Origin of the sequence: Cypionkella sp., assembly GCF_036782355.1 — a bacterium.
GTDB lineage: Bacteria > Pseudomonadota > Alphaproteobacteria > Rhodobacterales > Rhodobacteraceae > Cypionkella.
In genome coordinates this window covers 1-56,705 of sequence record NZ_DAIPZF010000001.1, presented here as the reverse complement: position 1 = coordinate 56,705, position 56,705 = coordinate 1, and the positions used below count along the sequence as shown (strand labels likewise).

Sequence of the window (56,705 nt, the reverse complement as noted above, 5' to 3'; positions counted from 1 at the left end):
GTGCCGGTATAGGCACCGGGCAGACCAAAGATCACCACATTGCGGCCCGCCAGTTTGGCGGCCAGCGACACGGATTCTGGACCATTCGCGCCCATGACCTGAAGTTGTGCGTCCGGTAGTGTTGCACCTACTGAAATCGTCATAATATCTCCCCTTCGCGTTGCGTTTTCTTCTTGTGCAGATATAGGCTTTGCAACAGGCATCGACCAGAGGGGTTGGCAAAATGGACGTAGTTGTGATCGGCGCGGGTCAGGCGGGGGCGGCGGTTGCGGCCAAACTGCGGGCTTTGGGGCATGATGGCTCGATCACCTTGATCGGCGAAGAAACGGCGCCGCCCTATCAGCGCCCACCGCTGTCGAAAGCCTATCTGCTGGGGCAGATGGAGGCCGAACGGCTGTGGCTGCGGGGGCCTGAGTTTTACGCCGAGAATGCGATTGATCTGCGCTTGGGTCACCCTGTGCAAGCAATTGATCCGGTGAAGAAAACCGTGACAGTCGGGCTTGAGACTCTGACCTATGAGCAGCTGGTTTTAACCACAGGATCCATTCCGCGTCGGTTGCCAGCGGCGATTGGTGGCGGTTTGGACGGCGTCTTTACTGTGCGCAGCTTGGCCGATGTGGATGCGATGCAGCCCGAATTTGCGGCTGGACGGCGGCTGATCATCGTGGGCGGCGGCTATATTGGGCTGGAGGCGGCCGCCGTGGCCGCCAAGCTGGGGTTGGATGTAACGGTTTTAGAGATGGCGCCGCGGATTTTGCAGCGCGTCGCCTCGCCCGAAACCAGCGCTTATTTCCGCGACCTGCATCAGGCGCATGGGGTGAAAATTCTTGAGGCAACCGGGCTTGACCGCCTGCTGGGCGAGGTACGGGTGACGGGGGCGCGGCTGACAGATGGCCGCGAATTGCCTGCCGATTTTGTCATCGTTGGCGTCGGCATCATGCCTGCAACCGCGCTTGCCGAACAGGCTGGGCTTGAAATTGACAACGGCATCAAGACCAGCACTTTGGGCCGCACCTCTGATCCGTCGATCTGGGCGGCGGGCGATTGCGCCAGCTTTCCGCATGGCGCGGGGCGGCTGCGCTTGGAATCGGTGGGCAATGCGATTGATCAGGCCGAAGCGGTGGCCGAAAACATCATGGGCGCGAACCAGCCCTATGTTGCGAAACCGTGGTTTTGGTCGGATCAATACGACTGCAAGCTGCAAATCGCGGGGCTGAACACGGGCTATGACAGCATCGTGACGCGCGGGCCGGAAGGGGCGTCGGTGTCGTTCTGGTATTATTGCGGCGATCAGCTTTTGGCGGTGGATGCGATGAATGATCCGCGCGCCTATATGGTGGGCAAGCGCTTGATCGAGGCCGGAAAATCCCCCAGCAAGGCGATGGTCGCGGACCCAAGCCTTGCACTGAAAAGCCTACTTACCGCATGAGGATCATCGGCGGCACGGCGCGGGGGTTGCACCTAAGCCCACTTGGCGAAGGCGATGCGGCGGCGCATTTGCGACCCACCTCAGACCGCGTGCGCGAGTCGATCTTTAACCTGCTGATCAATGGCGGCTATGGCAACCCCTTGCGCGGGGCGCGGGTGTTGGATGTCTTTGCAGGCACCGGCGCGCTTGGGCTAGAGGCGCTGTCACGCGGCGCGGCCGAGGCGGTTTTCATCGAAAACGGCGCAACCTCGACCGCCGTTCTAAAGCGCAACATCGCGCTGATGCGGGCAGAGCCGCGCTGCGAAATCTTGCGGCGCGATGCCCTGAAACCGGGGATCAATCCGGGTGCAGGGTTTGATGTGGTGTTTCTGGACCCGCCCTATGGCAAGGCGATGGGCGAGGCGGCTTTGCAGGCGCTGCGACCGTGGCTTGCCGCCGAGGCGCTTGTGATCTGGGAAGAAAACCTAAAACCGCTGACGCCTGACGGGTTTACTCAGCTGGATCAGCGCAAATATGGCGATACTTTGGTGACGATCCTGAGGGCCGAGCTATGACCCCTTCGGCGGTGCTGTTTGATTGCGACGGCGTGGTGGTGGACAGCGAGGGGCAGACCTTTGCCCTGCTGGGCACGGAACTGGCGGGCTATGGCCTGCATTTGACGCGGGCGCAGATGGAGCAGCTGTTTCTGGGCGGCACCATTCACGGCGTCTATTTGGCCGCGCGTGCATTGGGGGCCGATCTGCCTGCGGGCTGGGTGGCGGATTTTTACGAAAAAATCTATGCTGATCTGGCGCTTGGCACCAATCTGATCGACGGAATCGAGGCGGTGCTAGACGCGCTGGACGCAAGCGGCGTGCCTTATGCCATCGGCTCGAATGGGTCAGAGGCCAAGATGGCGGTGACGCTGGGCCAACACCCGCAGCTTTTGGCGCGCTTTGGTGGCCATGTCTATTCGGGCCAAAGCCTTGGCAAACCCAAACCGGCGCCTGATCTTTACCTTTACGCCGCAGCCCAGCTTGGGGCCGATCCTGCCCGCGCGGTTGTGATCGAAGACAGCCCCAACGGGGCGATGGCGGCGCGCGCGGCGGGTATGCGCTGCTTGGGATATGCGCCACACGGCAATGCAGCCTTAGCGGCGGTTGGCGCAGAACTGTTCAGCGATATGAAAGACTTGGCCGCACTTTTGCGGCTTTAGCCATAGGTCGGATGAAACTTGCCTGCGGGCGAAAGCGTAAAGATCTCGCAGCCCGTGGCCGTGACACCGACCGAATGTTCAAACTGCGCGGACAGCGATTTATCGCGGGTCACGGCGGTCCAGTCATCGGCCAAAACCTTGGTTTCCGGGCGGCCAAGGTTCACCATCGGCTCGATGGTGAAAAACATCCCCTCTTCCAAGACCTCGCGGGCATTGGCGCGGCCATAGTGCAGCACGTTTGGCGGCGCGTGGAACACCCGACCAAGCCCATGGCCGCAGAAATCGCGCACCACTGACATGCGGCTGGCCTCGACATAAGACTGAATGGCAAAGCCGATGTCGCCAAAGGTATTGCCCGGTTTCACCGCCGCAATGCCGCGCATCAGCGCTTCGTGGGTGACTTCGATCAGCCGTTCGGCCTTGCGCGGGGCATTGCCTGCAACATACATCCGGCTGGTGTCGCCAAACCAACCATCGACGATCACCGTCACGTCAATGTTCAGAATATCGCCATCTGCCAAGATCTTAGCGCCCGGAATGCCATGGCAGACGACATGGTTGACCGAGATGCAAGAGGCGTGCTGATAACCCTTATAGCCGATGGTGGCCGAGGTGACGCCGCGCCGGACGATCTCTTCGCGGATGAAATCATCAATGGTTGCAGTCGAGACCCCGACTTTGACGTAGTCAATCGCCATGTCCAGAATTTCAGCGGCGATCCGGCCTGCTTCGCGCATGCCTGCAAAATCTGCATCCTCATAGATGCGAATGCCGTCTTTTGTCAGTCGACCACGGATATCTTCCACGCGCTAGCCCTCCGGTTTCGTCCTAGATAGGACAAGCAGCGCGGCAACGCCAGACCCACGGGGCAATCTGCCGGCAGTTGGCTCAGCGACGGGGGTTTGAAAGCGCCCTTTCGCGCCCTATACCAGTGTTAACCCAGTGGAGAACACCATGCCCAACCCAACCGCCGCCATGCTTGTGATCGGGGACGAGATCCTGTCAGGACGCACCCGCGATTCCAATATGCACTTTATCGCCAATGCGCTGACCGCGCGGGGCATTGATCTGGCCGAGGTGCGCGTCGTCGCCGATGTCCATGCCGAGATTGTCGCGGCGGTGCAGGCGCTTTCGGCAAAATATGACCATCTGTTCACTTCGGGCGGCATTGGCCCGACGCATGATGACATCACCGCCGATGCGGTGGCTGCGGCCTTTGGCGCGGGCATCAGCCACCGCGCTGATGCGATGGCGCTTTTGGGCGCACATTATGCCCGCCAAGGCATGGAGTTTAACGCAGCCCGCCAGCGGATGGCGCGGATACCAGATGGCGCCGTGCTGATCGAAAACCCGGTGTCGGTCGCGCCGGGCTTCAGCCTTGGCAATTGCCATGTGATGGCGGGGGTGCCGAAAGTGTTCGAGGCCATGGTTGCCTCGGTTCTGCCGATGCTGACCGGCGGCGCGCCTTTGGTGACGCAAAACCTGCGGCTGATGCTGGGCGAAGGCACGGTGGCCGAAGGCTTTGGCGCTTTGGCGGCAGAGTATCCTGATCTGTCGATGGGCTCTTATCCCTTCACCCAAGATGGGGCTTACGGCACCAATCTGGTGATCAGAGGTGCCGATGGCGCGCAGGTTGCAGCCGCCATGGCGCGGCTGACGGCGATGTTTGCGCCATGAGCTTTGATCTGCGCGCGGTGATGGAGGCGACTTGGCCTGCGGTCCGCACGCAGGCGGTGGGGCCATGGCTGATCCGCGAGGGGCAAGGCGGCGGGCAGCGGGTGATGGCAACCTCGCCGCGCGCAGGCTGGACGGTGCAAGACATTCCTGCGGCCGAGGCCGCGATGCAGGCGCTGGGCCAGCCGCTGATTTTTGTGATCTATCCGGGCGAAGAGGCGCTGGATGCAGCGCTTGCGGCGCAGGGCTATCGCCTGGTCGATCCGGTTGTCGGCTACGCGGCCAAAATCACAGATCTGGCGCTGCCACCGCCCGATTACATGACCACCTTTCCGCATTGGCCGCCGATGGCGATTGCCGAAACCCTGTGGCAAGAGGGCGGCATTGGCCCTGCGCGCGTGGCGGTGATGGCGCGGGCAAAGGCACCCAAGGTGGCGATTTTGGGCCGCGCCAATGACCGCGCGGCAGGCGTGGGTTTTGTCGCCCTGCATGAGGGCACCGCGATGCTGCACGCGCTTGAAGTCACACCCGCCCAGCGTCGGCAGGGTTCCGCCAACAATATCTTGCGGGCCGCAGTGCAATGGGCACAAGATAATGGCGCGCACAGCTTTTCCTTGGTGGTGACCGAAGCCAATGCAGCGGCGCGCGCGCTTTATACTTCTCTTGGTTTGGGGCTTGTGGGACAGTATCACTATCGTCGGAAATAACCCTTTAGGGGACCGAGCAGGTGAGTGTGCGGTTAGAGAAAGCTGTTTTCCTTGGCTTGGCGCTGTTGGGCGCAGTGGTGCGCCCGCTTTGGGCGGCACCTGATCTGGTTTTGACCTTTCCCGCCCCCGCCGAACAGACCGACGAAAGCCACGAGATCGGCAGCTTCGCGCTTGCCTCTGGCGCCTTTGTCGATGGCAAAGCCGCGATGGTGCAGGGGGTGGGGCAGCTGCGGCAAGTGGCGTGGCGGCTTGCGATTGCGCGCCCCGTGACCGAGGATCTGATGCAGGATTTGGCGCGGCAGATCCTGCAAGCCGGCTATCAACCGATCTTTGAGTGCAGCGATCAGGCCTGTGGTGGTTTCGATTTTCGATTTAATATCAGGACTTTGTCCGAACCTGCCCTGCATATTGATCTGGGCGATTTCCGCTATCTTTTGGCGCAGCGGCAGGGTCAGGCGGGGCTGGACTATGCCAGTCTTTTGGTCTCGCGCGGGGCAGAGGCGGGCTTTGTGCAACTGACCCTTGCGGGCAGTGCGGCCGCGCCGCCGGTTGAAGCGCAAAGCGATCTGGCGCTTGCCTTGACGGCAGCGCAAAAGCTGGTGCTAGAGGATCTGGATTTCCCCGCAGGCTCGGCCAGTCTTGCGCCGGGCGATTACGCCAGCCTGCGCGATTTGGCGGCTTGGTTGCGGGCAGACCCCAAGCGGCGGGTGACTTTGATCGGCCATACCGATGCCACGGGGCCGCTTTCTGCCAATATCGAGCTTTCAAAACAACGTGCGGCCAGCGTACAGGCGCTGCTGCTGACAAAGTTTGATCTAAAGCCAGAGCAGATCGATTTCGACGGGGTTGGTCCGGCCACGCCACGCGCGGATGACGCCACCGCAGCCGGTCGCGCGCTGAACCGGCGGGTCGAGGTCGTGGTTTTGCCGCAAGGTTAAAACGATGTGAACGGCGCGGCGGCAGCGATAACCGATTTTTGACGCCCCGCCGCGATGCTTTCGATCCAAACAGCCCATGCCGGAGCGCCAAAATGGATCAAACCCCTCGCCTTGCCCTGCCCTATATCGCGCCCTCACAGGCACAAAAACACGTCACCCATAACGAGGCGCTGCGGCAGTTGGATGCGGTGGTGCAATTGGTGCTGCAAGACGCAAATGCTGTGACCCCGCCCGCGCTGCCCGCTGACGGGCAAGTTTGGGCTTTGGGCGCAGCCCCTGTCGGCGATTGGGCCGGACAGGCGGGCAAGCTGGCGGTTTGGGCAGACCCCGCTTGGCAGTTCGTGGCACCACAATCAGGCTGGCGGGCTTGGGATCTGACGACAGCGGCCTTGGTCTATTGTGACGGCGCGCAGTGGCTGGCCGTGCCCGCAAGCCTTGGCACGCCGGCCAGCTTTGGCATCAATGCCAGCGCCGATACCACCAATCGTTTGGTGGTGGCCAGTGACGCCAGCCTGTTCACCCATGACGGCGCGGGCCATCAGATCAAGATCAACAAGGCGAGCGCTAGCGACACCGCAAGCCTGCTTTATCAAAGCGGCTGGGCAGGGCGCGCCGAAATGGGGCTGAGCGGCAGCGATGATTTCGCAATCAAGGTCAGCGCCAATGGCAGCGATTGGTTGGCTGCGCTGGTGATCGACAAGGCGACAGGGCACGCGGGCTTTGGCACCTATGCCCCTGCCCGCGCGGTGCATATTGCAAGCGTGCTGCGGCTTGAACCTTCAGCGGCGCCTGCAAGTCCTGCGGCGGGCGACATTTACTATGACAGCACCAGCAATAAGCTGCGCTGCCATGATGGCACGGTTTGGCACGACCTATTCTAGGATCAGCGCGCGCACTTTCGCCTCGATCTGGGCGGCGTCCATGCCTGCGACCTGATACATCGCCTCGGGGCTGGCCTGATCAATAAAGATGTCGGGCAGCACCATCGAGCGGAACTTAAGGCCGCGGTCAAACACGCCCTCATCGGCCAAAAGCTGCGCGACATGGCTGCCAAAGCCGCCGACAGCGCCTTCCTCGATGGTGATCAGCGCCGCATGGTCGCGGGCAAGCGTCAAGATCATCTCGCGGTCCAGCGGTTTGGCGAAACGGGCATCGGCAATCGTCGGGGTAATGCCTTGGGCCGCAAGAGATTCGGCGGCCTTTTGCACCTCGGACAGGCGGGTGCCAAACGACAACAGCGCAACCTTTGCGCCCTGCTGGATGATCCGCCCCTTGCCGATTTCCAGCGGAGTGCCGCGCGCAGGCATTTCGACGCCGGTGCCTTCGCCGCGCGGATAGCGAAAGGCGATCGGCCCATCGTTATGCGCGGCGGCGGTGGCGACCATATGCATCAGCTCGGCCTCATCGGCGGCGGCCATCACCACCATGCCGGGCAGATTGGCCAAAAACGCCACATCAAAGCTGCCCGCATGGGTGGCACCATCGGCCCCCACCAGCCCCGCGCGGTCGATGGCAAAGCGCACCGGCAAGCGCTGAATGGCGACGTCATGCACCACCTGATCATAGCCGCGCTGCAAAAACGTCGAATAGATCGTGCAAAACGGCTTCATCCCGCCTGCCGCCAAGCCTGCCGAAAAGGTCACCGCGTGCTGTTCGGCAATGCCGACGTCAAAGGTGCGTTTTGGAAAGCGCGCGCCGAACAGATCAAGCCCGGTGCCATCGGGCATGGCAGCGGTGATGGCAACGATTTTATCGTCGGCCTCTGCCTCGGCGATCAGAGCTTGGGCAAAGGTTTTGGTATAGCTGGGCGCGTTCGAGGCGGCCTTGACCTGCACCCCCGTCAGCACATCAAACTTGCCTGTTGCGTGGCCCTTATCGCGCGCGGCCTCGGCGGGGGCATAGCCCTTGCCCTTTTTGGTCAGCACATGGATCAAGGTCGGCCCGGTGGCGCGGGCATGGGCTGTGCGCAGCACCGGCAGCAGTTGATCAAGGTCGTGGCCATCAATCGGCCCGATATAGGAAAACCCCAGTTCCTCGAACAGAGTGCCGCCCACCGCCATGCCCTTAAGCATTTCCTTGGCGCGGCGCGCACCTTCTTGAAAGGGTTCGGGCAGCAAAGACACCATGCCCTTGGCCGCCGATTTCAGATCATGAAACGGCTCGCCCGCATAGATGCGGCTAAGATAGGCCGACAAAGCCCCCACAGGCGGCGCAATCGACATCTCGTTGTCGTTCAGGATCACGAACATGCGCTTTTTCAGATGGCCCGCGTTGTTCATCGCCTCGAAGGCCATGCCAGCCGACATCGACCCGTCGCCGATCACCGCCACCGCATCGCCCGGATCACCGCCCAGATGGGCGGCCATCGTAAAGCCCAGTGCTGCGGAAATCGAGGTCGAGCTATGCGCCGCGCCAAAGGGGTCAAAGGCAGATTCGCTGCGTTTGGTAAAGCCCGAGAGCCCGCCTTCGGTGCGCAGCGTGCGGATCCGCTCGCGGCGACCGGTCAGGATTTTATGCGGATAGCATTGATGCCCGACATCCCAGATGATTTTATCGCGCGGAGTGTTGAACACCGCATGCAGCGCAACCGTCAGTTCGACCACGCCCAGCCCAGCGCCCAGATGCCCGCCGGTGACAGAGACCGCCGAGATGGTTTCCGCCCGCAGATCATCGGCCAAAAGCCGCAGCTCGCGGTCCGAAAAGCCCTTCATATCGGCGGGCAGGTTCACGCGGTCAAGCGTGGGGGTCACGGGACGGTTCGGCATATTTCCTCAGCTTTCCCGCGCGATCACGAAACGGGCACAGTCGATCAGGTTTCGGGCAGGCGCGCCATAGGGCGCAAGGCTGTCGCAGGCCTCGGCCACAAGGGAAGTGGCGCGCGCACGGGCCGCTTCAAGCCCCAGCAAAGACACAAAGGTGGCCTTGCCGGCTTGGGCATCTTTTTGCAGCCGCTTTCCGGCTTTGGTGGCATCGCCGGTGACATCCAGAATGTCGTCTGCGATCTGAAAGGCAAGGCCCAGCGCATCGGCATAGGCGCGCAGCGGGGCGGGATCAGCCCCTGCGATCACGGCGCCTGCTTCGGCAGAAAACTGGATCAGCGCGCCGGTTTTGCCCGCCTGAAGTGCTGTAATCTGCGCAAGCGTCAAAGGATCAGCGGCGGTTTCGGCGGCGATATCAAGCGCTTGACCGTAGACCATGCCATCGGCCCCTGCGGCACGCGCAAGACCCGCGACCAAGGCGATGCGCACCTCGGCTGCGCCAAGGGCGGGGTCGGTCAGCAGCTCGAAGGCAAGGGTTTGCAGCGCATCGCCTGCAAGGATCGCCGTGGCCTCATCCCATTTGCGGTGCAGCGTCGGCAGACCACGACGCAGATCGTCGTTATCCAGCGCCGGCAGATCGTCATGCACCAGCGAATAGGCGTGCATCGCTTCGACAGCGGCGGCGGCGGGAAGGGCGCAAGGTGCCTCGACCCCCAACATTCGCGCCGATTCCAGCACCAGAAAGCCGCGCAGCCGTTTGCCGCCCGCCGAGGCATAGGCCATCGCATGGATCACGGCTTGATCAGGTTTGGCGGCAAAGGCCGTATCAAGCCGCGCTTGGATCAGGGCGGCATCGGCAGCAAGACGGGCCGGAAAGCTCACATCCCCTCCACCGCGGTGGCGCTGACAGCGCGGCCTTCGGCGGCCCGGATCAGCTCGACTTTTTCTTCGGCGTTTTTCAATTTGTCGGCGCAATGGGCTTTCAGCGCAGCCCCGCGTTCATAAAGCGCGATGCTTTGTTCGAGCGCCACTTCGCCACGCTCCAACTGGGTGACCACGGTTTCCAAAGCGGCCATCGCCTCTTCAAAACTCATCTCTGCCACGGCTTTCGCGACGGCGGGCTTGTCGGTCATCGGCTGCGCTCCTGTAAAACACCAACATGGGCTGCGACCGAAGCCGTCAGCGCAGGCAGATCATAGCCGCCCTCTAAACAGGATACCACCCGCCCGTGACAGAAGGTATCGGCCAAATCGCAAATGCGGTGCGTCAGCCAAGCGAAATCTTCCGCCTGCCATTCCAGCCCCGCCAGCGGGTCATCGGCATGGGCGTCAAAACCGGCACTGACAAGGATCAATTCAGGGCGAAAGGCGGCGATGCGGGGAAAGATCACCGCCTCATAGCCTGCGCGCATCGACCCGCCCCCGCTGCCGTCGCGCAGCGGCAGATTGACGATTTGCCCATGCGCGCCGACCTCACGCGGGCTGCCGGACCCTGGGTAAAGCGGCATCTGATGGCTGGAACAAAACAGCGCGCGGGGTTCATGCCACAAAAGATCTTGGCTGCCATTGCCGTGATGCACATCGAAATCAACAATCGCCAGCCGCGACAGCCCGTGATGATCCAGCGCGCGCTTGGCGGCAATGGCGACGGTGCCAAACAGACAAAAGCCCATCGCGGTTTCGGTTTCCGCGTGATGCCCCGGCGGGCGGGCGGCAACAAAGGCGTTGCGCGCTGTGCCTGCAACCACCGCATCCACCGCCGCACAAGCGCCACCCACCGCCCGAAAGGCGGCATCAAGCGATCCGGCAGACAGATAGGTATCGCCATCAACCTGCGCAAAACCACTGGCGGGGGCTGCCGCGCGCAGGCGGTCGAGATAGGCTTGCGGATGGCAGCGCAGCACTTCGGCATCGGCGGCAAGTGGGGCGTCTTCGAACCGTAAATCCAGACCTGCCAAACCCGCATCCACCGCCGCCAGACGCGCCACCTGTTCAGGATGGCCCGCGGGGGTGACATGCCCTGCAAAGGCGCCATGGCGAAAACACAGGGTTGTCATGATCGGCCTTTGTTTGCTGCGGCCCTGTGGGTCATGGCCATGCACCAAAGCATGCAAGCCCACATCGCTTTCCGTCAAGCCTATCGCGTCAGCCAAAGCCTTGCAGCGCCTTAATCGGGTTGCAGCATATAGCCTTCGCCGCGCACGGTTTGCAGATAGCGCGGCTGTTTGGGGTCGGCCTCAATCTTCCGACGCAGACGGGTGATTTGCACATCAACCGCGCGTTCTTGGCCGCCGCCCTCTTCGCGCGGCAGATCGCCAACCAGCCGGTCGCGTGACAGCGCCACTCCGGGCTGCGCAGCAAAGACCCGCATCAGACCCGCTTCGGTCGAGGTCAGCCGCACCAGCTCGTTGCCCTGCCACAGCTCGCCACGATCAATGTCATAGCGCACTTGGCCCAGATGCAGCACCTTTGGCACCGCACCGTTGGCGGTTTGTGCAGGCATCCGGCGCAAAATGGCGTTGATCCGCAGCAAAAGCTCTTTGGGCTCGAAGGGCTTTACAAGATAGTCATCCGCCCCCGCCTCTAGCCCCTCGATACGGTTCGAGGTTTCGCCCTTGGCGGTCAGCAGCAAGATCGGCACCGAAAGCCTGCGGCGCAAATCGCGGGTCAGGGTGATGCCATCTTCGCCCGGCATCATCACATCTAGCACCAGCATATCAAATTCCAGCCCCGCCAAAAGCCTGCGCGCCTGAACCGCATCACGGGCGACCGAAACCAGAAAACCATTGCGGATCAGGAACTTTTGCAACAGTCCGCGAATGCGTTCGTCGTCGTCTACCACCAAAAGATGCGCTGCAAGATCGCTCATGCTGTACCCTCCTTCAGCGTCAGATATTGGCGGCGTTGCTCGGGATCCATCATCGCCTCGAGCACGGTGCGAAATCCCTGCACGGCAGCAGGGCCAGCGGCACGGTAAGCCGCACGCATCCGCGCGCGCTGCGCGTCAGACAACTTGCGTTCCAAGGCTGCACCCTTTTCGGTCAGGTAAAGATGCCGTTCGCGCTTGTCTTTTTTACCCACCCGCGCCTCGACCAGACCATCGTCAAACAGGCTGCGCAGCACGCGGTTCAGCGATTGCTTGGTCACCCCCAATATCGCGAGCAGATTGCCAACCGTGGTGCCGGGCGAGCGGTGGATGAAATGCACCGCGCGATGATGCGCACGGCCATATGCCATGCCTTCCAGAATGCGGTCAGGGTCAGCGGTAAAGCCGCGATAGGCGAAAAACATCGCCTCGACACCCTTGCGGATATTCTCATCGGTTAGAAACAGCAGGCTTTCGCCGCCGGCAGGTGTCTCGGCCATCGGTGCCTCCCTTTGCAGCGAATTTACGTCAGTCTTGTTGACATTCCAAGTCATAAGGTTTAGCCAAATCACGATTTCGCGCAACTTTATGCCCGTTTCGGACCTATTGCGCGCAACTTATGCAAATTGGAGTCGAACATGGCTGGCTATGACGATCGCGACGGGTTCATCTGGATGGATGGCAAATTGGTGGAATGGCGCTCGGCTCAGGTGCATATCCTGACCCATGCCATGCATTACGCCTCTTCGGTTTTCGAGGGCGAGCGCTGCTATGGCGGCAAGATCTTTAAATCGGTCGAGCATTCCGAACGCCTGCGCAAATCGGGCGAGCTTTTGGACATGCCGCTGCCCTATTCGGTGGCCGAAATCGAAGCCGCAAAAGAGGCAACGCTCAAGGCCAACAACCTGACCGACGGCTATGTGCGGGCACTCGCGTGGCGCGGTGCGGGCGAAGACATGGGCGTTGCCGCCAAGCGCAACCCGATCCGCATGGCGGTCGCGGTTTGGTCTTGGGGCAACTATTACGGCGACGCCAAGATGAAAGGCGCCAAGCTTGACATCGCCAAGTGGAAACGGCCTTCGCCCGAAACCATTCCGCATGCTGCCAAGGCCGCCGGACTTTACATGATCTGCACGATGTCGAAACATGCAGCCGAGGCCAAGGGCTGTTCGGATGCGATGATGTTTGACTATCGCGGCTATGTTGCCGAGGCGACAGGCGCGAATATCTTCTTTGTCAAAGACGGCGAAGTGCATACCCCCAAGCCCGACGCTTTCTTGAACGGCATCACCCGCCAGACCGTGATTGGTATGCTGCGCGAAAAGGGCATCACAGTTCACGAGCGTGTTATCATGCCCGCTGAATTGGAAGATTTCCAGCAATGCTGGCTGACGGGAACCGCAGCCGAGGTGACGCCGGTTGGTCAGATCGGGGATTACAATTTTGAAGTTGGCGCCCTGACGCAGCAAATCTCCGCCGATTACGAAAAGCTGGTGCGCGCCTGATGCCTTTGCCTGTGACGCCCAAGCCAGGATTGAGTGTCACAGGCTGACCGCGCGTGGCCTCTGGCGCTTAACCCGCCAGTCGCATCGGTTCGCGCCAGACATACGGCCCGTCAGAGATCTGCAACAACTTCGCCTCATGGGCGCGCAAACTACGCCGCGCCGAGGCACCATAGCTGGCCAGACCATCGCGCAGCAAATTAGGAAAGGTCGCAAAGATTTGCGCCCGCGAGGCCGAACTCAGCGCGGCAAAGCCTTCCTCGCCGGGATAAAAGCTTTCGCTGGGCGTGCCTTCTGCATAGACGATCTGATGTGAGTCGAACATGATGTGAAAATAGGTGACCTGGGCCATCGGCACGGCGCGGATCGCCCCGCCATCGACCAGCATCTTGGCGGGAACCAACACCTCCTCTTCGCCAAACAGCAGCTCAACCTGCCAACCGCGCACCACCATCCGGTGCAAGGGCGACACCAGCAGATCGCGGTGATTGCTTAGGGTTCCGGCTTCGATCAAGATCGGCGCCAAATCTGTCCGCGCCGCGACAGTCATCGAGCCGATCCAGCGGATCGGCTGCAAGCCATGGTCAGCGGTTTCAACCAAATCACCGCGCTTGAGCATTTCGATAGGGCGCTTGCCTTTGGCAGTGGTGATCCGCGTGCCTTTGACAAAACACACAGCGGTGTCTTGCACCGTCAGCAAAGTGGCATCCACCGCCACGCCGCCATTCAGGATTTGTAAGCCACCGGCCGATTGTAAAATTCCATCGGCCTGATCTGCGCGCAGCCACGTTAGGGCAGTGCTATAGGTATTGGCCGGATTAGCCGCATTCCGCGCCGCCAAAGTGGTGGCGTTGTAAAACTGCGAAAGATCGACAAAATCACCGGCGGTAAAATCGGTGATCGTATCGGCGCCCTGGGCGACAAAAACATCCGCCCCCGCGCCCCCTGTCAGCGTATCGGCTCCTGCACCGCCGTCCAGCGTATCATTTCCAGCGCCGCCAAACAGGGCGTCAGACCCGTCGCCACCCTGAAGGCTATCATCTCCGCTGGGCACAAAATTCGCAGGCAATGGACCCGAGGATTGAATGACCACATTGTCAACCTGACCATCGGTCGCAACAGTGGCGGTCGCAGTGGTATTGGTGATCACCAAGGTGTTGTTTGTCGTGGCAGAGGTGAAGGTCAGGCTGACAGGCAGCACCGATGCATTGTTCACGGTTTCGGTTGTTGTGCCGATAACCGTGCCGTATGCGTCCAGAACTTCGATCTTGAAAGTGTGTTTGCCAACGCCCCAGCCGTTTTCCAGCAGATCGAGGCTTAGCGTCTGCTGTTGGCCCGCATTGACCTGAAAGCTTTGCCGGATCGAATCGCCGTAGGCGGCCTCATCGTTGTTGTTGAACGAGGCGCGGCCATCGCCGTATTCCATCGGCGCTGCGCCGCCCGTTGGGTTGCCAATGGTCCAACCCGTCAGGCCGGCACTAAAATCGCCATTGGTGATGCGGTTGCCTGTCAAGACAGGGTCTCCGACATCCCCATAGATCAGATCATTGCCGGCATCACCGGAAATGGTGTCATTACCCGCGCCACCATAAATTGTATCGGCGCCATCACCGCCCTGAATGCTATCGTTGCCGTTGCCCGAAAAACCCGAGTTAAGCAGCCCCGAGGACTGAATGACCACATTGTCAACCTGACCATCGGTCGCAACAGTGGCGGTCGCAGTGGTATTGGTGATCACCAAGGTGTTGTTTGTCGTGGCAGAGGTGAAGGTCAGGCTGACAGGCAGCACCGATGCATTGTTCACGGTTTCGGTTGTTGTGCCGATAACCGTGCCGTATGCGTCCAGAACTTCGATCTTGAAAGTGTGTTTGCCAACGCCCCAGCCGTTTTCCAGCAGATCGAGGCTTAGCGTCTGCTGTTGGCCCGCATTGACCTGAAAGCTTTGCCGGATCGAATCGCCGTAGGCGGCCTCATCGTTGTTGTTGAACGAGGCGCGGCCATCGCCGTATTCCATCGGCGCTGCGCCGCCCGTTGGGTTGCCAATGGTCCAACCCGTCAGGCCGGCACTAAAATCGCCATTGGTGATGCGGTTGCCGATCAGAGCCGAACCGCCTGTATCACCATAGATCAGATCATTGCCGGCCCCGCCCGCAAGACTGTCATCCCCCGCGCCGCCCAAGACAATGTCATCACCAGCGCCGGCTATGATGACATCCTTGCCATCCCCCGCTTCAATGTAATCGGCTTGGCCGCTGCCACTGATTAAGTCGTTGCCTGCGCCGCCGTAAAGGAAAGCACCTTGCGCATTGGCGTTTGGATTGGCGAAAAGCGAGTCATTTCCATCGCCGCCATAAAGCGTATCCGCCCCCGCGCCAGACACTCCACCAAACTGCATATCGCCATAAAGCACGTCATCGCCGGCGTCGCCGAACAACACGTCTGCGCCAAGGCCGCCATTCAGCGTGTCATTATCTGCCCCGCCATAAAGCAAATCCGACCCGCCGGTGCCACCGAACAAGACGTCATTGCCACCGTCACCGAAAATCGTATCGGCCTCACCATCGAAGGTGCCGCCGTCCAGCGTGTCATTGCCCGCACCGCCTGTGATATAATCTGCGCCCTGACCGCCATCGACAAAATCATCGCCAGCGTTGTCACCAATGATCGTATCCGCGCCGGCGCCACCATAGGTGCTGTCGTTGCCTGCGCCATCCCAGACGAAGTCGTTGCCGGAGCCGGCATAGATCAGATTGCTGCCGGTGTTATTCGCAATCCCTCCGACATCATCAATGGTATCATCGCCGTCACCCGCGTAAACGGTGTCATTGCCCGTGCCGTAGACAATAAGGTCATTGTTGGCACCGCCATAAAGCAGATCGTTGCCGTCGCCGCCGTAAACAGAATCTTCGCCAAGGCCGCCCAAAAGGGTGTCATTGCCACCATTGCCACTGATAATGTCATTGCCCGCGCCGCCATCCAGCAATTCAGAGGTGTCGTTGCGGCCTGTGATCGTATCGGTGCCGCTGCCGCCAAGCACGGTTTCAATGCTGGAAAGCACCCTGCCGTATTGATCCTGGCCGGTTTCCAGATTCAAATTATAGGAATAGGCATCTACCGCAGAGCCTGCAATCTGATAGGTGTCGTCGCCCGCGCCACCGTAATAGCCTTCGTTGACGCCGAAATTGGCCAGAATGACGTCATTGCCATCGCCGCCATAAATCGTGTCGTCATTACTCCCGCCGTCCAGCACATCATTGCCAGCACCGCCAAAAAGTCTGTCAAAGCCATCGCCGCCCAAAAGCGTGTCATCGCCCGTGCCGCCATCAAGCGTGTCATCGCCGGTGCCGCCGTCAAGCAGATCCCAGCCAACGCCTCCAAATAGGCTGTCGCTGCCCGAGTCACCAAAATACTGATCGTCGCCACCATTTTCGCCCCAAAGCGAATCATCGCCCGAACCACCGAAATAGGTATCATTGCCCGAGCCATCCCAGACCAGATCATTGCCCGAGCCGCCATAGACAAGGTTTTGGCCCGGTAAAATCGGAGCCCCGCCGGCGTCATCGATGGTGTCGTTGCCAGAACCGGCATAGACCGTATCGTTGCCAGCGCCATAGTTGATAAGATCATCACCCCGGCCGCCATAGACCATATCATCGCCGGCACCGGCAAAGATCTGGTCACCCGCCGAAGAGCCGGTAATGGTATCGCTGTTGTTTGTGCCGTTAAACGTCGCCATTTCGCCCCGCTTGTGCCAACAGCTTGTTTGCGCAGTGACGCGCAAGGCAAGACAAGCAGGGCAAAGCCCAAAGCTGCCTTTTCAACCTGAAAAACACACCTGATTTGGCCTTTGCGGCCTGACTGCTCTTTTTTTGCGGTTCGACATCCATTGGTATCGAACTCTTATCTTTAGTATAGAGCCAGCTCGAGGGGGCGTTGTCTATAAATTCTTACTAAAATTAGACACAATTTGGCTCGATAAGCGCCACTAAGCTAAAAATCTTGGCCAATAAGACACAGATTAAGGCATAATTGTGGCAAGTGCCGCAGTCAGGCCCGTTGCGGCCTAGCCAAATATGTCAGTGGTGATCTGCTCGTACCAGCTTAGACCCTCGGCTGCGGTCTCACTGCGGGTCTGCGGGCTTTCATCAGGGGCGCTGATGATCAGACTATCAGATTGGAACTTTTCCGGCGTCGGATGAAAGCTTTCGCTTAGTTTCACTGCGTCATTGGGGGCCAAAAGCGACCAGCAAATGTTGGCATAGCTTGGGTCCGTGCGCGCAACGCCTGCCGCTTCGGCAAGCAGGGCGGCAGCGGCGGCATAGGCATGACCATGCGCAGCAAAGGCGGATTTTGGCATATCGCCCGCAGCGGCACTGTCGCCCAAGACATAGACCTGCGGATCTATCCGGCTTTGCAGGGTAAAGGCATCAACGGGGGCCCAGCCGCTGGCATCAGTCACGCCAGCAAGCGCTGCAATCCGGCCCGCCTGCTGGGCGGGAATGGCGTTGCAGACATCGACGGCCACGGTTTCGCCGTCGATCACGACCTCCATCGCTTCGGGGCGGATTTCCAGATCTTCCGCGCCAAAGTCGGGGCCGATCCAGCTGATCATGCCATTGTAATATTTGCCCCAAGCATTCTCGAACAGGGTCTGTTTGGTGAAATGATCCTTGGGATCAAAGATCAGGATTTTCGCGGTCGGATTGGTCTGTTTCAACCGATGCGCCAGCATCGAGACCCGCTCATAAGGCGACGGCGGGCAGCGATAGGGCGCAGGCGGCGCAATCATCGCAAAGACCCCGCCCTGTGGCATCGCGTCGATCTGATCGCGCAGCAGGCGGGTTTGGTCGGGGGATTTGAACGCATGCGGCATGATCTGCGCCGCCTCTGGTGTCCACCCCGGCAGCGCGCCCTCGACAAAATCGATGCCGGTTGACAGCACCAATCTGTCGTAGGCCAGCACCTCGCCCGACCCAAGCGTGACCGTCTTAGCCAAGCGATCAACCGCTGTGGCCGTTGTCTGCAAAATCTGTACACCCGCGCCTGCCAGCGCCTGATAGCCAAAGGTCAGGCTGTCAAAATCGCGCAGACCGCCAAGATAAAGGTTGGACAAAAAGCAGGTGTGATAGGCCGGATGCGGCTCGACCAAGCTGACCCGCAGCCCCGCTTTCGCCAACAGCCGCGCCATGGTGGCCCCACCAACACCACCACCGATCACCACCACATGCAGCCCAGCCTTGGCCTGCAACATCGGCGCGGACAGCCAAGCGGCCCCCGTCAATGCAGCCTTTAGAACATGGCGGCGGTCAAGCGGCATTGGTTTTGCATCCTATCGAAACCCTTGGGCGGCGCGCGGCCGCCCAAGGCTGAAATCATTGAGAAAAGCTGGAAAGATAGGCGATCAGCGCCGCGCGATCCTCTGGCTTTTTCAGACCGGCAAAAGACATCTTGTTCTTTGGAACAGCCGCCTTCGGATCAGCCAGATAAGCGTCAAGGCTGGCCTCATCCCAGATCAGCCCGGCGTCGCCTGCGGCCAACATCGCTGGCGAATACTTAAAGCCCTCGACGCTGCCCGCCTTATGGCCAACAACTCCGTTCAGCATCGGACCCGCGCCGTTTTTGGCGCCATCACCGACTTTGTGGCAGGCGGCGCATTTCTTGAACACCTTGGCCCCCGCCTCGATCATCGCAGGATCAATGGCGACAGGTTCAGGGGCGGCTGGTTCGGCGGCAACGGGTTCGGCCACCGCTTCGGCCTTGGCCGCGCCCTCGTCCGGCGTCACATCCAGCACCGAAGCATAGGCGGTGATTTCGACCTTATCCTTGCAGTTTTCCATGCAAGCCGGTTTTGAAAACTCGGCCAGCTCCACTGTGTCACGATTGTCGACAAAGAAGCCCTCGGCGTTGGGCATTTTGACCTCGCCAAAGTTTTCCTTCGACAGCACAAAATCTTCATCCACCAGATCGTTGGAATACAAGATATAGGCCAGAATCGCATAGACATCGTTCGGCTCTAGCGTCTGCGCATTGCCGTAGGGCATCGAGCGATGCACATAGTCAAAGGTGGTCGACAGATAGGGCCAATAGGAGCCTACGGTTTTCAAAGGGTCGGTATCGGCCAAAGTGCCCTGACCACCGGCCAGCTTTGGCCAGTTGTCGACGCCCTCGGCAAATTCGCCGTGGCAAACCGCGCAACGCTCGGAAAACAGATCCTCGCCGGTGGTCACATCGCCCGAGCCTTCGGGCAAGCCTTGGCCATCGGGGCGCACATCATGGTTCCATGCGGCGATTTCCTCGGGCAAAGCGGCGCGGCCCAGACCGATCTTTTCCGCAAAGGCGGGGGCGGTCAAAGCAGTGGCCAGCGTCAAACCTAATAGAAGTTCAGGAAATTTCGACATTCTCGGCCTCCCCGTTCGACTTGACCCACCAAGTCTGAATGCAATTGTTGTGATAGACCGAATTCAGGCCGCGAATGGCACGCAGCGCGGCCTTTGTCGGCTGCACATAGCCGGTGCTGTCGGTGGCGCGCGATTGCAGCAGCATTTCCGACCCGTCCCAGACATGATCGAAATAGAACCGATGCAGTGCCTTGTCGCTGGCCTGCGGCGCAAGCCGTGCCTCATGCCAGGTTTTGCCGCCGTCCACCGTCACATCGACCCGCGTGATAGACCCGCGACCCGACCAAGCCAAACCTGTGATCACAAGCGGCCCAGTGCCATGTTTGATCGGCATTTGCGGGCTGGGCGAGGTGACCACGGATTTCGCATCCATCACCCATGTCCATTTGCGCGCCGAACCATCGGCCATGGTGTCGGTGTATTTCGAGGTTTCTTCGCGGGTTTCCCAAGGCTGATCACCGACTTCGATGCGGCGCAGCCATTTGACCCACATATTGCCTTCCCAGCCGGGCACCACCAAGCGCACCGGATAGCCATGCTCTTTGCGCAGAGCCTCGCCATTGGCTTTGAAGGCAACAAGGCAATCGTCCAGCGCCTTTTCCATCGGAATCGAGCGGCCGTTCGACGAGGCGTCGGCACCTTCGACCAAGATCCACTTGCCCTCGGGCTGCACGCCCGCCTCTTCCAGCAACAGCCGCAGCGGGATGCCGGTATATTCCATGTTATGGATCATGCCATGGGTAAACTGCGAGCCGTTCAGCTGCGCGCCGGCCCATTCCATGCCGGTATTGGCGGCACATTCCAGAAAATGCACCCGGCTTTCGCGCGGAAAGCGTTCCAGATCGGCATAGGTGAACACAAGCGGCGTATCGACCAAGCCATTGATCATAAGCCGATAATCATCCTTCGACAGCTCGATCGCGCCAGAGTGGTGGCGCTCAAACCCGCAGCCCTGCGGCGTGATGGTGCCATCCAGCGCATGGATCGGGGTAAAGTTGATCGACGAGGTCACATCCGCCGTCAGCCAAGGCACGTTGCGCCGAACAACGTCGGTTTCAAAGCGGATCGGCAGGCCATAGGGCGTGGCATCGACGCCATCGCCAAAGCTTTGCGCCCAAGGCTGCACTGTGGTGATCAGCGGGTCAGGCGTCTGCGCCATGCCGGCGCCGCCGGTCACCGCCAGCGCCGAACCCGCAACGCTTGCCCGCAAAAACCCACGGCGCGTGGTGCCGAAGTCTGCGGTGTCAGTTGGTTTTTCCGTCATGGGGTCTTTCTCCTTCACGGGACTTTTCCTGTGGGTGCGGGCTTACGCGCCCGTCACCACAACCGAGGTATTTGGCGTGATTTTCACCGTGCCGATTTTGCGGATATGGCTTTCCAGAACGTCCCAGATTTGCGGGCCTTCGGTGCCTTCGTTGACGCTGGCCCAGCCTGCGACCGTATAGGATTTGCTGGCATCAATGCCTTCGCCGGTGGCCAGCAGGGTCATATTGCTGATCCGCTTGCCAATAGGTTTTGAGACATCAATATGATAGCCAAGCCCCCCAACCCGCACCATATCGCCACCCTGCTGGTAATAGGGGTCGGTGTTGAACAGGTTGTCGGCGACATCTTCCAGAATGGTGTTGATGGTCTCGCCGGTCATCTCGGTGCGGTAGACCTGACCATAAGTCATTGATGTGGCGTTGTGAATCGCCTCACGCGTGATCGCTTCTCCCGGCATCACCGAAGGCCCCCAGCGCACGCCGGGCGACATGGCGATCTGCGCATCGCGTTCCGAGCGCACCGCGTCACAGATCAGATCATCCCACGTGCCGTTAAAGTTGCCGCGGCGATAGAGCAGGCTTTCGGTGGTGCCAATCTCTTCTTCCAGCTGCGCCTTGAAGGGTTCGCGTTCGCCATCAATCAGCGCCGCCATCTCGGCATCCGGTGTGATCACATCGGCAAAAATCGGGATCAGCTTGTGGCGAAAGCCCATCATGCGGCCATCGCGCACATCCAGATCGACGCGGCTGACAAATTTGCCGTTCGACCCCGAGGCGATCAGAATGGTTTGCCCCACCAAAACAGGTTCAGGAATCGCGTCATGGGTGTGGCCGGTCAGGATCACATCAATGCCCTGCACTTGGGCTGCCATCTTTTGGTCGACGTCAAAGCCGTTGTGCGACAGGCAGACCACCAGATCGACACCCTTGGCGCGCAGCTCGTCGACCATCTCTTGCATCCGCTCTTGGCGAATACCGAACGAATATTCAGGAAACATCCACTTCGGGTTGGCAATCGGCATATAGGGGAAGGCCTGACCGATCACGCCAACCTTAACGCCACCCTTTTCAAAGATCTTATAGGGTTCAAACGCGGGTTCATCCCATTCAGAATCAAAGATATTCGCGCCCAAGAACGGGAAGGGCAGTGCATCGACGATCTCTTTGACGCGCTCGGTGCCATAGGTCCATTCCCAATGGCTGGTCATCGCCTCGACGCCCAGTTTGTTCATCACATTGACCATGTCCTGACCCTTGGTCAAAAGCGAGGTCATCGAGCCATGCCAAGTGTCGCCCCCATCCAGCAAAATGCTGTCAGGCCGCGCGGCGCGGATAGATTTCACCACGGTCGCCACGCGGTCCATGCCGCCCATCTTGCCATAGGTTTTGCCCAGAGCGGTAAAGTCGTCATGGGTCAGTGCATAGGCTTCGGGCGAGCCTTTGGTCAGATTGAACATCTTAATAAAATCGGCGCCGGTCACATGCGGCGGTTTGCCGTGGGCATCGCCAACACCGATGTTGATTTCAGGTTCGCGAAACCAGATCGGCTTTAGCTGCGCGTGAATATCGGTGATATGGATCAGCGTCACATTGCCAAAATCATCAAACTGCAACAGCTGATCTTGGGTCAGCGCCTGTTGCGCCGCAAGGCGCGACCAGTTGCCGATGCCAGAGGCACCCCAGATCGCAGATGCGGCAACAGAGGCCTGCAAAAACTCGCGGCGCGAAATCATTGGTCTTCTCCATATCAAACCGTCTGGCATCTCGCGCGCAAGGTCGGCGCGGATGTGTCGGCCGCAGCCGAGGGTTTGGCGCGAGGCTTGCCCCGCGCCAAAGATCAATCAGGGGCGAACGCCCACACCTTCAACCGAAAGCCCGTCGCCACGCGAGGCGACGTAAAGCTCTAGCGCGCGGAATTCGGCAGAGCCTTCTTTGAAGGTTTCCGCACGGGTATCGCGCACACAGCCTTTGAAACGCTGCTGAATCCCCACCAAACCGGCATCTTTCAGACGGTAAACCGGAAAGCCGCTCAACTGGCCTTGGCTAAGGTGGTCAGCGCGGATCATTTTGCCGTAGTTCTGCTCGTGGCAAGAGGCACAAGACAGCTCGAGCTGGCCAAAACGCGTGTAGTAAAGGTCTTTGCCCTTCTGCCACCAGTCTGCCGCCGCCCCGTCGATTGCCGGATGCACCAGCTCGCCACGACCGGCCATCGAAATAGCGGCGGTCATGTTTTTCATGTCGTTGCCGCTCCATTTCCACTCTTCCGCGCCCATATGGGTGGTGCGGCAGTTGTTCACGAAGTTCTCCATCGACCAAAGATCATCCCCAGCAGGATTCATCTTTGGCATGGTGGCGCGGGTGGCTTTCAGGCTGGCAATGTCTTCGTGACAAGAGGCACAAGATTTGCCTTCGGTGCCATCGACCGTGTTCCACATATCCATGCCCTGATCGACAAAGACCAAGGCAGGGTTCGAGAAATCGTCCATCTGCATGGTGCGTGTCTCGCCTTCGCGGAACAGCCAGCCCGACAGAACCTCGGGCAAGGCCCCGTCAAGCGAAGCCGCCGGAGCGGTGCGCGTCACGAGGGTGATTTCGTCGTTTACAACCAGATCGACGCCTTCAACGGCGTCGCAATAGGCCACGGTGCCGACCGAAACGGTCATTGCGGCGGCGGCGATTAAAGTTCTGCCTAGACGCAGACGCATTGTTATTCCTCCCTTTTGAAGACCCGCCGCCTGTGTGGCGATGGGTCAGTCCGCATATCCGCCTTAGGCGACTTCGATAGATTTCTTGTCCTCGTAGACCGATCCGTCATCATCATACCAAGTGAAGACGAATTCCCCTGCGGCATCGACTTTGACGTCGAATTCGAAATAGGGGTTGGTCGAAACCGCTGGATCAATCGCGATGTCGATCACGTTTGCGCCGTTAAAATCGCAGGTGAAGCGGTTGATGATCTCACGCGGGATCAGCTTGCCTTCGCCGTCCTTGCGCTGGCCGGATTCCATCGGGTGGCTGATCAAGGTTTTCAGCGTGACCACTTCACCGACAGCTGCCGATTTCGGAACTTTCACGCGGGGTTTGACGTCGTTCATAACTCTCTCCTTGCCAGACCCGATCAGCCGCCGCAGCCGCCGATGGTCACTTTTACGGTGGATTCGGCCTGTGCAAAGCTGCCGTCAGCCAGTTTGGCGATGGCGACAACCTTTTGCGTCTTGGCCAAACGAATGCGGGTGGCAGCGTTTTGCGAACCGGCCGCAGGACCAAAGTTAAAGGTCGCAACCGCCGGAGTGGGGTTGCCCGTGGCCAACAGCATGATCGCAGTGGCGCCCGGAGCGCTGACCGAAACCGGAACGGTATTGCCGTTTTCAGCGATTTCGGGCGCGGTCAGGGTCACGCCAGCGGTGCCAATCGCGGCCCCGCCGGTAAAGGCAGCGATGGCCTCGTCAGTCGCTTCGGCCCAAAGCGGCATCGGCAGCAAGCTTGCCGCGATCCCGCCAAAGCCCAACGCGAGGGCATCACGTCTTGAAAGTTTCATGGTTTTCTCCTCGTTCATTGTGGCGCCTGCCTCAGTCTTTCAGCGTCATCAGATAGGCGACGACGTCTTCGATCTGCTGGCCGTCCAAAATCGGTGGCAAATCCGCAGTCGGGGCTTTGCCGGTATAGGCATCGCCGGGGCGGACATAGCCGGTGGTCTTGTAGAAGGCAGGCATCACCGTGCCTTCAAAGGTCATTTTCGCATTGGCAACGATGCCGCGCAGCTGGGCTTGCGACCAACGGTCGGCCGCCCCATCCAAGGCTGGGCCGATGTTGCCTTGGAAGGCAGCCTCGGGCAGTGCGGTCACAACGTGACAGGCGACGCAGTTGCCCATCGCACGGCTGCCCATGATTTTTGCACCGGAAGCGGCATCGCCGGCGGTGCCGGTCAGGCTCGCCTCGATTGCGCCTTCGGCATAGCTAACGTCGGCTGGAGCCGTCTGGGCTGCGGCGGGTAGCGCCGCAAACGCGGCCAGCACCAAGCCGAGCATGACTTTGCTTTGCATTATTGTCCTCCCTGGTCTCTCCTGACTTTACGATAAGACAAGGAGGTCACTTGTAGCAATAAGTATATTTGTATCTTTGAATATTCTTTTTCAATTTCCAGCGTTGATCTGGCCTGCAAGGTATTTTTGAAACGGCTCGGACCCATCATAGCCGTGATCTTTGACCCATTGCAGCAGCGCGCGGGTGGTGCCTTTGCCAAAGGCCCCGGGCATCGAAACAACCGCTGCCTGTGTCGCAGTTTTATCGGCTGGCACCTCTTCGGGCAAAAAGATCAGCGTCGGGGTAAACATCACCCCCCAGCGCACCGCCATGTCTTTTTCCGCCAGAACTGTGCCGTCAAAATCCGTCACATCGACATCGCCGAACAGATTGATCTGAATGACAAAATAGTCATTTTTCAGCATCGCATCAATGGCCGGATCGGGAAAAACCTCTTCCTGCATTTTGGTGCAATAGATGCAGCCGCGCTGTTCAATCATGATCAAAAGCCGCTTGCCCTGCGCCGTCGCCTCGGCCAGATCTTCGCGCAGATCCTTGAAAGTTTCGTGCTGCCATTCCGTCTTGTGCAGGCCATCGTCGCCAAGCGTGACCGCGCCCGCAGGCAGGCCAAACCCCAAGATCAGCGCCAAAAAAAGAACCAAGCGTTTCATCAAAACCTCCCGAAATTATTGCAGCGTGCCGCTGAAATCAAAGTGACGGATCATAAAATCAGCCAGATAGCTGACCGAATTTGTCGCGATCAGCAGGGCAAAAACGATCAACATCGCGCCCATGATCTTTTCCACATAGCCAAGATATTTGCGATTGCGCCCGACCCAGCCCAAGAAGGGTTGGGCAAAAAACGCAGCAATCACAAAGGGCAGCGTCATCGCAAGCCCGTAGACCAGCAGCAGGCTCGCGCCGCGCCACAGATCGCCCATGCCACTGGCCACCATCAGAATCGCCGCCAAAGCCGGACCGACGCAGGGCGTCCAGCCAAAGCCAAAGGCCAGCCCCATGACATAGGACCCCACAATCCCCGAAGGCTGCGTCCCCGCATCCAGCCGCGCTTCGCGGTACAAAAACGCCACTTTGATCACGCCCAGAAAGTGCAGACCAAAGACCAGCAAAACCGTCGCCGCCACATAGGACAACGGCTGTTTCCACTGCAAAAACGCCTGCCCAAGCGCCGTTGCCCCAACGCCCAGCAGCATGAAAATCGTGGTGACTCCCAGCGAAAACGCAATCGCCGAAAAGATCAGCCGCCGCTGTGCGCCCGCTGCGATTCCGCCCTGCGCGCGCAGCTCTTGCATCGACAGACCTGCCATATAAGATAGATAAAACGGCACCATAGGCAGAATGCAGGGCGACAAAAACGACAGCAGACCCGCAATCGCAGCGCCGCCATAAGACATCTCGAACATAGGGACTCCGCAGGTTTGGCAGCTGGTAAAAACGCTTGCCTAAAAATCTGTATATATTACAATCTTTCTATATATTTTGAGAGCCGTCAATGAATCTGTTTCGCCTTATCACCTTGACGCTCTTGCTCGTCTGGCCAAACCTTGGGCGGGCTCAACTGCAATTGCTGATGTTTGAACAGCCTGGGTGCAGCTATTGCGCGCAATGGACCCGCGAGATTGGGCCTATTTACCCCAAAACCACCGAGGGCGAATCGGCGCCGCTACAAAAAATCGACATCCACGCGCCGCTGCCTGCTGGGCTTAACCTACGCTCGACCCCGATTTTCACGCCAACCTTTGTGCTTTTGAACAACAAAACCGAGGTCGGGCGGATCGAAGGCTATCCGGGGCAGGACTTTTTTTGGGGCCTGCTGGGCCAGCTTATCGCGAAAACGAAATAGGCCAAAACAAAACAGACAGTGGACGCAACCGGCAAAGCCTTGCTATCACTTGCAAACAGGCCAGTTTGGCCGCAGGTACCTTAGCCGGAGACAGCCTTTGCCGTTGATTAAAATCAAGCGTCTCGCATGGATCGTGACTTTCGCGACCCTGTCGGGGGCAGCCCTACCTGCCGCAGCCGAAGTCTCCTTTACCGATCGCTCCCAGGCGCTGCCACTGCGGCAAAGCTACGAGGGCGAATGGAATCACTACGTCGGCGGCGGTGTCGCAGTGTTGGATTGCAACGACGACGGCCTGCCAGATTTCTTTGCCGCAGGTGGTGCCGCGCCATCGCGGCTGTTTGTGAACACCTCGGAAAAAAGCGGTGATATCAGCTTTGCCGAGCATCCCATCGCGTCATTGTCCGAGGTGACCGGCGCCTATCCGATCGACATCGACGGTGATGACATTTTGGATCTGGTGGTGCTGCAAGACGGGCCAAACACCCTGCTGCGCGGCGAAGGTCAGTGTAATTTCACTGCTGCACCAACGGCTTGGGGTTTTCAGGCCGGCAGCGAATGGACGACCTCTTTCAGTGCAACTTTCGAGGCGGGGCAAAGCTGGCCGACGCTGGCCTTTGGCAATTATGTCGATGAAACCAACCCAGACGGTCCGTTTGAGGCCTGCGACAAGAACTATCTTCTGCGCCCCGCGGCCCGCAGCTTTGGCCCGCGCATCCCGCTTGAACCTGGGTTCTGCGCGCTTTCGATGCTGTTTTCTGATTGGCAGCGCAATGGGGTGCCCGATCTGCGGGTGTCGAATGACCGGCAATATTACGTTCGCAACGGGCGCGAACAGATGTGGCACATGACCCCGCTGGCCGAATATACCGAAGCCGAGGGCTGGCCGGTGATGAAACTTTGGGGCATGGGCATTGCCAGCCGAGATATCACCGGCGATGGGCTTCCCGAGGTGGTGTTAACCTCGATGGGTGACCAAACCTTGCAGCTGAATATGGGTAAAGGCGTGATGAAAAACGCGCCCTATGCCACCGGCACCTATTCCAGCGTGCCCTATAACGGCGATGATGGCCGCGCCTCGACAGGTTGGCACGCCGAGTTTGGCGATATCAACAATGATGGGCGTGACGATCTGTTCATCGCCAAAGGCAATGTCGAACAGATGCCCTCGAATGCCATTCACGATCCGAACAATCTGCTGATCCAGCAAGCTGACGGCAGTTTTGTGGAAAAAGGCGGCGTGACGGGGGTGGGCACGACGGAACGCTCGCGCGGGGCGGCTGTGGTGGATTTGAACAAAGATGGGCTGCTGGATCTGTTGGTCGTCAACCGCCGCGCGCCCTTGGAAATCTGGCAAAACACCACGGCAGAGGCAGGCCATTGGCTGGCGATTGATCTGCGCGACGCGGGCCCAAACAGCCGCGCGATTGGGGCTTTTGTCGAATTGCGCCTGCCCGATGGCCGAATTCAGACGCAAGAACATACGGTTGGCGGGGGGCATGCCTCGGGCGAGGCCAGCCCCTTGCACTTTGGGCTTGGCGCAGCAGAGCAGGTTGAACTGCGGGTGATCTGGCCCGATGGTCAGACCTCCGATTGGGCTCGGACAGCCACAAACCTTATATTGCGTGTCAGCCGCGACGCGCGCCCTACCCTTCTTTTGGCAGAGGAACCCTAAGTTATGCGCCTGAGATTCGTTACCCCGCTGCTGGTTTTAACGGCGACGATGGCCTTGGCCGAGGCTCCGGCGATTTCGCCGCTCAGCGATGCCGATTTCCCGCAGTTCTCGACGGCAGAAATCGCCTTGGGCCAAGCCCTGTTCTGGGATCGCGAGCTGTCGGGCAATCGCGGCATCTCCTGCGCCACTTGCCACCACCCCCGTTTCGGCACCTCGGATGGGGTTTCGCTGGATATTGGCGAGGGCGGGATTGGCCTGGGGCCGGATCGCAAAGCCGACCCCAAGAACTATCCCGAGCAACGCATACCGCGGAATGCACCAGCGCTGTGGAATGTTGGCGCGCATGGCTTTACCGTTTTGTTCGCTGATGGCCGAATCGAGGCGGATAGCAGCCGTGCAGGCGGGTTCCGCACGCCCTTGGAAGATGAAATGGTCACGGGATTTGCCTCTTTATTGTCGGCGCAGACCATGTTTCCAGTGCTGTCGAGCGATGAAATGGCAGGCCATTACGAGGAAAATGAAATTTCGACATTGGTGCGGCAGGGCCGCATCACTGGCCCCGATGGGGCTTGGGAAGCCATTGCCAGACGCATCGCAGCCATTCCAGCCTATGCCGCTGATTTTAAGTCTGTTTATCCAGAAATCAGCGCAGGCAGGCCTATACATTTCACCGATATTTCGAATGCCGTAGCGGCCTATATGACCTTTGATTTCCGCTCTGACGGTTCACCTTATGACGCCTTTCTGCGCGGTGAAGCGGCTCTGAGCGATCAAGCTGAAGCAGGGCGGGTGTTGTTTTACGGCAAAGCGGGCTGTGGCAATTGTCATTCAGGCGCCTTGCTGACCGATATGACATACCACGCAATGGGCGACCCACAGATTGGGCCGGGCAAAGCCGAGCGCTTTGAGCGTCACCAGCGCGATACTGGCCGAATGCGAGTCTCGAACAACCCCGCTGACGCCTATGCTTTCCGCACGCCGTCTTTGCGCAATGTCACGCTGACAGCACCCTATGGCCATGCCGGCAGCTACCGCGACCTTAGCGATTATCTGCGGCATCACATGGCTCCTGGATCTGGCTTGGCAGATTATGACCTAAGTCACGCGATTCTTCCCGCGATGGAGGTCGGCAAACCCGATTTGGCACCAGGCGAGGAAGCGTCGAACTATGCGGCGATTGCCAACGCGATCAAGGCTCCGGCAATCAGCCTTTCAGAACCGGAGTTTAACAGCATCATGGCCTTTCTGAAGGCACTTGAAGACCCATTGGCGGTGGCTGGCGGTCGCATGGGCATTCCAGACAGCGTCCCTTCAGGCTTGCCGATTGATCGCTAGGGGCTAGTTCACCACAAATTCGGCATGTAAGGCACCTGCGGCGTTAATGCTTTTCAGAATGTCGATCATGTCATGCGGGGCGACGCCCAAGGCGTTCAGCCCGGCGACCACTTCGGAAAGATTGGTGCCGCCCTGAACTTCGGCCAGCCCCGTGCCCGGCGCGTTCTGGATGCCAACTGATGATTGCGGCACCACGATGGTCTGGCCCTGCGAAAACGGGTTTGGTTGCACCACCACCGGCGTATCGTCGATCCGAAGCGTCAAATTGCCCTGCGCGACGGCGACGCGGCTGATTCTGACATCTTCGCCCATCACTATGGTGCCGGATCTCTGATCAACCACAACTCGCGCTTTCGATTCCGGCTCGATCGTTAAATTTTCCAACTGGCTGATCAAATGTGCTGGCGAGCGCCCATTTGTTTGCAAAAGCACAGTGCCCGCATCCAACATTTCCGCCGATTTTCGCCCGGTGGCCTTATTGATCACCGTCTCAATGCGCGCGGCGGTGGTGAAATCAGGCTCACGCAGGGCAAGACGCATCGATTGCAACTGGGTGAAATCAAATTCCACCTCACGCTCGACGCGCGCACCAGAGGGGATCATGCCCGCCGTTGGAACACCTTGAACCACTTTTGCGGTCTGCCCATCAGCCGAGACTCCGCCGGCAATGATCGCACCTTGGGCAACAGCATAAATCTTCCCGTCGGCCCCATTCAAAGGCGTCATGATCAAAGTGCCACCAAGCAGGCTTTTGGCATCCCCAATCGCAGAAACGGTGACGTCAATCTGGCCACCCGCACGCGCAAAAGGCGGCAAAGTGGCTGTTACAAAAACCGCGGCGACGTTTTTAGGCTGAAACGACTCGCCCGAGACATTGACGCCCAGCCGTTCTAGCAGATTGGACATGATTTCTTCGGTAAAAGGCGCATTTCGCAGTCCATCGCCACTGCCATTCAAGCCGACAACCAAGCCATAGCCGACCAAATCATTCGCACGCACCCCGTCAAATTCGACCAAATCCTTAATGCGAATTGGACCCGCGAACAGGAAAGTTGGCAGGCAGGCGATCAAAATCGCAAAGAAAAAAGCCCGTATCATAGGTAATCCAACAGACTAAGGTGCGACATGCGGGCCGTAAGGGCGTAAATGGTTTCCAGCTGTGTCTGGGTTTCTTGCAGTTTGGTTGCGGTGCTATAGGGGTCTACCGATGTCAGGTCATTGCGTGCGATCTGAAGCGCGCTTTCCTCGGAAGAATTGCGGGTTTCTGCGGCAGAAATTTGCGATTCGGTGACGCCCAGACGGGCAGAGAGTTCAAGCCGATGGCTCTGGCTTTGTAACAGATGCGTCCCCGCCGCTTCGGCCAATGATCTGCGCAAGTCTGGTTGAGCGGAAAACAGGCCGCGGCCCAACAAGGCCGCAAGCGCGATGCCGGTTAGCGTTTCGGTGATGGCAGGATCTTTTGCGGTGATATCAAGATTTGCGGTTTCGCCCGGAGCAATCGTCACAGGCTCTAGCGGCGCACCCCCGTTGTAGGCTTGCGTCGCAAAACCTGCGGGGTCCTGAAACCAATTTGAAACCGCAGCGATCACATCTTGCACCGAAGTTGCCCCCGCCGTTGCCGCATCAAGCGCGGTGAGAATGCTTTGCGACCCCGTCACGGGTACGATTGCAGTTTCCACGCCACCAAAGAGCGATCGCCCGCCGACGGCCACATTCAAGGCGGCGATGGTTGACTGAAAGATTTGCTGCGCCTCCCCCCCGACACCAGAAAGCTGTGCCGTTCCAGAGCCCGCAGAAACCGTCATCAGCGATTGGCGCAATTGCAGCGCCAAACTGTCAATTGTTTGCAGCCCCGCCTGCATCGTGGTGGTAAACAACCCTGCTTCTTGGGTTTGGGCCGTATAGCCTTTTATCCGCGCAAGCGAGGTATCGATGCCTGAAACAAGACTTAAATTTCCAGAAAACTTTTTCGCGATATCAATTGTTTGCCCCGTTGTCAGCTCGGTCGACAGGCGTTGCATCTCAGTTTTAAGACTGAGGTTTTTTGCGCGAAACGCGAAGGCGCTTGTCATATCGCCGACAGAGGTGGTGACCATTTTTCAAATCTCCAAAAGGCGCTGCAATAGATCGTTGACGACCGAAATTACCTTAGCGTTGGCGGTATAGGCTTTTTCGATCAACAACAGCGTTTGCATCTCGTGATCGGTATCGACGCCGCCCTGAAGCTCGAGGGTTTTTACCGTTTCAAGTTTGGCGGCGTTATAACTGGCGTCATTTTCGGCTGCGACGCGACCACTTGCGGCAAAAGAGGTCATATCGGTCGCTAGCGTCGCAAAACTACGGCTTGCGGCAGAGAAGCCGCCAGAGGCCGGCGTGCGCAGGCTCTCCAAAGCCGCTGAAAAACGATTGAATTGCGCGGCACTGCCAACCGGGCCAGGCGCCATCGCGCCAAGCCCATCGCGCAGCTTTGAAAGATCGCCGCCCTTAGTGGGATCAACCGAAGAATTCACGCTAAGGCGCTGCGCAAGGCCGACTTCGGCGCTGGGGTCAAAACCGCTGCCGGTATCGGTAAAGAGCCCTGGCGCGCTCAGGGGTAGGCTTGGGTCGGTAGCAGGATCGGCAAATCGGGTGATCAAATCGCGGGCGAGCGCGTCAAGATTGGCCTGGGCCGCTGGTGCAAGGCTGTCGCGTACCTGAAAGGCGGCCGCGAGCGTGCCGCCAGAAATAAGGCTGCTGTCCCCCGAGGTTGCAACAGAACGGTCGTCCAAGGTTAGGCCCGAAAGCGCCCCTGAAGCTTGGGTCATTCCAGCCACAACCACCCCGGCCGCGGTAAAGCCAAACTCTGCGGGCTTACCATCTAAAATGATAGCACCACCAGTGGTGAACAAGGCAACCCCGCCATAACTTCGGGGCACTTCGCGCAGTGGCACAATCGAGGCAATACTATCAATGGCGCGCTGGCGCTGATCCATCAAAGCAGAGACATCGCGGCCATTGACCAGGCCAACGCCGATATCACCGTTGAACTGCGCCACCTGATTCAGAGTGATGTTCAACAAGCTCACCTGATCGGAAATCTGACCATCCGCATCCGCACGGGCAGATTGAATTGCCGTCGCCGCGCTAGAGATTTGTTGCGTCAAAGCGGTAGCAGATTGCAATACTCCGATCAGGCGCGTGTCTGCATCCGGACGCGATGCGGCCTCTTGCAAGCTTGTTGAGAACCCTGCTACCCGCGAGACGAGCGAACCTTCTGACCCAACACTGCCAAGCGCCGTCTCCAAGCGAGTCATGAAATCGACCACAGTCGAGCTGGCGCTGCTGCCCGCCTGTGCGACCCTGCGATCGGCAATGACGGCGAGATCCGCCTGTCGCAGCACACCGTCGACCTTTACGCCCTGCCCAGATTGGCCCACGACCCGCGCAGAGGTTTGCAGTTCGCGGCGCGCGTAGCCTTCGGTCATCGCATTCGCGACATTGGAGGAAATCAGCTCTGCCGCGCGCGCGGCCGCATTCAGCCCAGACAGGGCGGAATTCAGGCTGCCTGTGAGTGACATCTACGCCTCCTATCGCTTGATACTATTGGTTTCTTGCAGCATTTCATCCACCGCCTGAATAACCTTGGCATTCGAGGAATAGGCGCGCTGAGTTTGAATAAGTTGCACCAATTCGGTTGCCACATCGACGGAGGATTCCTCACGCGTGAAGCCTAACATATTGCCTGTTGGTCCTTCTCCGGCATTCCAAAGATAGATCGGGCCCGATTCGACGGAAAGCCGATAGCCCTGATTGTCGGTGGCAAGCAGGCCGTTTGGGTTCGGCACATCGACAACTGGAATTTGGTACAGCCGCCGCGTAAAGCCTTGATCGTAGATCGCATAAAGATTGCCAGATTCATCTACCGTCATCGAGCTAAGACTGGCAACCGGCGTGCCGTTTTTCCCGATTGAGACCGGCGTAAAGCCGGTCGAAAGTTGGGTCGTGCCATCAATCTGGCCAATCTTACCAACATTCAGATTGATTGTGCCCCCTGCAACCGGCACATCCATGCCGCCGGTGGCCGGATCATAGGCCGCGCCAAAAAGCGTTGTTACATTCAGCAAAGTGCCGCCCGCAACCTGACTGGAATTAAACTCAAGCCGGTAACTGCCAACAATCGCGTCAGCTTGCGCGCCATCGCGCACGGTCATGTTCCAAGCGTTCGATGCCCCCGCAACAGGCACCTCGGGCGTGTATTCAAAGTTTAACGATTCGGACTCGCCCAAATTGGCAAAATATTCGACACCAATCGCAAGAGGATCACCGCTGGCGCCTGCGGTCGACTGAGCGGAAGGCAAGTTCACGGCCAGCGAAATAGAGGTCGTTGGGTTGGCAACATATTGATTGGAACCAACCTCTACTGGGACCAGCGAAGCCAAAGTATCCCGCGCGAAGGCGTTGTTGTCATCCAGCAAAGAGGCGGGCCAACCCATTAGGACTTGCCCTGTTGCCGTGCGCAAAACGCCATCAGAATCTGGACGAAACGAGCCCGTTGTGATCAGCGAAATTGGAAAGCTGGCGGTTGGATCGTTTAGCGATGTGACATCGGTGACGGCCAAAAACCCACGGCCGTCGATGGCAAGATCTGTGGCATTGGTCGTATTGATCAGCGGGCCCTGCATATCGACCATGCGCATATTCGTGGCGCGCACCCCCCCCGCCACATAGGATGAATTGGAGTTGCCGGTCATCACCAGCGACTGAAAATCTGTCTGGGCGCGTTTGTACCCATAGGTGCCAGAATTGGCGATATTATCAGAAATAGTCGCCAGCTTACTCGCGTTAGAGCTTAACCCTGAAACGCCAGCATTCAGCGAAGATGAAATTGTCATGAAATGCGCCCTTCTGCAGCGTCGACCTATCTTTTGCCAACTCTGCATGATGCGCCTTAAGATCTGCCTAACAGCTCAAATTTGAACCATCTCATCTGAACTTCCGCAGCAAAATCACCTCGAGCCGATTGTTGCGCACCGCCGTCGGGTCTTGAGTCGCGGGTTTTCTATCGGCATTTCCACTGATGCGCGCCACGCGGTCAAATGGGGTTTTATTGGCTTCAAGCATCTGCCGCATTGCCTGCGCCCTTGCGGTAGAAAGCTCCCAATTTGGGTTATCTTTCAGCGTGATAGGCAAAGTTCGAACATAGCCGTTTACAGCAATCTGGTTTTGCGCCAGCCCAAAAACCTCAGACAACAAGGCTGCGATTTTCAGGGTTTGGTCGCGCGGATTAGCCGTGCCTTCTTCAAACAACGGATCGTCAGGCACATCAAAAATTTCGACAACCAAACCTTCGTCTGTAACCCTGCTGATGACATGACTGAGCAGCCGCTTCATCGTCATGCTTTCGCCGCCCTGCGCAGTCAGCGCGGTTTTTACCTGATCGAGGACTTTTTGTTCTGCCACGCCCGCCGAGGTTTGCGGCCCGGTTTCGCTGCGACCACGGTCTTCCTTGCTGGGCTGATTACCAGTCGCCCCCGTGCCCGTCTGAGCAAGCGCGCCTTCGACAAACAGAGAATCCCCGCTAAACATATCCTTGCCACCACCCGAAACCCGCGACACCGCGATGGTCGGGTTAAAATAATCTGCAATGCCTTTGCGTTGCTTTTCCGTCGTCGCGTTTAACAGCCACATCAGCATAAAAAAGGCCATCATGGCCGTCACAAAGTCAGCATAGGCCACTTTCCACGCCCCACCGTGATGGCCGCCACCCTTGATGACTTTTTTACGCTTGATGATGACTGGCGCGACATCTGATTGCCCAGCCATTCACTCACCCATTTATCAAACACCCAAGCTCAGGTGTAACCGATCTCGGTGCATAAGGGGTTAAGTGGCGGGATTTTAGGGAAATGCCTTATATTTGCCGGAATTCAACGCTCGCGCAGGGCGAGGCTGGATTTATACAAAGGCTTGGTCAGATAGGTCAGAATGGTCTTGCCGCCGGTTTCCAGCTCGACATCGGCCTGCATCCCAGGTCGAATTTCCAGACCGCGCTGACGCTCGGTGAACTGGCTGCGATCCACCGCAAGCGTGACTTTGTAATGCGGATCGCCATCGGGACTGCGCGACCGCTCGTCTTTAAACGTATCGGCGGAAATGAACGTCACCTTGGCCTTTAGAGTGCCATAAATCGTGTAATCATAAGCCGTTAGCTTTACTGTCGCCTTCAGCCCCTGATGCAGCGAAGCGATGTCGCGCGGCTTTACACGCGCCTCGATGAACAGATCGCCGTCGACGGGGATCAGTTCCATAATCTCTTCGCCCGAGCGCACAACGCCGCCAATCGTGGTGATCGACAGCTTGTTCACAATGCCGCGCATCGGTGCCACCAAAGTCGTGCGCGACAGCTGGTCTTGCGCCAGTTTCAGCTTTTGCCGCAGCTGCGCCAGATCGCTTTCCACCTTCGAAAAATCGGTGGCGCGTTCCATCTTGGTGGTGGTCTGCGCCTCGGCCAATTTGCTTTGCGCATCGGAATAGGCCTTGCGGGCGCGGGTGACCTCGATCAGCGGCGCGATGTCTTGCTTGTACATTTTTTCCAGCAAATCGCGCTCTTGCGAGGCTTGGTCCAGCACCGCTTTGGCACCTTCGACCCGCGCAGCGTAATCGCTAAGTCGCGCCGCCAGCAGCGCTTTTTCCGAAGCCACCACTTCGGGCACCCGCCCCGCAATTACCGGGGGCGCATCAAAGCCTGCCTCGCCGTTGATTTCGGCATCAAGCCGCATCCGGCGAATTTCCAACGTAGCGATTTGGTCGGAATAATCATCCACCGCTGCCTGATACTGGGTGCCATACAGCCGCGCCAAGGTTTGCCCCGGCTGCACCAGATCGCCTTCGGCCACGTTCAGCTCGGCCAGAATGCCGCCTTCTAGGTTTTGAATGATTTGCGGGCGCGACGAAGACACCACCTCGCCCTGCGCATGCACAATCTCGTCCAGCCAAGCGAAAGAGGCCCAAAGCAGAAACACCACCGCGACGCCCGCGATCATCCATATGGTGCGGCTGGGGCCGCGCTGTTTTTCGGCAAAGGCCTCGTCAAAGCTTGCGATGCTCATCTTGCAGCCCCTGCCCCAAGCTGGATTGTCAGCGGCTGTGCCGCGCGCGGCAGTTGCGGCGCAGAGGCTTGATTGACCGGCGCGGACCCAGCGATCAACATCTGGCCATTGGCAGCCGCAACAGCAGCAATCGCGGCAGGGGCCTCATGCGCCTTGTTCAGATGCGCCAGCACAGCTTCGCGCGGACCATCAACAACCAGTCTGCCGTTTTGAAAAATTACCACGCGGTTGGTCAATTGCAGGATCGGCACGCGGTGGGTGGCAATAATCGCGGTGCGGCCTTGCAGCCAAGTTTGCAAACGGCTGACAAGGGTGTTTTCAAGCGTCTGGTCCAAGGCGGCGGTGGGTTCATCCAAAATCGCTACCGAAGGGTTTTGCAGCCACAGCCGCGCCCAGCCAATGCTTTGCCGCTGGCCCACTGACAGGCCTTCGCCCATCTCTTTGATCTCCAGATCCAAGCCCCGTGGATGGTTGCGCACAAAGGGGCCAAGCCCAGAAAAATCAAGCGCTTGGAACAGGCGTTCGTCGTCGCGCTCCAGTTGCGTCATGTTCAGATTGTCACGCAAGCTGCCCGCAAACAGCCGCACCTCTTGGCCCAGATAGCCGATGCCTCGGCGTAGATCGCGCGGATGCACCTGTGCCAGATCAACGCCATCGATCAGCACACGGCCAGCGGTAGGATCATAAAGCCCCGCCAAAATCCGCAGGAAGGTGGATTTGCCCGAGCCATTGGTGCCCAGAACGGCAATGTGCTGACCCGCGGGAATTGATAGGCCGTTGATCTCGACAGTGGGGGCCGATTTCGGGTCATAGCGAAACTCTAGATTGCGAATTTCAAACGCGCCCGTCAGCTTTTCGCGGCGCAGATAGCTGCGGCCGGCCTCATTTGATTGATTGGATTTCGCAATCGCTTCCAAGCCATTCAGCGCAGATTTGACGTTGGTCCATTTCGACAGGGTCGATGCCAAGGCGGCCAAAGGCCCAAGCGTGCGGCCTGTCAGAATGCCGATGGCGATGATGGTGCCCACAGTGAAATCACCGGCAAACACCAGATAGGCCCCCGCAACCACCGCCAGAATATAGGTGCCCTGCTGCACCGCTTGCGCCCAATAGCCCAAAAGCGCTGTCAGATGCCGCTGATCTGAAGATTTCACCACCGAAAGCGTCGAAAGCTCGGACCAGATCCGTTTGACACGGTCTTCCCCGCGCTGGGTGGTGACGGTTTCTGCCTCGAATATCGCTTCATACAGCAGACGGGCGGCGCGGGTGCTTGCGCCTTGGGTCTCGGCGGTCAGCGCCACCATTTTCTTTTGGAATAGAAAGCCGGGTGCGACCATCAGTACGCCACCAATCACCAAAATCCACACCAGATTGCCCCCAATCGAGGCGACAAGAGCAAGGAAAATCAGAATAAACGGCAGATCAGCAAGGGTGCCTATGGTGCTGGCGGTGAAAAACTCGCGCACCGAGGAAAACTCACGCATGGCGGCAAACAGGCTTGAAGGGCTGCGCTGGCCGGGGCCGTGCTTCATGCCCAACAGTTTTTCCATCAGCCGCGATTGCACCGACAGCTCGATCCGCTTGCCGGTCACATCCATCAGGCTCGAGCGTGCCAGTTTCAGCGCCGCTTCCATCAAAATCGCCAGCATCGCACCCAGCGCCAGCACCCAAAGCGTGGGTTCAGACTGATAGGGGATGACGCGGTCATAGACCTGCATCGAAAACAACGACACCGCCACAGCCAGCAAATTGGCCACCAAAGACCCCGCCGCCACTTCCATCAACTGGCGTTTATAGCGCGGGAATTCACCCCAGAACCAATGCGGTTCGGGTTTGTTTTCGATATGGCGGCTGGCCAATTCGCTGATCGTGGTCTTGGCCCTCAGCATGCGTCCGGTATAAACTTGGGCGAAATCGGCAAAGCTGACCTCGGCGCGCATATGCTCTACCGAGGTATCATAGACCTCAACTCCGTCTTCGGTTTGCCCCAAAACCAGCACGATCTGGCCCGAAGACATCTCGGTAAGCGCCGGCCAGTGATCTGCCGTTGGAGCAGTGATCTGATCGACCGAAGCGGTCATGCCCAAGGCGCGCAGGGCGTGGGCAACCTCATCAATCCCAAGCCTGCCGCTGCTGGCCGCAAGCTGGATATTTTCCAGCAGATCAGGCACCGCAAGTTCAGTGCCAATTAGCCCAGCATAAACCGAGGCAAGCTGCGCGCGCGACAAAGCGCGGTTGCTGTGGCGAGGGCGAGAGGCGCGGGCGCTGGGAGCAGGGCGCGTTGCAGCGGCGCCCGAGCGGCCTGCATTCATATCGAAAGCTACGACGCGGTCATCATTCACAGGCTTGCTCCATCAACCAATTCACCCCTATCGCGGGCGATTTCCAGCTCGGTCAGTGCGATATCATAGGCCAATGCGGTCTGATCGCGCTGAAGCCGCGCATAGGCGTCGTATTGGCCAACCAGTTCCAAAAGACTGCGGCGGCCAACTTTGTATTGCGTGGTAAAAAGCTCTAGGTTGCCGGCGGTTTGGCGTAGCACCTCTGCGCCCTGCGCCTGCCGCGAGGCCAGAGACGCCCTTTTTTGTTCAAGCGTCACGCTGCGGCGGTTTGCGGCCTCGGCGGCTTCGGCGGTCTGACGCGCCACGACATCGCTGGTTTGGCGCAGCGCCTCCATATCGGATTTCGCTCCGGGATTAAGCATCCCCATGCCGGTCAAGCGCAGCGCAGGAGCGGCCCCATCGCCGCCGATCCCTGTTGAGGCCGCAAGGCCAAATTTCATATTCGCCAATTGCAGATCAGCTTGCGCCAGATCCCGCGCGCCCTCACCCCGCGCCCGCAGAACCGTCAAGGGCTCCAAGTTGGCCGTGGAAATCCGATCAAGGCCGCGCAGACCTGTCAACGGCTGACCCGCAATCACAGCCAACTCTGCCAAGGCTGCATCGGCCGCGCGGCGGTCTGCGCTGACGGTGGCCTGCATCTCGGCAATGTGCTGGTCGATCACGCGCTGCTCGGACAGATCAGAGATGCCGCCTGCGACCCGTTTTTGCATGATCACTGAAAAATCGGCCAGTTTGGCCGCCGCTTGCTCTGACACCACCGCCTGCGCCTTGGCGCGTTCTGCCGTCACATAATTCGACAGCCCGTCATAAACCCGCTGGTTCATTGCAATCGATAGGTCTACGGCGGCAACCTCGACATCTGCGGCGGCAAAGGCACGCTGCGCTTTGCGGCCACCGTTATCAAACAGCGCCTGATCCAACAGCAGACTTGTCGCCAGCCCGCCCAAAGAGGTCAGGCTAACGCTGGGACCGATCGAGGGCAGCCAGTTTTTCGCGCGCGCCTTGGCCTTCAGCTGGGCGACGCGCAGCTCTGCCTGCCCCGCCCCCGCACTTGCTGCAACAACTGCCCCGGCCACTTGCGCATAGGGACCACCCGAGGGCAGCACCGACCGGCGCGCCTGCAAATCCGCAATCAGCGCCGAGCTTTGCCCCGAAGCCGCAAGGTTTTGTGCCGCAGTGCCTTTCGGCTGCGCAACCACCGCAGCCGGCTTGGTCAGAGGGTTCCCCCCCGCCATGCAGGCTGACAGCAGCATCAGCGCCGCCAGTGCCGGACCACGGCTGCGAACCGCAGTCCAGGTTGCAAAAGTGCAGAGCCTTGGCATCTTCAAATATCCGATCACACGCCGGTATGGTTGACGATAATATCCGAGTCGATCAGCACGCTGGCCCCAGCCGTACCCAGATTATAGAGGTTATAGCTTTCTCCGTTGATGATCTGGCTTGAATGGGCATCGGTTGCACCAACCAAGTTGACATGGTCATCGCCTGCACCCGAAATCGTCATCGACTTGTCTGGGCCTGTCAGCGCATTTACCTGCGCTTCGGTCAGGGTCAATGTCGCATGCGAGGCGGTCAGGTTGATGGTGCCAAAGTCGAAATGATCCAGACCCGCGCGCGATAGATCGACCGTAGTCTCGCCCGTGGTCGAGCGGATATAGAGCGTGCTGGATTCATTGCCCGCGGCGTCTTGACTGCTGACCACCAGATAGCTGCCATCAGGCACAGGGCTATTGTCAAAATAGCTCCGCGTGATCTGCTTGGATGATCCGTTGATATCAGCAGTGCCATTCAAAGTCCCCGAAGGTGTGATGTCGATCACTGTGCCAGTGGCTGCAACCATATGGAAGGTGGTGATATCTGGCGTGGTTTCGGTGACGATCCCCGTGATCTGGTTGCCGCCGCCCTCGTCGCGGATAATCCAAGGGTCGTTTGGCGCAACAGTGTCAAAGGCAAAGTTTTGGTCGTAATGCGCAACGTTTCCGGCCAAATCGGTGGCGGTCACGGTGACACTGCGGCTTGCGCCACTGCCCTGCCCCGTTGGCAAATGCGCGGTGTCAAAGGTGACAGACCAATTGCCCGAAGCATCCGCAGTGGTCTGCAAATCAATCCCATTTTGCATATGCACCACGACCTGCGCGCCCACCTCGGCCGTACCTGCCACAACCAAGCCATCCACGGCTTCGGTTGCGTTCAAGATGCCGTCGCCCGCCAAAGGCGCAGCCGGCTTTTGGAAATTGCTTACCTGCGTATCAACCAAAACGCTGGAGGTAATCGGCGCCGAGACGTTGCCATAGCTGTCGGTTGCCACGGCGGTGATCTGCATCGAATGCATCTCGCCTGCGGTAATCTCGCCTGGGGCGAAGGTATAGCTCCAGGCCCCATTGCTGACGGTGGCCTGATGCTCTGCGCCATTGCCAAGCTTGACCATGACAGTCGAGCCCGCTTCGACCGTGCCGCCCACTTTCAGCCCGCCCAGCGCTTCGGCGGCGTTCAGAACCGCGTCAGCTTTTATAGAACTGGTATTGGTCAATGTCTGAGCGAAATTGCTAACCAAAGTGTCAACCTGCACTGGCGAGGTGACGGTGGCCGAGCGATTGCCATAGGCATCGGTCGCATAGGCCGAAATCGCCATGCTGTGCAGATCGCCCGGGGTCACCTCCGAGGCAGGGAAGGTATAGCTCCAATTGCCGTTGCTGACGGTGGCCTGATGCTCGACGCCATTGCCCAGCTTGACCATAACAACCGAACCGGCTTCTACAGTACCGCCGATCCGCAGGCCACCTTGGGCTTCGGCCGCATTTAATACGCTATCGGCTTTAACAGAGCTGGTATCGGTCAGAGTCTGGGCAAAATTGCTGACCAGCGTATCGACCTGGACCGTCGAGGCGATGGTGTTCGACACGTTGCCATAGGCATCCGTGGCATAGGCGCTGATTGGCATTGTGTGCAAATCACCTGTGGTGATTTCGTTTGCGGCGAAAGTATAGCTCCAGCTGCCGTTCGACACGTTGGCGGCGTGATAGCTGCCATCGCCCAGCTTGACCATCACGCTCGAGCCTGCCTCAACCGTGCCGCTGATTTTCAAACCCAGCTGCTGTTCGGCACCATTCAAAACCATATCGGCCTTGATCGCACTCGTATCGGTATTGGTCAGAGCAAAGTTGCTGACCAAAGTATCCACCTTGATCGGCGAGACAATGGGCGGAGACACATTGCCATATTTATCCGTCGCAATCGCGGTCAGCTGCATATTGTGCAGATCGCCAGGTGTGATTTCACTTGCGGCGAAAGTATAGCTCCAGCTGCCATCGGTCACGGTCGCGGCATAGGTGCTGCCGTTGTCCAGTTTCACCTGAACCGTAGAGCCCGGCTCGACAAGACCACCAACGGTTAGACCTTGTGCCGATTCCGCGGCGTTCAGCACCCCGTCCGAGCCTGCACTGCTTGCGCTATGGGTGAAGGGCTGCACCACCGTATCAACCACCAGCGTATCATTTGCCGAAACTTTGTTACCGGCGCTGTCGGTCGCGGTCACAACGACAGGAATTTCATACTGGCCAGGGTTCACCTGAGTGGTCGGGAAGGTCACAGTCCAAGTGCCATCTGCACCCGCTGTGGTCGACTGGGTGTTGCCATTGACCAAAACATCAATCTTGGCGCCCGGTTCGCTGGTGCCGCCAATCTGTACCCCATTCTGATAGGCCACCCCCGTCTCGACATGCGAAACGGTCTTGGTGCCTTGGTCAATCGCCACAACCGGAGGCGTGGTGTCGGCGGGTTCACCAGAATTGGTGCCACCCGTACCACCTGTACTTGTCGTGCCCGTGCTGGTCTCGCCTGTGCCGCCTGTAACCGTATCGGTGCCACCCCCGCCAGAGACGCCAGCGCCCAGCACCGCCAGACCGCCCGCCGCAGCCGCAGCCGTGCCAACTCCACCAAAGCCACCCAAAAGCCCCGGAATAAACGGAGCCATGCCTGCCGGTTCGTTGGCCGCAAAGGCGGTATCCACGACCGTGTCGGCGGTCGTAAAGCGCAGATCGTCCAGCGGGCTCCACTTATCCCAGCCGCTCACCGGGCCATAATCGGCAAACAACACGCCGTCGCCGCTTGGCTGTACCAAAACTTCGGTCATCTCGCCATCAGCAGAAATATACAGGTGGTTCTCTTGCCCCGGTACTGCATTGAAATAATTGCTCAACACGACCATCCGGCCATCTGCCAGCCGGATCAGCAGATCGCCGCCCTGCTGTTCATAGGCCACAATGGATGTCTTTGAGAGGTTCAGCGATATGCTATCGCCAGCACCGATCTGGATGAAGTTGCCCTGCGTATCGCCTGCGACACTGCCATGCTGCTTTGCGCCCGCAAAATCGCGGACGGCGAAATCAATCGCCTGAACCATTGTACTACTCCGCCTCAAAAACCCAAGCTTTAGCGCCTGGAGTGTTATTAGCCCCATTTTTGAGGCCTATTGCCTTCATCAATACTTTGATCTGGACACAATTTCTAGTCCTTTGATTGAATTTTATATACTTTAGGGACTTATTGATCTCAATTTCGCCACAAAAGCGCGACTTTCGCTACAAAAGCGCAACAGTCGGCGGGGAAATAGCTGACATTTTAGGGGAAATTGCGCGATCTAGAGGCAGATCAGCCCAGCCTTGGCGACAAAACCACTAAGTCTTGCGGTGGCACCCAGCTTTCTCAACGTTTTGACTGTTGCGCAAAGAACCAACCGCGCGCAAATCTGCGGCAAGCCCGCACAGTTTTCCAACCAAAGCTGCCCAAGCCGAACAATCGCCGCAGATTTGTCGCAATCCTCAGCCCTATATCCCGAAATTCATCCCGCGCCAAAGATAGCGCGGTCTCCCCTTGGCTCCTGATCCGAAATTTGCCAAATAAGACGCGTAAGAAAAAAGGATTTTATGATGACAGGCACGCCCGCCGCAGCACCGCTCTCGCAAAACACGCTGACCCATTTGCAGCGGTTGGAAGCGGAAAGCATCCACATCATGCGCGAGGTCGTGGCCAATGCCGAAAATCCGGTGATGCTTTATTCTGTGGGCAAAGATTCGGCCTGCATGCTGCATCTGGCCAAGAAAGCCTTTTATCCGGCACCGCCGCCGTTTCCCTTGCTGCATGTCGACACCACTTGGAAATTCAAGGCGATGTATGACTTGCGCGAAAAAGCCGCGCGCGATGCCGGCATGGATTTGATCGTGCACCAAAACCCCGAAGCCATGGAAAAAGGCATCAACCCCTTTGACCACGGCAGCCTACACACCGATATGTGGAAGACCGAGGGGCTGAAACAGGCGCTGACCAAGTATAACTTTGACGTCGCCTTTGGTGGTGCGCGCCGTGACGAAGAAAAGTCGCGTGCCAAAGAGCGGATCTTTTCCTTCCGCTCGGCCAATCACCGTTGGGACCCAAAAAGCCAGCGTCCCGAGCTTTGGCGGCTTTACAACACCCGCAAGGCCAAGTCCGAATCCATCCGCGCCTTTCCGCTGTCGAACTGGACCGAGCTGGATATCTGGCAATACATCCATCTGGAAGGCATCGAGATCGTGCCGCTGTATTTCTCGGCTCCGCGCCCTGTGGTGGAACGCAACGGCATGGTGCTGATGGTGGATGACGACCGCTTTCCGCTTGCGCCGGGCGAAGTGCCGCAGATGAAGTCGATCCGCTTTCGCACGCTGGGCTGCTATCCACTGACCGGCGCGGTGGAAAGCACCGCCGCCACCCTGCCCGAGATCATTCAGGAAATGCTGCTGACCACTACATCTGAACGTCAGGGCCGCGCGATTGACCACGATCAAGCCGCCTCGATGGAGAAAAAGAAACAAGAGGGGTATTTCTGATGACCAATCCAGCCCAAGACCCCGTTTACATCGCCGAAGACCTGATCGCCGAGGACATCGACGCCTATCTGCTGAAACATCAGCACAAAACCATGCTGCGCTTTATCACCTGCGGGTCGGTGGATGACGGCAAATCGACGCTGATTGGCCGACTGCTTTACGACAGCAAGATGATCTTCGAAGACCAGCTTGCCAGTCTGGAACATGACAGCAAAGCCCATGGCACCCAAGGTCAGAACATCGACTTTGCCTTGCTGGTTGACGGGCTTGCCGCAGAGCGCGAGCAGGGCATCACCATTGACGTCGCCTATCGGTTTTTCGCCACCGACAAGCGCAAGTTCATCGTCGCCGATACCCCCGGCCACGAGCAATATACCCGCAATATGGTCACAGGCGCCTCGACCGCCGATCTGGCGGTGATCTTGATCGACGCCCGCCAAGGGGTGTTGACCCAGACCCGGCGGCATTCGTATCTGGTGCAACTGCTTGGCATTCGCAACGTGGTTTTGGCGGTGAACAAGATGGATCTGGTCGGCTATAGCCAAGACCGTTTTGACCAGATCGTCAGCGAATATGCGCAGTTTGCCGAACAGCTTGGCATGACGGCTTTCTTGCCAATCCCGATCTCGGGTCTGGCGGGGGATAATATCGTCACCCCAAGCGCCAATATGGGCTGGTATCAGGGGCCCACCCTGCTGGGCCATCTGGAGGAGGCGCCGATCAATGTGGCGCGCATGGCGGATGAAGCCTTTCGCATGGCGGTGCAATGGGTGAACCGGCCTAATCTGGATTTCCGCGGCTTTGCGGGGCAGATCGGGTCAGGTGCGGTGCAACCCGGTGATGCCATTCGGGTGCTGCCTTCGGGCAAGACCACCACGGTGAAATCCATCGTCACCTATGGCGGCACTCTGGATCGCGCCGTTGCAGGGCAGTCGATCACCCTGACCTTTGCCGATGAAATCGACTGCTCGCGCGGCGATGTGATCGTGCGCGCCGATGCGCCTTGCGAGGTGGCCGACCAGTTCGAGGCGACCTTGGTCTGGATGGACGAGCACGAGATGCTGCCTGGCCGCCCCTATCTGTTGAAGATCGGCACCCAGACCCTGACCGCCACCGTCACCGAGCCGAAATACGAGGTGAACATCAACACGCTGGAACATCTGCCGTCGCGGACCTTGGCGCTGAATGCGATTGGCGTCGTCAATATCTCGACCGACCGCGCAGTGCCGTTTGAATCCTATGCCAAGAACCCCGATCTGGGGGGCTTTATCCTGATCGACCGGATGACCAATGCGACCGTGGCCGCTGGCATGGTGCATTTTGCACTGCGCCGCAGTCAGAACATCCATTGGCAGGCCTTGGATATTGACCGTGCGGCGCATGCCTCGATCAAGAACCAAAAGGCCAAGGTGGTTTGGTTTACCGGCCTCTCGGGTTCTGGCAAATCGACGATCGCCAATATTGTTGAGAAGAAACTGCATGCGATGGGCAAGCATACCTTCCTGCTTGACGGCGACAACGTCCGCCACGGGTTGAACCGCGACCTTGGCTTTACCGATGCCGACCGCGTGGAAAACATCCGCCGCGTCGGCGAGGTGGCCAAGCTGATGTCGGATGCCGGGCTGATCGTGCTGACCGCCTTTATCTCGCCCTTCCGCGCCGAGCGGCAGATGGTGCGCGAGATCATGGCCGAGGGCGAGTTCATGGAGGTTTATGTCGACACCCCGCTAGAGGTTGCCGAAGATCGCGACGTCAAAGGCCTTTATAAAAAGGCCCGCGCTGGCAATCTGAAGAACTTTACCGGCATCGACAGCCCTTACGAGGCGCCAGAGGCCCCCGAGATCACGGTCAACACCGTCGCCCTCACCGCAGAAGACGCGGCAGAGCAGATCATCGCGGCGCTGCTGGCCAGCTAAGATCAGGCGGCGGGGGTTTTCAGGCGGGCAAGTTGCACCGCCAAAATCCCCGCCGCTGCGATAGCCACGCCGATCATATCGGTTAGATGGATCTTTTCGCCCAACAAAAGTGCGGCGATCAGCACACCAAAAAACGGGTTCATAAAGTGGAAGGCCGAGGCTTTTACCGCGCCAACCCGCCCGACCAGCGTGAACCACAACAGCGTGGCCGCCAGCCCCGGAATCAGAATCTGATAGGCAAAGGCCGCCAAAAACCGCGGGCTGATCTGCGCAGTCAAAGGCTCGCTGACCCCAGCGACCAACGCCAGCACCACCGAGCCCACCAGCATCTGCAAGCCGACCACCATCAACAGATTGCCGCCAGATGTCGCACCCCGCATCGTCAGCGTCGCCACCGCCAGCGCCAAGGCCCCACCGATGCAGAGCAAAATGCCAATCGGATCAGCGCCACCCGAAAGCCTGCTGCCCATGATCAAAGCCACGCCCGAAAACCCAGCCAAAAGACCCAAAAGCCCAAGATTCGAGACTTTTTCGCCGCGCATGACCCAGCCAAGCAGCGCCACGATCAACGGCATGGTCGAGGCGATAATCGCAGCCAAAGACGCTTCGGTGCCCTGCAGCGCGATAAAGTTAAAGCCCAGATAAATCGCGTTCTGGCACAGACCAAAAACGATCACCGAGCGCGCCTGCCCGGGCGTCAGCCGCCAGCTTTGGCCCAGCGCCCGCGCGACCACCACAGCCAGCAGTCCCGAAATCAAAAACCGCATCGACAAAGCCGCCAAAGGCGGGGCAGCGGCCACAATAATCCGCGCCGTGGCAAAGGCCGACGACCACATCAACGAAAACGTCAGCCCCATCGCGATTGCGCGCAGATCCATGCCAGCCCCCATGTAAAAAGGGCCGCCAAATCGGCGACCCTTTCCGAAACCCTTCAGCGCAAACTTATGCGTTGACGATGTCTTTCAAAGCCTTAGCGATGGCGAATTTCACCTGCTTGTCAGCTGGCTTGGTCATGGTTTCGCCGGTTGCTGGGTTACGCACTTGACGCTCTGGACGGGCCTTGCAAGCCACTTTGCCCAAACCTGGCAGGGTCACTGCGCCGCCAGCGGAAACTTCGCGCGACACCACAGCTGCGATCGCGTCCAAAGCAGCGGTTGCAGTTTTCTTGTCGGAATCCATCGCATCGGCAAGAGCTGCAACAAGCTGGGTTTTGGTCATCGGTTTGTTCATTTTGTTCATCCCTTGGTTCCGACCCGCTGATTTTTGTGCGGGCCTTATTTGCCTGTCAGGCGGATAAAGTGGCTTTTCACGCTTTCGCGGTCCAAGGCAAGCTCTTTTTGGCCGAGAATAAGGTGTTTTTGCGATTTTACAGGAAGGCTGTTTCCTCGAAACTACGCAACTTGCGGCTGTGAATTCGCTCTATCGGCATATCACGCAGCTTCTCCATCGCGCGAATACCAATTTCAAGGTGACGCGAGACCTGAGTCTTGTAGAATTCAGACGCCATTCCAGGCAGCTTCAACTCGCCATGCAAGGGCTTGTCCGAAACGCAAAGCAATGTGCCATAGGGCACGCGAAACCGAAAGCCATTCGCCGCAATCGTCGCACTTTCCATATCCAAAGCAATCGCGCGCGATTGGCTTAGACGCCGGACCGGGCCAGATTTATCGCGCAACTCCCAGTTGCGGTTGTCAATTGTCGCCACCGTGCCCGTTCGCATGATGCGCTTCAGCTCGTAGCCCTCCAATTTCGTCACCTCTGCCACGGCTTCTTGCAGCGCGATCTGGATCTCGGCCAGCGCTGGGATTGGCACCCAGATCGGCAGATCGTCGTCCAGCACATGGTCTTCGCGCAGATAAGCATGGGCCAAACAGAAATCGCCCAAAGACTGGCTGTTGCGCAGGCCGGCGCAATGGCCAACCATAAGCCAAGCATGCGGGCGCAGCACGGCAATATGGTCGGTTGCGGTTTTTGCATTCGACGGCCCGACGCCAATATTCACCAAGGTAATGCCGTTTCCGTCGGGGCGTTTCAGATGATAGGTCGGCATTTGCGGGGTTTTGGCATGCGGATTGATCACGCCATCCGGGCGGGTAATCTCTTGATTTCCCGTCGCAACAAAGCTGGTGTAGCCCTGCGCGGGGTCGGCCAAGGCGGCCCGCGCAATCGCCTCGAACTCTTCGACATAAAATTGATAGTTGGTAAACAGCACATGATTCTGGAAATGCACCGCATCGGTCGCGGTGTAATGCGACAGCCGCGCCAGGCTGTAATCAACCCGCTGCGCGGTAAAGGGCGCCAGCGGCTGCGAGCCATCGGCGTTATGGGTTAGGGTGCCGTTGACAATATCATCATTCGTGGTGGCCAAATCGGGCACATCAAAAACATCACGCAGGCTGAACTCCAGCACGCCTTCCTGCGGCACCGAAACCGCAGGGTTGCCCGCAACCGCGAAATGCACCGGAATAGGCGTGTCAGAGACGCCAATCTGCACTGGAACCTTGTGGTTCTGCATCAAAAGATCCAGTTGTTGAATCAGATAGTTACGAAACAAATCTGGGCGGGTGATCGTGGTTGCATAGACGCCGGGGCTGGCAACATGGCCAAAGGCAAGACGGCTGTCGGTCTTGACATGGCTGGTCACCAAAAGCCTGATCTCGGGATAGCAGGCGCGGATGCGGGTTGCGGGCCGGCTGCCGGTTACCGCCGCACTGAAATGGGCGGATAAAAACCGCGTGGCTTCGGCATAAATCGCCTCCAGCCGGTCAACCGCAGCTGCGGCATCGGTGAAAATTTCTGATTTTGGTTGATCTGGGGTGCGGATGACCGCTTGTTCGTCGTTCATATGCTTTGCTTCTCGATTTTGATCGGCCATCTAAGGGCGAAACTCACGATTTCGCAAGTGAAGTCTTGATGACAGCGCAAAAGCTGTCAGATCTAAGGCGGCTGAAGGAGCGCGCGATGAAAACACTGCTGGTCTTGGGATATGGCTATTCTGCGGCCGCTTTGGCTGCGCGGCTGTTGCCGCAGGGTTGGACGGTGCTTGGCACCACCCGCGATGCAGCCAAGCTGGATGAAATCCGCGCCCAAGGTGTGGAGCCGCTGCTTTGGCCCTGCGAGCTGCGCGAAGCCTGCCAGCGCGCCAGCCACATTCTGGCCAGCGCCGCCCCGAATGAAGCGGGCGATCCCTTTTTGCAGGCAGCGAGCAGGGCGATTGCGAGCTCGGGCGCCTCATGGCTGGGATATCTTTCAACCACGGCGGTTTATGGCGATCACAATGGCGCTTGGGTGGATGAAGACACGCCAACGACACCACAATCTCAGCGCGCTATCCTGCGGGTTTTGGCCGAAATGCAATGGCTGGCACTTGATCGGCCTGCACATATCTTTCGGCTTGCCGGCATTTATGGCCCCGGACGCGGGCCTTTCAAAAAGGTTCGTGATGGTACTGCGCGCCGTATTATCAAACCAGGTCAAGTGTTTAGCCGTATTCATGTTGATGATATCGCCCAAACATTGCAAGCCTCGATGGCCCGCCCAGATGCAGGCAGAATTTATAATCTTTGCGACAACGACCCTGCGCCCCCCGAAGATGTCATCGGCCATGCTGCGCAGCTGTTGGGTCTGCCGGTGCCGCCTGAGGTTGCCTATGACCGCGCCGAGATGAGCCCGATGGCCCGCAGCTTTTACGGTGAATCGAAAAAAGTCAGCAATCAACGAATGCGGCAAGAGCTTGGGCTTGAGCTGATTTACCCGACTTATCGCGAAGGCTTGGCGGCCTTGCTTGCCGCTGAGGAAAGCTAGGAGTAACTTCGCACCAAGGCGCCGGCCACCAAGCTCCAGCCATTCGCTGCAACAAAAAAGGCAAGTTTGAACGGCAGCGACACCACAGCTGGCGGTACCATCATCATGCCCATCGACATCAAAACGGCGGCGACCACCAAATCAATGATCAAAAACGGCAGGAAGATCAGAAAGCCAATCTCAAAAGCGCGCTGAATCTCTGAGAGGATAAACGAGGGCACCAAAAGCGAAAGCGGTGCGTCAATCGGCGCAACCTCAACCACCACAGGCCGCAGATTCTGCATCGCGGTAAAGGTATCACCATCCAGCCGTGCGGCCATAAAACCTCTAAAAGGCGAAACAATCAGAGGGATCGCCTGCTGAATATCAATAGTACCCGCATTCAGGGGCTGCACGCCCTTCACCCAAGCCTCGGTGAACACCGGGTCCATCACAAACCAGGTCAGAAACAGCGCAAGACTGACAATCAGCATATTGGGCGGTGCCTGCTGAAGCCCGATTGCTTGCCGCAAAATTGATAAAACCGTCACGATAAAGGGGAAGCAGGTCACCATAACGGCGATCCCCGGCGCAAGGCTCAGGAGAGTCATCACCGCCAACACCTGAATCGAGCGCGCCGGGAGCGATCCGCCGTCGCCAAGGTCGAGGGAAAGACTTTGCGAGATGGCAGGAGAGGCCATCATCGCAAAAATGACCCCGATCAGGACCAGATAGAAATATTTCAAAGCCCGCCCCGCAGATTGGCGACCTCGGTCAGGCGCACGGCAAGCTGACCAGTGGCATCGCCTTCAACCTCTTGCAACTCGCCTCGCGCGATCAACCTATCGCCGACATAAAGCTCGACCGGGTCGTCAACGCGGCGGTCCAATGTCAGCACCGCATCGCGTGAGAGACGCAGCAAATCGCGCACCAAAGGTCGGGCTTTGCCGACCGAAATCGTCACCTCGATTGGCACTTGGCCAAAAGGGTTGGCGTCGGATAATTCATCCATAAGTCCGTTCCTTTTCTGGAAGATCAAAGAATCCGCGCACCGCAGCCGAAATATCTTTCGTGGCACGATCAAGGTTGATCTGAGTTTCGATGGCGCCCAAGCGCAGATAGACCTGCCCCTCGCTCAGACTGGGTTCTTCCATCACCGTAATGGGCAAACCCGCGGCCTGTTCCAAGACCGGCTCAATCGCGGGTCGTGCCGAAGGGCTGATCACAAGCGTGATTGGCACCTCGGCCATTTGTTCGGCCAGTGGCAGCAAGATGTGCAAAATCGTTGGAGACAGGACATCTTGGGCAAGTGTTGGCAAAAGCTTATCAACGACTTCTCGCAAAAGTGGCTCGATCGCGCGCAAAACATGGTCGCGCGCCTCGTGATAGGTAAAGCTAAGGCCTTGCAGATTGCGCGCCAGATCGGCGCGGATCTGCGTCTGTTCATCCGACTGCGCGGCCATAGCATCCTCCCAGCCCGCCGCATAGCCTGCCTCATAGGAGGCAAGCTTGGTTTCTTCTAAGGCAAGCGTGTCGAGAACAACGGTACGGCTGCTACCCTCTTCCACCTCGATTTCAAAAACTTCAAGTTTCAGCATCATCACTGAACCTCTTCTTCCTGTTCCATCCATCCGCGCAGAATTTCGACAGACTCGCTTTGCCGCTCCTCAATCAGGCGGCGCAATCGACTAACCGGATCGCTGTCGTCCTCTTCACCGCCAAGCCCCCCTGAAACCATCGGAAGCGGCGGCAAAAAACCATCATCAATTTCACCATTCAGCACCGGCCCACTCGACAAATCACCAAATTCGGGCAGCGAAAACGGGCTACTGTCATCAGGCAGTGCCGCCCGCGTATTTGCTGTTAGGATCGGGCGGATCACGAAAAGCCCCAAAACCAAAGCGACCAAGGCAAGCACTGCGGTTTGCACCAGAGTCATAATATCAATCATGCCAAAGCTGAACATGCTGGCCTGCGCCATCTCGCCGACGGCAACAGGCAGAGGTTCAAAAACCATCGATTTTAACGTCAAGATATCGCCGCGTGCGCTATCAAGCCCGGCGGCCGAGGTCACCAGCTCGCGTAAGACCGTCAGTTCAGCCTCGGGCCGCGGCTCATTTGTGACGGTGCCATCGGCGGCCGTAACCGCCGCGCCATCCACCAAAACGGCAATCGAAATTTTGCGCACAGCCCCGGGTGATTTGATCAATTCGCGATTGGTTTCAGAGACTTCGTAATTCACCCGCTCGCGCGTTTCAGAGGTTTCATTTTTACCGCCGCCGTTCTGGGCGGTATTATTGGGCAAATTCGAGGCGACGGTGACATCCTGACCACCTTGCGTACTCGAGCCGCTTTGCTGAGTGTTATCGGTTGAAATCGCAACACGCGCCTGCGGGTCAAAACGGCGCTCTTTGATCGATTCAGCGTCCGTGACCACATCGACGGCCACCTCGACAACCGCTTTCCCCGCGCCGACTCGCGCTGACAAAAGCCTTTCAACATTCTGCTTAATCTCAGCCGCTTTGCTGTCAGCAGTCACATTTGGCGCAGAAATATCGGTGTCAGAGGGTATAAGCCCTGCAACAGAGTCAATCACCGAGACCTCCTCCGGCGTCATGCCTGGAACCGAAGCCGCAAGCAGATGCCGCAACGCCTTGGCCTGCAAAGGCGCTAAATTGCCGCCAACCGAAGTGATCGTCACGCTCGCACTGGGCTGCACCGCGCGCTGAAAAGGTTGGTTGGGTGCTTGAGCAATGTGGACCCGCGCGGCGCGAATCTGCGGATTCGCCAAAATGGTACGCGCAAGCTCTCCCTCTTTGGCCCGCCAATAGGCCGCATCAAACATTTGCGCTGTGGTGCCAAATCCCGAGAGCGAATCAAGCAGTTCGTATCCCATGCCAGAATTCTTCGGAAGCCCCTCCGCCGCAAGCGTCATTCGCAACGAATCACGCTGGTTTGCTTCCACAAAAATGGCCTCTCCCCGCACCTCATATTTGGCCGCACGCGCATCCAAAGCCGCAATCACATCACCTGCGGCCGAACTGTCTAAGCCGGCATAAAGCAAGGACATTTCGGAATTTCCGGCTATGCGCGACATGCCAAAAACCGTCATGAAAACCGCAAGCGTCGCCCCAAGAACAATGAAACGTTTGCGGCCATCAAGGCCCAGCCATATCTGCAACAAATTCTGCACGCTCAGTCTCCATATTCGGGCTTCTGCCCCTAGAAACCAGTTTTGGCGGATTGGCCTTAACAATCGGTTAGTGACCAGCGGTCTATGTTTGCAAAGCGAACAAGAACGGAGGGCCAGGTGGCAGAAGACGCAGAACCACAGGATGTGGCACCCAAAAAATCATCGAAAAAGCCCTTGTTGATTGGGCTTATCTTGGCAATTTTGCTCGGCGCTGGCGGGTTTTACGCAACATGGTCTGGGCTGATTCTGGGCCAAAAGGAAGCGCACGCCGTCGAGGAGCATCCCGTCGATTCTTTGCCAGCCATTGCCTTTGTGCCGTTGGACCCTTTGGTGATTTCCTTAGGGTCGGATCGGGAAAGTCGCCATTTGAAATTCACCGCGCAGCTAGAGGTAAATGCCGCCTATGCTGACGATGTCACACATTTGAAACCTAGAATTTTAGATGTTTTGAACGGCTATTTGCGTGCGCTCGATGTTGCAGAATTTGATGATTCCACAGCTTTGGTCCGGATGAGAGCGCAGCTTTTGCGCAGGATCCAGATTGTCACCGGAAACGGCCGCGTGCGCGATTTTCTGGTGACCGAATTTGTTTTGAATTGAGGAACGGATCATGGTGCTCATTGCAGATGTTCTTATGGCGGCGGGGTCTTTCGGGGCGGCGATTTACTGTTACGTCCTGTCGGGACGGCTCAAGAAATTCACCACACTCGAAAGTGGGATGGGCAGCGCAATCGCGGTCTTGTCTGCGCAGGTTGATGACATGACGCGCGCGCTGGAACAGGCGCGGACTGCGGCGACGGGCTCGGCTGAGGGGTTGCAATCGCTCACCGCACGCGCCGAGGCGGGCGCGGCGCGGCTAGAACTCTTACTGGCGGCATTGCACGATCTGCCCGACGCCAAAGCGCCTGTCGCCGAGGCGCCAGACACGACAGAGCAAGATCGGCGATTGCGTGTCGTTCGAAGGCGCGCGCAACGGCCTGGTCTGGAGGCCGCAGAATGAAAAAGCCACGCAGCAGCAGCGGACGCGGTTCGCTCTTAATTGTTTCGCTCTTTCTGGCCACATCAGGCGCCCTGCGCCTTGGTGCGGGCTTTGGCGCGGCACTGGCCAATTCAGAGATAAAACCAGCAGAGCCACCAGCGGAGCAAACCTGTAGCGAGACACCCTCTGCCCTTGCCGAGGCGCTGCGCAGCAAAGAACAAGGACTCGCAGCGCGCGAAAAGGCGCTTGCAGACCGAATTGCAGCCCTGGCCCTGTCCGAGGCTGCGATCGCAAAACGCATAGAGGAGATGACAGCTGTTGAAGATGAGTTGAAAAAGACCTTGCAGATGGCAGATGGCGCGGCAGAACAAGACCTTGCGCGTCTGACCGCCGTTTATGAGGCGATGAAACCATCCGATGCGGCAAAGGTCTTTTCAAAAATGGCCCCGGAATTTGCCGCGGGTTTCCTTGGCCGGATGAACCCGGGTGCTGCGGCCGCTGTTTTAGCTGGCATGCCCGCGGACGAGGCCTATTCGATCTCAGTGCTTATCGCAGGACGAAATGCCTTGGTCCCGAAAAACTAGGGTCAGCCTTTCTTAACTCCTCTCGACGATACTGATCAAGCAACAGCGCAGGACTTTAGAATGTTTGGAATTGTCGGGATTGTCGTGATCCTCGTGATGGTTTTTGGTGGATTTGTCATTCACGGCGGCAATCTTGCTCCGATTTTTGAAGCGCTGCCATTCGAGATGATTATGATCGGCGGCGCGGCCGTAGGGGCGTTTCTTGTCTCGAATGATCTTGCCGCTGTCAAACATACCGCGAAAGATGTTGGCAAGGTGTTTAAGGGCCCAAAGTGGAAACCAAACGACTATCTTGATCTGCTGTGCCTGCTGTTTGAATTGATTAGAATTTCGCGGTCCAATCCCGTCGGATTGGAAGAACATATTGAAAATCCGAATGAATCTTCAATCTTTGGGAAATATCCAAAAATTCAGCATGATCACGAAACGGTTGAGCTGATCGCAGATACCTTTCGCGCGGCTTCGATGAACTACGACGACCCGCATCAGGTCGAAGAGGTGCTCGACAAACGCGTTGAAGCGTCACTGACCCATGCGCTGCACTCCAGCCATGCGCTGCAATCGATGGCGGACGCCCTACCGGCCCTCGGCATTGTCGCCGCTGTTCTTGGGGTAATTAAAACCATGGGCTCGTTGGACAAACCGCCCGAAATTCTTGGCCAAATGATCGGTTCTGCGCTCGTTGGTACCTTTTTGGGCGTGTTTCTGGCCTATGGTATTATGGGCCCCTTTGCCGCACGGGTAAAAACGGTTGTCGAAGATGATGGCCATTTCTACCAGCTTGTACGCGAGGTTCTTGTCGCCAATCTTCATCGCCATGCACCGAATATCTGTATCGAGGTGGGTCGCCAAAACACACCGCACCACGTTCGGCCAAGCTTCTCACAAATCGAAGAGGCCCTTCGGGCACTCAAACAGGATGTGGCATGATACGGATCGCTTTATGCCTTTGGCTGGCTTGTGCGGCGCAAGCCTTCGCAGCACCAGTCCAAGTGAAAGCTGGGGAACATAACGGCTTTACCCGCATCGTGGTCGACTATGGCAAAGCAGTGCAATGGCAAATGGGCCGAACTGACGACGGCTACGAATTGCGGATAGAGGGCGATCAACCTGAATATGATTTTACGGACAGTTTTAAGATCATTGGCACCAGTCGGCTGGTGTCACTTTGGGCCGATCAACCTGCTGGTGCGATGAGAATGGGCGTAGCCTGTCAGTGTCACGCAATTCCCTTCGAGTTTCGGGAAGGGATCATTGTGATTGATCTGCGAAATGGCCCTCTTCCGAAAGGCTCTTCCTTTGAAGACCCTCTGCCCACTTTGCCCACTAAAGC

Annotated in this window: 53 protein-coding genes and 1 pseudogene (1 of these 54 running past the window's edge); 19 read left to right on the top strand and 35 right to left on the bottom strand. The window is 58.5% G+C overall.

The genetic code is table 11. The features are described 5' to 3' along the window. On the bottom strand, window positions 1-143 hold the beginning of the coding sequence (locus V7Q10_RS00270) for a peroxiredoxin (protein WP_333867023.1). The gene continues 346 nt to the left of window position 1, outside the view; the window shows 143 of its 489 coding nt (coding positions 1-143); the start codon lies at window positions 141-143; its stop codon lies off the left edge, out of view. Window positions 144-223: 80 nt separating this feature from the next. Here V7Q10_RS00270 and V7Q10_RS00265 point away from each other — a divergent pair, with 80 nt between their 5' ends. The 3 genes from V7Q10_RS00265 to V7Q10_RS00255 are packed head-to-tail and all read left to right on the top strand — an operon-like array spanning window position 224 to window position 2,624. After that, window positions 224-1,429 (top strand): NAD(P)/FAD-dependent oxidoreductase, encoded by a 1,206-nt coding sequence (locus tag V7Q10_RS00265; protein WP_333867022.1) that lies wholly within the window; start codon window positions 224-226, stop codon window positions 1,427-1,429. Next, window positions 1,426-1,983 carry a 16S rRNA (guanine(966)-N(2))-methyltransferase RsmD gene (rsmD, locus tag V7Q10_RS00260; protein WP_333867021.1) on the top strand — a complete coding sequence of 186 codons (558 nt, stop codon included), beginning with the start codon at window positions 1,426-1,428 and terminating at the stop codon, window positions 1,981-1,983. The genes V7Q10_RS00265 and rsmD overlap by 4 nt, the downstream gene beginning before the upstream one ends. After that, a complete protein-coding gene (locus tag V7Q10_RS00255; RefSeq protein ID WP_333867020.1) occupies window positions 1,980-2,624 on the top strand; it encodes an HAD family hydrolase in 645 nt (214 codons plus the stop codon). Before rsmD ends, V7Q10_RS00255 begins: the two co-directional genes overlap by 4 nt. Here V7Q10_RS00255 and map read toward each other — a convergent pair. Then, window positions 2,621-3,430: a type I methionyl aminopeptidase gene (gene map / locus V7Q10_RS00250; RefSeq protein ID WP_333867019.1), complete on the bottom strand. Its 810-nt coding sequence runs from the start codon at window positions 3,428-3,430 to the stop codon at window positions 2,621-2,623. The two genes, V7Q10_RS00255 and map, sit on opposite strands and share 4 nt — an antisense overlap. A 148-nt stretch (window positions 3,431-3,578) precedes the next feature. On the opposite strand from map, the gene V7Q10_RS00245 reads away from it, so the two are divergent. From V7Q10_RS00245 to V7Q10_RS00230, 4 genes are all read left to right on the top strand, one after another. Next, window positions 3,579-4,301, top strand: coding sequence for a competence/damage-inducible protein A (locus tag V7Q10_RS00245; protein WP_333867018.1), 723 nt, complete (start codon window positions 3,579-3,581; stop codon window positions 4,299-4,301). Beyond that, window positions 4,298-5,005: a GNAT family N-acetyltransferase gene (locus V7Q10_RS00240; protein WP_333867017.1), complete on the top strand. Its 708-nt coding sequence runs from the start codon at window positions 4,298-4,300 to the stop codon at window positions 5,003-5,005. Before V7Q10_RS00245 ends, V7Q10_RS00240 begins: the two co-directional genes overlap by 4 nt. Before the next feature lie 26 nt (window positions 5,006-5,031). Beyond that, window positions 5,032-5,943 (top strand): OmpA family protein, encoded by a 912-nt coding sequence (locus tag V7Q10_RS00235; RefSeq protein WP_333867016.1) that lies wholly within the window; start codon window positions 5,032-5,034, stop codon window positions 5,941-5,943. A gap of 92 nt (window positions 5,944-6,035) precedes the next feature. Further along, window positions 6,036-6,824 (top strand): DUF2793 domain-containing protein, encoded by a 789-nt coding sequence (locus tag V7Q10_RS00230; protein WP_333867015.1) that lies wholly within the window; start codon window positions 6,036-6,038, stop codon window positions 6,822-6,824. Here the strand turns inward: V7Q10_RS00230 and dxs are convergent. The 6 genes from dxs to V7Q10_RS00200 form a co-directional block, all read right to left on the bottom strand. Further along, a complete protein-coding gene (gene dxs / locus V7Q10_RS00225; RefSeq protein WP_333867014.1) occupies window positions 6,816-8,708 on the bottom strand; it encodes a 1-deoxy-D-xylulose-5-phosphate synthase in 1,893 nt (630 codons plus the stop codon). The genes V7Q10_RS00230 and dxs overlap by 9 nt on opposite strands. Window positions 8,709-8,714: 6 nt before the next feature. Next, on the bottom strand, window positions 8,715-9,584 hold the full coding sequence (locus V7Q10_RS00220; RefSeq protein ID WP_333867013.1) for a polyprenyl synthetase family protein: 870 nt from the start codon (window positions 9,582-9,584) through the stop codon (window positions 8,715-8,717). After that, window positions 9,581-9,835, bottom strand: coding sequence for an exodeoxyribonuclease VII small subunit (locus V7Q10_RS00215; RefSeq protein ID WP_333867012.1), 255 nt, complete (start codon window positions 9,833-9,835; stop codon window positions 9,581-9,583). The genes V7Q10_RS00220 and V7Q10_RS00215 overlap by 4 nt, the downstream gene beginning before the upstream one ends. Beyond that, entirely contained in the window at window positions 9,832-10,758 is a 927-nt protein-coding gene (locus tag V7Q10_RS00210; protein WP_333867163.1) for a histone deacetylase family protein, read from the bottom strand. Before V7Q10_RS00210 ends, V7Q10_RS00215 begins: the two co-directional genes overlap by 4 nt. Window positions 10,759-10,868: 110 nt before the next feature. After that, window positions 10,869-11,570 (bottom strand): response regulator, encoded by a 702-nt coding sequence (locus V7Q10_RS00205; protein WP_333867011.1) that lies wholly within the window; start codon window positions 11,568-11,570, stop codon window positions 10,869-10,871. Further along, window positions 11,567-12,067 carry a MarR family winged helix-turn-helix transcriptional regulator gene (locus tag V7Q10_RS00200; RefSeq protein WP_333867010.1) on the bottom strand — a complete coding sequence of 167 codons (501 nt, stop codon included), beginning with the start codon at window positions 12,065-12,067 and terminating at the stop codon, window positions 11,567-11,569. The genes V7Q10_RS00205 and V7Q10_RS00200 overlap by 4 nt, the downstream gene beginning before the upstream one ends. Before the next feature lie 138 nt (window positions 12,068-12,205). Between V7Q10_RS00200 and V7Q10_RS00195 the strand changes: the two genes are divergently transcribed. After that, window positions 12,206-13,072, top strand: coding sequence for a branched-chain amino acid aminotransferase (locus V7Q10_RS00195; RefSeq protein WP_333867009.1), 867 nt, complete (start codon window positions 12,206-12,208; stop codon window positions 13,070-13,072). Between the two features lie 67 nt (window positions 13,073-13,139). On the opposite strand, the gene V7Q10_RS00190 is transcribed toward V7Q10_RS00195, so the two are convergent. From V7Q10_RS00190 to V7Q10_RS00140, 11 genes are all read right to left on the bottom strand, one after another. After that, entirely contained in the window at window positions 13,140-16,805 is a 3,666-nt protein-coding gene (locus V7Q10_RS00190) for a Hint domain-containing protein (RefSeq protein WP_333867008.1), read from the bottom strand. Window positions 16,806-17,132: 327 nt separating this feature from the next. Continuing rightward, window positions 17,133-18,386 carry an NAD(P)/FAD-dependent oxidoreductase gene (locus V7Q10_RS00185; RefSeq protein ID WP_333867007.1) on the bottom strand — a complete coding sequence of 418 codons (1,254 nt, stop codon included), beginning with the start codon at window positions 18,384-18,386 and terminating at the stop codon, window positions 17,133-17,135. 55 nt (window positions 18,387-18,441) lie between these two features. After that, window positions 18,442-19,467: a c-type cytochrome gene (locus V7Q10_RS00180; RefSeq protein WP_333867006.1), complete on the bottom strand. Its 1,026-nt coding sequence runs from the start codon at window positions 19,465-19,467 to the stop codon at window positions 18,442-18,444. Continuing rightward, window positions 19,451-20,731, bottom strand: coding sequence for a sulfite dehydrogenase (gene soxC, locus V7Q10_RS00175; protein ID WP_333867005.1), 1,281 nt, complete (start codon window positions 20,729-20,731; stop codon window positions 19,451-19,453). Before soxC ends, V7Q10_RS00180 begins: the two co-directional genes overlap by 17 nt. Window positions 20,732-20,773: 42 nt before the next feature. After that, window positions 20,774-22,465: a thiosulfohydrolase SoxB gene (soxB, locus tag V7Q10_RS00170; protein WP_333867004.1), complete on the bottom strand. Its 1,692-nt coding sequence runs from the start codon at window positions 22,463-22,465 to the stop codon at window positions 20,774-20,776. A gap of 108 nt (window positions 22,466-22,573) precedes the next feature. Next, window positions 22,574-23,437, bottom strand: a complete 864-nt coding sequence (soxA, locus tag V7Q10_RS00165) for a sulfur oxidation c-type cytochrome SoxA (protein WP_333867003.1) — start codon at window positions 23,435-23,437, stop codon at window positions 22,574-22,576. Window positions 23,438-23,500: 63 nt separating this feature from the next. Further along, a complete protein-coding gene (gene soxZ / locus V7Q10_RS00160) occupies window positions 23,501-23,827 on the bottom strand; it encodes a thiosulfate oxidation carrier complex protein SoxZ (RefSeq protein ID WP_333867002.1) in 327 nt (108 codons plus the stop codon). 23 nt (window positions 23,828-23,850) lie between these two features. Continuing rightward, entirely contained in the window at window positions 23,851-24,270 is a 420-nt protein-coding gene (gene soxY, locus V7Q10_RS00155) for a thiosulfate oxidation carrier protein SoxY (RefSeq protein ID WP_333867001.1), read from the bottom strand. Window positions 24,271-24,301: 31 nt separating this feature from the next. Beyond that, entirely contained in the window at window positions 24,302-24,775 is a 474-nt protein-coding gene (gene soxX, locus V7Q10_RS00150; RefSeq protein WP_333867000.1) for a sulfur oxidation c-type cytochrome SoxX, read from the bottom strand. A gap of 90 nt (window positions 24,776-24,865) precedes the next feature. Continuing rightward, window positions 24,866-25,426 carry a thioredoxin family protein gene (locus V7Q10_RS00145; RefSeq protein ID WP_333866999.1) on the bottom strand — a complete coding sequence of 187 codons (561 nt, stop codon included), beginning with the start codon at window positions 25,424-25,426 and terminating at the stop codon, window positions 24,866-24,868. Window positions 25,427-25,441: 15 nt separating this feature from the next. Further along, the gene (locus tag V7Q10_RS00140) at window positions 25,442-26,179 is read right to left on the bottom strand and encodes a cytochrome c biogenesis CcdA family protein (RefSeq protein WP_333866998.1); all 738 of its coding nucleotides are present in this window, start codon (window positions 26,177-26,179) and stop codon (window positions 25,442-25,444) included. 89 nt (window positions 26,180-26,268) lie between these two features. On the opposite strand from V7Q10_RS00140, the gene V7Q10_RS00135 reads away from it, so the two are divergent. The 3 genes from V7Q10_RS00135 to V7Q10_RS00125 all read left to right on the top strand — a co-directional run bounded on the left by V7Q10_RS00135 (window position 26,269) and on the right by V7Q10_RS00125 (window position 29,626). Then, complete coding sequence (locus V7Q10_RS00135) at window positions 26,269-26,619, top strand: thioredoxin family protein (protein ID WP_333866997.1); 351 nt, start codon at window positions 26,269-26,271, stop codon at window positions 26,617-26,619. Window positions 26,620-26,752: 133 nt separating this feature from the next. Next, window positions 26,753-28,291 carry a CRTAC1 family protein gene (locus V7Q10_RS00130; protein ID WP_333866996.1) on the top strand — a complete coding sequence of 513 codons (1,539 nt, stop codon included), beginning with the start codon at window positions 26,753-26,755 and terminating at the stop codon, window positions 28,289-28,291. A 3-nt stretch (window positions 28,292-28,294) separates the two neighbouring features. Next, a complete protein-coding gene (locus V7Q10_RS00125) occupies window positions 28,295-29,626 on the top strand; it encodes a cytochrome-c peroxidase (RefSeq protein WP_333866995.1) in 1,332 nt (443 codons plus the stop codon). Window positions 29,627-29,629: 3 nt separating this feature from the next. Here V7Q10_RS00125 and V7Q10_RS00120 read toward each other — a convergent pair whose 3' ends face one another. From V7Q10_RS00120 to V7Q10_RS00080, 9 genes are all read right to left on the bottom strand, one after another. After that, window positions 29,630-30,724 (bottom strand): flagellar basal body P-ring protein FlgI, encoded by a 1,095-nt coding sequence (locus tag V7Q10_RS00120; RefSeq protein WP_333866994.1) that lies wholly within the window; start codon window positions 30,722-30,724, stop codon window positions 29,630-29,632. Continuing rightward, the gene (locus tag V7Q10_RS00115) at window positions 30,721-31,722 is read right to left on the bottom strand and encodes a flagellin (RefSeq protein WP_333866993.1); all 1,002 of its coding nucleotides are present in this window, start codon (window positions 31,720-31,722) and stop codon (window positions 30,721-30,723) included. Before V7Q10_RS00115 ends, V7Q10_RS00120 begins: the two co-directional genes overlap by 4 nt. A gap of 3 nt (window positions 31,723-31,725) precedes the next feature. Next, the gene (gene flgK / locus V7Q10_RS00110) at window positions 31,726-33,183 is read right to left on the bottom strand and encodes a flagellar hook-associated protein FlgK (protein ID WP_333866992.1); all 1,458 of its coding nucleotides are present in this window, start codon (window positions 33,181-33,183) and stop codon (window positions 31,726-31,728) included. Between the two features lie 9 nt (window positions 33,184-33,192). After that, the gene (locus V7Q10_RS00105; RefSeq protein WP_333866991.1) at window positions 33,193-34,497 is read right to left on the bottom strand and encodes a flagellar hook protein FlgE; all 1,305 of its coding nucleotides are present in this window, start codon (window positions 34,495-34,497) and stop codon (window positions 33,193-33,195) included. 91 nt (window positions 34,498-34,588) lie between these two features. Beyond that, the gene (locus V7Q10_RS00100) at window positions 34,589-35,428 is read right to left on the bottom strand and encodes a flagellar motor protein MotB (RefSeq protein ID WP_333866990.1); all 840 of its coding nucleotides are present in this window, start codon (window positions 35,426-35,428) and stop codon (window positions 34,589-34,591) included. 104 nt (window positions 35,429-35,532) lie between these two features. Beyond that, window positions 35,533-36,714 carry an HlyD family efflux transporter periplasmic adaptor subunit gene (locus V7Q10_RS00095; protein ID WP_333866989.1) on the bottom strand — a complete coding sequence of 394 codons (1,182 nt, stop codon included), beginning with the start codon at window positions 36,712-36,714 and terminating at the stop codon, window positions 35,533-35,535. Next, complete coding sequence (locus V7Q10_RS00090) at window positions 36,711-39,056, bottom strand: ATP-binding cassette domain-containing protein (protein ID WP_333866988.1); 2,346 nt, start codon at window positions 39,054-39,056, stop codon at window positions 36,711-36,713. Before V7Q10_RS00090 ends, V7Q10_RS00095 begins: the two co-directional genes overlap by 4 nt. Continuing rightward, on the bottom strand, window positions 39,053-40,378 hold the full coding sequence (locus V7Q10_RS00085; RefSeq protein ID WP_333866987.1) for a TolC family protein: 1,326 nt from the start codon (window positions 40,376-40,378) through the stop codon (window positions 39,053-39,055). The genes V7Q10_RS00090 and V7Q10_RS00085 overlap by 4 nt, the downstream gene beginning before the upstream one ends. Window positions 40,379-40,392: 14 nt before the next feature. Next, entirely contained in the window at window positions 40,393-43,458 is a 3,066-nt protein-coding gene (locus tag V7Q10_RS00080; RefSeq protein ID WP_333866986.1) for an Ig-like domain-containing protein, read from the bottom strand. A 526-nt stretch (window positions 43,459-43,984) separates the two neighbouring features. Here V7Q10_RS00080 and cysD point away from each other — a divergent pair. Together cysD and cysN are read left to right on the top strand one after the other, a co-directional pair. Beyond that, complete coding sequence (cysD, locus tag V7Q10_RS00075; protein WP_333866985.1) at window positions 43,985-44,917, top strand: sulfate adenylyltransferase subunit CysD; 933 nt, start codon at window positions 43,985-43,987, stop codon at window positions 44,915-44,917. Then, entirely contained in the window at window positions 44,917-46,833 is a 1,917-nt protein-coding gene (cysN, locus tag V7Q10_RS00070) for a sulfate adenylyltransferase subunit CysN (RefSeq protein WP_333866984.1), read from the top strand. The genes cysD and cysN overlap by 1 nt, the downstream gene beginning before the upstream one ends. 2 nt (window positions 46,834-46,835) lie before the next feature. On the opposite strand, the gene V7Q10_RS00065 is transcribed toward cysN, so the two are convergent. The 3 genes from V7Q10_RS00065 to V7Q10_RS00055 all read right to left on the bottom strand — a co-directional run bounded on the left by V7Q10_RS00065 (window position 46,836) and on the right by V7Q10_RS00055 (window position 49,678). Continuing rightward, complete coding sequence (locus V7Q10_RS00065) at window positions 46,836-47,711, bottom strand: DMT family transporter (protein ID WP_333866983.1); 876 nt, start codon at window positions 47,709-47,711, stop codon at window positions 46,836-46,838. A gap of 64 nt (window positions 47,712-47,775) precedes the next feature. Further along, window positions 47,776-48,063, bottom strand: a complete 288-nt coding sequence (locus tag V7Q10_RS00060; protein WP_333866982.1) for an HU family DNA-binding protein — start codon at window positions 48,061-48,063, stop codon at window positions 47,776-47,778. Between the two features lie 136 nt (window positions 48,064-48,199). Beyond that, entirely contained in the window at window positions 48,200-49,678 is a 1,479-nt protein-coding gene (locus V7Q10_RS00055; RefSeq protein WP_333866981.1) for an AMP nucleosidase, read from the bottom strand. 116 nt (window positions 49,679-49,794) lie between these two features. Between V7Q10_RS00055 and V7Q10_RS00050 the strand changes: the two genes are divergently transcribed. Continuing rightward, window positions 49,795-50,637, top strand: coding sequence for an SDR family oxidoreductase (locus V7Q10_RS00050; protein WP_333866980.1), 843 nt, complete (start codon window positions 49,795-49,797; stop codon window positions 50,635-50,637). Here the strand turns inward: V7Q10_RS00050 and fliP are convergent. Genes fliP through fliF form a run of 4 tightly spaced genes read right to left on the bottom strand, consistent with a single transcriptional unit; the run spans window position 50,634 to window position 53,809 of the window. Continuing rightward, window positions 50,634-51,320 carry a flagellar type III secretion system pore protein FliP gene (gene fliP / locus V7Q10_RS00045; RefSeq protein WP_333867162.1) on the bottom strand — a complete coding sequence of 229 codons (687 nt, stop codon included), beginning with the start codon at window positions 51,318-51,320 and terminating at the stop codon, window positions 50,634-50,636. The two genes, V7Q10_RS00050 and fliP, sit on opposite strands and share 4 nt — an antisense overlap. A 38-nt stretch (window positions 51,321-51,358) precedes the next feature. Next, a complete protein-coding gene (locus V7Q10_RS00040; RefSeq protein WP_333866979.1) occupies window positions 51,359-51,628 on the bottom strand; it encodes a FliM/FliN family flagellar motor switch protein in 270 nt (89 codons plus the stop codon). Then, complete coding sequence (locus tag V7Q10_RS00035; protein ID WP_333866978.1) at window positions 51,621-52,217, bottom strand: flagellar biosynthesis protein; 597 nt, start codon at window positions 52,215-52,217, stop codon at window positions 51,621-51,623. Before V7Q10_RS00035 ends, V7Q10_RS00040 begins: the two co-directional genes overlap by 8 nt. Then, window positions 52,217-53,809 carry a flagellar basal-body MS-ring/collar protein FliF gene (fliF, locus tag V7Q10_RS00030; protein WP_333866977.1) on the bottom strand — a complete coding sequence of 531 codons (1,593 nt, stop codon included), beginning with the start codon at window positions 53,807-53,809 and terminating at the stop codon, window positions 52,217-52,219. Before fliF ends, V7Q10_RS00035 begins: the two co-directional genes overlap by 1 nt. Before the next feature lie 117 nt (window positions 53,810-53,926). Here fliF and V7Q10_RS00025 point away from each other — a divergent pair, with 117 nt between their 5' ends. The 5 genes and pseudogenes from V7Q10_RS00025 to V7Q10_RS00005 form a co-directional block, all read left to right on the top strand. Further along, complete coding sequence (locus V7Q10_RS00025) at window positions 53,927-54,409, top strand: flagellar basal body-associated FliL family protein (protein WP_333866976.1); 483 nt, start codon at window positions 53,927-53,929, stop codon at window positions 54,407-54,409. Window positions 54,410-54,419: 10 nt separating this feature from the next. Further along, window positions 54,420-54,809 (top strand): hypothetical protein, encoded by a 390-nt coding sequence (locus V7Q10_RS00020; protein WP_333866975.1) that lies wholly within the window; start codon window positions 54,420-54,422, stop codon window positions 54,807-54,809. A 287-nt stretch (window positions 54,810-55,096) separates the two neighbouring features. Beyond that, window positions 55,097-55,372: a MotE family protein gene (locus tag V7Q10_RS00015; protein ID WP_333866974.1), complete on the top strand. Its 276-nt coding sequence runs from the start codon at window positions 55,097-55,099 to the stop codon at window positions 55,370-55,372. Window positions 55,373-55,432: 60 nt separating this feature from the next. Further along, window positions 55,433-56,302 carry a flagellar motor stator protein MotA gene (gene motA / locus V7Q10_RS00010; RefSeq protein ID WP_333866973.1) on the top strand — a complete coding sequence of 290 codons (870 nt, stop codon included), beginning with the start codon at window positions 55,433-55,435 and terminating at the stop codon, window positions 56,300-56,302. Beyond that, window positions 56,299-56,705 (top strand): annotated as a pseudogene (locus tag V7Q10_RS00005) (hypothetical protein); the annotation flags it as partial. The gene motA and the pseudogene V7Q10_RS00005, both read left to right, overlap by 4 nt.

Bases quoted from the DNA above. Each gene is read 5' to 3' on its own strand.
- flgK (WP_333866992.1), bottom strand. From the start codon at position 33,183: ATGTCACTCACAGGCAGCCTGAATTCCGCCCTGTCTGGGCTGAATGCG.
- V7Q10_RS00205 (WP_333867011.1), bottom strand. From the start codon at position 11,570: ATGAGCGATCTTGCAGCGCATCTTTTGGTGGTAGACGACGACGAACGC.
- motA (WP_333866973.1), top strand. From the start codon at position 55,433: ATGTTTGGAATTGTCGGGATTGTCGTGATCCTCGTGATGGTTTTTGGT.
- V7Q10_RS00120 (WP_333866994.1), bottom strand. From the start codon at position 30,724: ATGATACGGGCTTTTTTCTTTGCGATTTTGATCGCCTGCCTGCCAACT.
- V7Q10_RS00105 (WP_333866991.1), bottom strand. From the start codon at position 34,497: ATGACAATTTCATCTTCGCTGAATGCTGGCGTTTCAGGGTTAAGCTCT.
- V7Q10_RS00200 (WP_333867010.1), bottom strand. From the start codon at position 12,067: ATGGCCGAGACACCTGCCGGCGGCGAAAGCCTGCTGTTTCTAACCGAT.
- V7Q10_RS00085 (WP_333866987.1), bottom strand. From the start codon at position 40,378: ATGCCAAGGCTCTGCACTTTTGCAACCTGGACTGCGGTTCGCAGCCGT.
- V7Q10_RS00185 (WP_333867007.1), bottom strand. From the start codon at position 18,386: ATGCCGCTTGACCGCCGCCATGTTCTAAAGGCTGCATTGACGGGGGCC.
- V7Q10_RS00055 (WP_333866981.1), bottom strand. From the start codon at position 49,678: ATGAACGACGAACAAGCGGTCATCCGCACCCCAGATCAACCAAAATCA.
- soxC (WP_333867005.1), bottom strand. From the start codon at position 20,731: ATGACGGAAAAACCAACTGACACCGCAGACTTCGGCACCACGCGCCGT.
- V7Q10_RS00115 (WP_333866993.1), bottom strand. From the start codon at position 31,722: ATGGTCACCACCTCTGTCGGCGATATGACAAGCGCCTTCGCGTTTCGC.
- dxs (WP_333867014.1), bottom strand. From the start codon at position 8,708: ATGCCGAACCGTCCCGTGACCCCCACGCTTGACCGCGTGAACCTGCCC.
- cysD (WP_333866985.1), top strand. From the start codon at position 43,985: ATGACAGGCACGCCCGCCGCAGCACCGCTCTCGCAAAACACGCTGACC.
- V7Q10_RS00040 (WP_333866979.1), bottom strand. From the start codon at position 51,628: ATGGATGAATTATCCGACGCCAACCCTTTTGGCCAAGTGCCAATCGAG.
- V7Q10_RS00015 (WP_333866974.1), top strand. From the start codon at position 55,097: ATGACAGCTGTTGAAGATGAGTTGAAAAAGACCTTGCAGATGGCAGAT.
- V7Q10_RS00240 (WP_333867017.1), top strand. From the start codon at position 4,298: ATGAGCTTTGATCTGCGCGCGGTGATGGAGGCGACTTGGCCTGCGGTC.
- V7Q10_RS00060 (WP_333866982.1), bottom strand. From the start codon at position 48,063: ATGAACAAACCGATGACCAAAACCCAGCTTGTTGCAGCTCTTGCCGAT.
- V7Q10_RS00125 (WP_333866995.1), top strand. From the start codon at position 28,295: ATGCGCCTGAGATTCGTTACCCCGCTGCTGGTTTTAACGGCGACGATG.
- fliP (WP_333867162.1), bottom strand. From the start codon at position 51,320: ATGATGGCCTCTCCTGCCATCTCGCAAAGTCTTTCCCTCGACCTTGGC.
- V7Q10_RS00035 (WP_333866978.1), bottom strand. From the start codon at position 52,217: ATGATGCTGAAACTTGAAGTTTTTGAAATCGAGGTGGAAGAGGGTAGC.
- V7Q10_RS00140 (WP_333866998.1), bottom strand. From the start codon at position 26,179: ATGTTCGAGATGTCTTATGGCGGCGCTGCGATTGCGGGTCTGCTGTCG.
- V7Q10_RS00210 (WP_333867163.1), bottom strand. From the start codon at position 10,758: ATGACAACCCTGTGTTTTCGCCATGGCGCCTTTGCAGGGCATGTCACC.
- V7Q10_RS00255 (WP_333867020.1), top strand. From the start codon at position 1,980: ATGACCCCTTCGGCGGTGCTGTTTGATTGCGACGGCGTGGTGGTGGAC.
- soxB (WP_333867004.1), bottom strand. From the start codon at position 22,465: ATGATTTCGCGCCGCGAGTTTTTGCAGGCCTCTGTTGCCGCATCTGCG.
- V7Q10_RS00050 (WP_333866980.1), top strand. From the start codon at position 49,795: ATGAAAACACTGCTGGTCTTGGGATATGGCTATTCTGCGGCCGCTTTG.
- V7Q10_RS00265 (WP_333867022.1), top strand. From the start codon at position 224: ATGGACGTAGTTGTGATCGGCGCGGGTCAGGCGGGGGCGGCGGTTGCG.
- soxY (WP_333867001.1), bottom strand. From the start codon at position 24,270: ATGAAACTTTCAAGACGTGATGCCCTCGCGTTGGGCTTTGGCGGGATC.
- V7Q10_RS00230 (WP_333867015.1), top strand. From the start codon at position 6,036: ATGGATCAAACCCCTCGCCTTGCCCTGCCCTATATCGCGCCCTCACAG.
- soxX (WP_333867000.1), bottom strand. From the start codon at position 24,775: ATGCAAAGCAAAGTCATGCTCGGCTTGGTGCTGGCCGCGTTTGCGGCG.
- V7Q10_RS00095 (WP_333866989.1), bottom strand. From the start codon at position 36,714: ATGAGCATCGCAAGCTTTGACGAGGCCTTTGCCGAAAAACAGCGCGGC.
- V7Q10_RS00245 (WP_333867018.1), top strand. From the start codon at position 3,579: ATGCCCAACCCAACCGCCGCCATGCTTGTGATCGGGGACGAGATCCTG.
- V7Q10_RS00020 (WP_333866975.1), top strand. From the start codon at position 54,420: ATGGTGCTCATTGCAGATGTTCTTATGGCGGCGGGGTCTTTCGGGGCG.
- V7Q10_RS00135 (WP_333866997.1), top strand. From the start codon at position 26,269: ATGAATCTGTTTCGCCTTATCACCTTGACGCTCTTGCTCGTCTGGCCA.
- V7Q10_RS00100 (WP_333866990.1), bottom strand. From the start codon at position 35,428: ATGGCTGGGCAATCAGATGTCGCGCCAGTCATCATCAAGCGTAAAAAA.
- rsmD (WP_333867021.1), top strand. From the start codon at position 1,426: ATGAGGATCATCGGCGGCACGGCGCGGGGGTTGCACCTAAGCCCACTT.
- V7Q10_RS00180 (WP_333867006.1), bottom strand. From the start codon at position 19,467: ATGTCGAAATTTCCTGAACTTCTATTAGGTTTGACGCTGGCCACTGCT.
- soxA (WP_333867003.1), bottom strand. From the start codon at position 23,437: ATGCGTCTGCGTCTAGGCAGAACTTTAATCGCCGCCGCCGCAATGACC.
- V7Q10_RS00065 (WP_333866983.1), bottom strand. From the start codon at position 47,711: ATGGATCTGCGCGCAATCGCGATGGGGCTGACGTTTTCGTTGATGTGG.
- V7Q10_RS00080 (WP_333866986.1), bottom strand. From the start codon at position 43,458: ATGGTTCAGGCGATTGATTTCGCCGTCCGCGATTTTGCGGGCGCAAAG.
- V7Q10_RS00190 (WP_333867008.1), bottom strand. From the start codon at position 16,805: ATGGCGACGTTTAACGGCACAAACAACAGCGATACCATTACCGGCTCT.
- cysN (WP_333866984.1), top strand. From the start codon at position 44,917: ATGACCAATCCAGCCCAAGACCCCGTTTACATCGCCGAAGACCTGATC.
- V7Q10_RS00145 (WP_333866999.1), bottom strand. From the start codon at position 25,426: ATGAAACGCTTGGTTCTTTTTTTGGCGCTGATCTTGGGGTTTGGCCTG.
- V7Q10_RS00215 (WP_333867012.1), bottom strand. From the start codon at position 9,835: ATGACCGACAAGCCCGCCGTCGCGAAAGCCGTGGCAGAGATGAGTTTT.
- soxZ (WP_333867002.1), bottom strand. From the start codon at position 23,827: ATGAACGACGTCAAACCCCGCGTGAAAGTTCCGAAATCGGCAGCTGTC.
- V7Q10_RS00195 (WP_333867009.1), top strand. From the start codon at position 12,206: ATGGCTGGCTATGACGATCGCGACGGGTTCATCTGGATGGATGGCAAA.